Annotated in this window: 50 protein-coding genes (2 of these 50 cut by a window edge); 26 read left to right on the top strand and 24 right to left on the bottom strand. The window is 63.9% G+C overall.

The annotated features are described in order from the left end of the window. From C4S68_RS00745 to metG, 4 genes are all read left to right on the top strand, one after another. Nucleotides 1–1,807: the 3' portion of a VWA domain-containing protein gene (locus tag C4S68_RS00745; protein WP_160114938.1), read on the top strand. It extends 128 nt beyond the left edge of the window; 1,807 of the gene's 1,935 nt are visible here — the last part of the coding sequence; the start codon falls outside the window, past its left edge; the stop codon is at nt 1,805–1,807. A 16-nt stretch (nt 1,808–1,823) separates the two neighbouring features. Continuing rightward, nucleotides 1,824–2,216: a permease gene (locus C4S68_RS00740; RefSeq protein WP_235011261.1), complete on the top strand. Its 393-nt coding sequence runs from the start codon at nt 1,824–1,826 to the stop codon at nt 2,214–2,216. Between the two features lie 162 nt (nt 2,217–2,378). After that, nucleotides 2,379–3,719 (top strand): MFS transporter, encoded by a 1,341-nt coding sequence (locus C4S68_RS00735; protein ID WP_103931128.1) that lies wholly within the window; start codon nt 2,379–2,381, stop codon nt 3,717–3,719. A gap of 109 nt (nt 3,720–3,828) precedes the next feature. Further along, entirely contained in the window at nt 3,829–6,372 is a 2,544-nt protein-coding gene (metG, locus tag C4S68_RS00730) for a methionine--tRNA ligase subunit beta (RefSeq protein WP_235011260.1), read from the top strand. A gap of 75 nt (nt 6,373–6,447) precedes the next feature. On the opposite strand, the gene C4S68_RS00725 is transcribed toward metG, so the two are convergent. Together C4S68_RS00725 and C4S68_RS00720 are read right to left on the bottom strand one after the other, a co-directional pair. Then, nucleotides 6,448–6,963 (bottom strand): cupin domain-containing protein, encoded by a 516-nt coding sequence (locus C4S68_RS00725; RefSeq protein ID WP_235011259.1) that lies wholly within the window; start codon nt 6,961–6,963, stop codon nt 6,448–6,450. Beyond that, on the bottom strand, nt 6,956–7,357 hold the full coding sequence (locus tag C4S68_RS00720) for a cupin domain-containing protein (protein WP_160114937.1): 402 nt from the start codon (nt 7,355–7,357) through the stop codon (nt 6,956–6,958). Before C4S68_RS00720 ends, C4S68_RS00725 begins: the two co-directional genes overlap by 8 nt. Nucleotides 7,358–7,524: 167 nt before the next feature. Here C4S68_RS00720 and C4S68_RS00715 point away from each other — a divergent pair, with 167 nt between their 5' ends. From C4S68_RS00715 to C4S68_RS00700, 4 genes are all read left to right on the top strand, one after another. Then, entirely contained in the window at nt 7,525–8,385 is an 861-nt protein-coding gene (locus tag C4S68_RS00715) for a TatD family hydrolase (protein ID WP_103931125.1), read from the top strand. 145 nt (nt 8,386–8,530) lie between these two features. Next, the gene (locus tag C4S68_RS00710; protein ID WP_103932086.1) at nt 8,531–9,025 is read left to right on the top strand and encodes a YajQ family cyclic di-GMP-binding protein; all 495 of its coding nucleotides are present in this window, start codon (nt 8,531–8,533) and stop codon (nt 9,023–9,025) included. Between the two features lie 134 nt (nt 9,026–9,159). Then, nucleotides 9,160–10,197, top strand: coding sequence for a polyprenyl synthetase family protein (locus C4S68_RS00705; RefSeq protein WP_103931124.1), 1,038 nt, complete (start codon nt 9,160–9,162; stop codon nt 10,195–10,197). A gap of 74 nt (nt 10,198–10,271) precedes the next feature. Then, nucleotides 10,272–10,817: a L,D-transpeptidase family protein gene (locus C4S68_RS00700; RefSeq protein ID WP_160114936.1), complete on the top strand. Its 546-nt coding sequence runs from the start codon at nt 10,272–10,274 to the stop codon at nt 10,815–10,817. Between the two features lie 14 nt (nt 10,818–10,831). Here the strand turns inward: C4S68_RS00700 and xseB are convergent, their stop codons facing one another. Further along, entirely contained in the window at nt 10,832–11,137 is a 306-nt protein-coding gene (gene xseB / locus C4S68_RS00695; protein WP_103931122.1) for an exodeoxyribonuclease VII small subunit, read from the bottom strand. Continuing rightward, nucleotides 11,137–13,047: a bifunctional homocysteine S-methyltransferase/methylenetetrahydrofolate reductase gene (locus C4S68_RS00690; RefSeq protein WP_103931121.1), complete on the bottom strand. Its 1,911-nt coding sequence runs from the start codon at nt 13,045–13,047 to the stop codon at nt 11,137–11,139. Before C4S68_RS00690 ends, xseB begins: the two co-directional genes overlap by 1 nt. 134 nt (nt 13,048–13,181) lie before the next feature. Between C4S68_RS00690 and C4S68_RS00685 the strand changes: the two genes are divergently transcribed. Together C4S68_RS00685 and bshB1 are read left to right on the top strand one after the other, a co-directional pair. Beyond that, complete coding sequence (locus C4S68_RS00685; protein WP_235011258.1) at nt 13,182–14,780, top strand: hypothetical protein; 1,599 nt, start codon at nt 13,182–13,184, stop codon at nt 14,778–14,780. 15 nt (nt 14,781–14,795) lie between these two features. After that, nucleotides 14,796–15,569, top strand: coding sequence for a bacillithiol biosynthesis deacetylase BshB1 (bshB1, locus tag C4S68_RS00680; RefSeq protein WP_103931120.1), 774 nt, complete (start codon nt 14,796–14,798; stop codon nt 15,567–15,569). 106 nt (nt 15,570–15,675) lie between these two features. Here bshB1 and C4S68_RS00675 read toward each other — a convergent pair whose 3' ends face one another. From C4S68_RS00675 to dcd, 6 genes are all read right to left on the bottom strand, one after another. Further along, entirely contained in the window at nt 15,676–16,305 is a 630-nt protein-coding gene (locus C4S68_RS00675; protein ID WP_103931119.1) for a hypothetical protein, read from the bottom strand. A 64-nt stretch (nt 16,306–16,369) separates the two neighbouring features. Next, entirely contained in the window at nt 16,370–17,299 is a 930-nt protein-coding gene (gene lpxD, locus C4S68_RS00670) for a UDP-3-O-(3-hydroxymyristoyl)glucosamine N-acyltransferase (protein ID WP_103932084.1), read from the bottom strand. 14 nt (nt 17,300–17,313) lie between these two features. Next, the gene (locus C4S68_RS00665) at nt 17,314–18,216 is read right to left on the bottom strand and encodes a lysophospholipid acyltransferase family protein (protein ID WP_268807259.1); all 903 of its coding nucleotides are present in this window, start codon (nt 18,214–18,216) and stop codon (nt 17,314–17,316) included. Between the two features lie 213 nt (nt 18,217–18,429). After that, complete coding sequence (locus tag C4S68_RS00660; protein ID WP_103931118.1) at nt 18,430–19,128, bottom strand: lipid-binding SYLF domain-containing protein; 699 nt, start codon at nt 19,126–19,128, stop codon at nt 18,430–18,432. A 306-nt stretch (nt 19,129–19,434) separates the two neighbouring features. Then, a complete protein-coding gene (locus tag C4S68_RS00655; RefSeq protein ID WP_160114935.1) occupies nt 19,435–20,091 on the bottom strand; it encodes a response regulator transcription factor in 657 nt (218 codons plus the stop codon). Nucleotides 20,092–20,265: 174 nt separating this feature from the next. Next, nucleotides 20,266–20,820: a dCTP deaminase gene (dcd, locus tag C4S68_RS00650; RefSeq protein WP_103931116.1), complete on the bottom strand. Its 555-nt coding sequence runs from the start codon at nt 20,818–20,820 to the stop codon at nt 20,266–20,268. A 245-nt stretch (nt 20,821–21,065) separates the two neighbouring features. On the opposite strand from dcd, the gene C4S68_RS00645 reads away from it, so the two are divergent. Beyond that, on the top strand, nt 21,066–21,335 hold the full coding sequence (locus C4S68_RS00645) for an HU family DNA-binding protein (protein WP_103931115.1): 270 nt from the start codon (nt 21,066–21,068) through the stop codon (nt 21,333–21,335). Between the two features lie 53 nt (nt 21,336–21,388). Further along, entirely contained in the window at nt 21,389–22,417 is a 1,029-nt protein-coding gene (locus tag C4S68_RS00640) for a site-2 protease family protein (RefSeq protein ID WP_103931114.1), read from the top strand. Between the two features lie 255 nt (nt 22,418–22,672). Here the strand turns inward: C4S68_RS00640 and priA are convergent, their stop codons facing one another. The 4 genes from priA to fbp form a co-directional block, all read right to left on the bottom strand. Further along, nucleotides 22,673–25,492, bottom strand: a complete 2,820-nt coding sequence (gene priA / locus C4S68_RS00635) for a replication restart helicase PriA (protein WP_235011257.1) — start codon at nt 25,490–25,492, stop codon at nt 22,673–22,675. A 617-nt stretch (nt 25,493–26,109) separates the two neighbouring features. Further along, complete coding sequence (locus tag C4S68_RS00625) at nt 26,110–26,709, bottom strand: hypothetical protein (RefSeq protein ID WP_146071962.1); 600 nt, start codon at nt 26,707–26,709, stop codon at nt 26,110–26,112. A gap of 36 nt (nt 26,710–26,745) precedes the next feature. Next, nucleotides 26,746–27,708 carry an alanyl-tRNA editing protein gene (locus tag C4S68_RS23845; RefSeq protein WP_103931112.1) on the bottom strand — a complete coding sequence of 321 codons (963 nt, stop codon included), beginning with the start codon at nt 27,706–27,708 and terminating at the stop codon, nt 26,746–26,748. A gap of 14 nt (nt 27,709–27,722) precedes the next feature. Beyond that, nucleotides 27,723–28,727, bottom strand: coding sequence for a class 1 fructose-bisphosphatase (gene fbp, locus C4S68_RS00615; RefSeq protein ID WP_103931111.1), 1,005 nt, complete (start codon nt 28,725–28,727; stop codon nt 27,723–27,725). 177 nt (nt 28,728–28,904) lie between these two features. Here fbp and C4S68_RS00610 point away from each other — a divergent pair, with 177 nt between their 5' ends. The 3 genes from C4S68_RS00610 (at nt 28,905) to C4S68_RS00600 (ending at nt 34,432) form a co-directional block, all read left to right on the top strand. After that, nucleotides 28,905–30,362 (top strand): M24 family metallopeptidase, encoded by a 1,458-nt coding sequence (locus tag C4S68_RS00610; RefSeq protein ID WP_103931110.1) that lies wholly within the window; start codon nt 28,905–28,907, stop codon nt 30,360–30,362. A gap of 160 nt (nt 30,363–30,522) precedes the next feature. Next, nucleotides 30,523–32,901: a sensor histidine kinase gene (locus C4S68_RS00605; protein ID WP_103931109.1), complete on the top strand. Its 2,379-nt coding sequence runs from the start codon at nt 30,523–30,525 to the stop codon at nt 32,899–32,901. Nucleotides 32,902–33,034: 133 nt separating this feature from the next. Next, nucleotides 33,035–34,432: a sigma-54-dependent transcriptional regulator gene (locus C4S68_RS00600; protein WP_103931108.1), complete on the top strand. Its 1,398-nt coding sequence runs from the start codon at nt 33,035–33,037 to the stop codon at nt 34,430–34,432. A 149-nt stretch (nt 34,433–34,581) separates the two neighbouring features. Here the strand turns inward: C4S68_RS00600 and C4S68_RS00595 are convergent, their stop codons facing one another. Next, a complete protein-coding gene (locus C4S68_RS00595; RefSeq protein WP_103931107.1) occupies nt 34,582–35,232 on the bottom strand; it encodes a hypothetical protein in 651 nt (216 codons plus the stop codon). Between the two features lie 124 nt (nt 35,233–35,356). Between C4S68_RS00595 and C4S68_RS00590 the strand changes: the two genes are divergently transcribed. The 3 genes from C4S68_RS00590 to C4S68_RS00585 all read left to right on the top strand — a co-directional run bounded on the left by C4S68_RS00590 (nt 35,357) and on the right by C4S68_RS00585 (nt 38,143). Continuing rightward, nucleotides 35,357–36,739 carry an amidohydrolase gene (locus C4S68_RS00590; RefSeq protein ID WP_103931106.1) on the top strand — a complete coding sequence of 461 codons (1,383 nt, stop codon included), beginning with the start codon at nt 35,357–35,359 and terminating at the stop codon, nt 36,737–36,739. 179 nt (nt 36,740–36,918) lie between these two features. After that, entirely contained in the window at nt 36,919–37,095 is a 177-nt protein-coding gene (locus tag C4S68_RS23075) for a hypothetical protein (RefSeq protein ID WP_160114934.1), read from the top strand. A gap of 52 nt (nt 37,096–37,147) precedes the next feature. Next, the gene (locus tag C4S68_RS00585; RefSeq protein ID WP_103931105.1) at nt 37,148–38,143 is read left to right on the top strand and encodes an epimerase; all 996 of its coding nucleotides are present in this window, start codon (nt 37,148–37,150) and stop codon (nt 38,141–38,143) included. 8 nt (nt 38,144–38,151) lie between these two features. Here C4S68_RS00585 and C4S68_RS00580 read toward each other — a convergent pair whose 3' ends face one another. From C4S68_RS00580 to C4S68_RS00560, 5 genes are all read right to left on the bottom strand, one after another. Then, nucleotides 38,152–38,688 carry a GNAT family N-acetyltransferase gene (locus C4S68_RS00580; RefSeq protein WP_103931104.1) on the bottom strand — a complete coding sequence of 179 codons (537 nt, stop codon included), beginning with the start codon at nt 38,686–38,688 and terminating at the stop codon, nt 38,152–38,154. Between the two features lie 23 nt (nt 38,689–38,711). Next, nucleotides 38,712–39,890: a GTPase Era gene (era, locus tag C4S68_RS00575; protein WP_103931103.1), complete on the bottom strand. Its 1,179-nt coding sequence runs from the start codon at nt 39,888–39,890 to the stop codon at nt 38,712–38,714. Nucleotides 39,891–40,054: 164 nt separating this feature from the next. Further along, nucleotides 40,055–41,446: a hemolysin family protein gene (locus C4S68_RS00570; RefSeq protein WP_103931102.1), complete on the bottom strand. Its 1,392-nt coding sequence runs from the start codon at nt 41,444–41,446 to the stop codon at nt 40,055–40,057. Then, complete coding sequence (gene ybeY, locus C4S68_RS00565; RefSeq protein WP_103931101.1) at nt 41,443–42,108, bottom strand: rRNA maturation RNase YbeY; 666 nt, start codon at nt 42,106–42,108, stop codon at nt 41,443–41,445. Before ybeY ends, C4S68_RS00570 begins: the two co-directional genes overlap by 4 nt. Nucleotides 42,109–42,208: 100 nt before the next feature. Beyond that, nucleotides 42,209–43,249: a PhoH family protein gene (locus tag C4S68_RS00560; RefSeq protein ID WP_103931100.1), complete on the bottom strand. Its 1,041-nt coding sequence runs from the start codon at nt 43,247–43,249 to the stop codon at nt 42,209–42,211. A 528-nt stretch (nt 43,250–43,777) separates the two neighbouring features. Between C4S68_RS00560 and C4S68_RS00555 the strand changes: the two genes are divergently transcribed. Beyond that, entirely contained in the window at nt 43,778–44,119 is a 342-nt protein-coding gene (locus tag C4S68_RS00555; RefSeq protein ID WP_146071961.1) for a hypothetical protein, read from the top strand. A gap of 149 nt (nt 44,120–44,268) precedes the next feature. On the opposite strand, the gene C4S68_RS00550 is transcribed toward C4S68_RS00555, so the two are convergent. Further along, entirely contained in the window at nt 44,269–45,198 is a 930-nt protein-coding gene (locus C4S68_RS00550) for a hypothetical protein (RefSeq protein ID WP_160114933.1), read from the bottom strand. Between the two features lie 181 nt (nt 45,199–45,379). On the opposite strand from C4S68_RS00550, the gene rpsT reads away from it, so the two are divergent. Next, nucleotides 45,380–45,649: a 30S ribosomal protein S20 gene (gene rpsT, locus C4S68_RS00545; RefSeq protein ID WP_103931097.1), complete on the top strand. Its 270-nt coding sequence runs from the start codon at nt 45,380–45,382 to the stop codon at nt 45,647–45,649. A gap of 204 nt (nt 45,650–45,853) precedes the next feature. Here rpsT and C4S68_RS00540 read toward each other — a convergent pair whose 3' ends face one another. After that, nucleotides 45,854–47,464 carry a hypothetical protein gene (locus tag C4S68_RS00540; protein WP_146071960.1) on the bottom strand — a complete coding sequence of 537 codons (1,611 nt, stop codon included), beginning with the start codon at nt 47,462–47,464 and terminating at the stop codon, nt 45,854–45,856. Nucleotides 47,465–47,571: 107 nt separating this feature from the next. Between C4S68_RS00540 and C4S68_RS00535 the strand changes: the two genes are divergently transcribed. Next, on the top strand, nt 47,572–49,707 hold the full coding sequence (locus tag C4S68_RS00535) for a M13 family metallopeptidase (RefSeq protein ID WP_103931095.1): 2,136 nt from the start codon (nt 47,572–47,574) through the stop codon (nt 49,705–49,707). 135 nt (nt 49,708–49,842) lie between these two features. Here the strand turns inward: C4S68_RS00535 and C4S68_RS00530 are convergent, their stop codons facing one another. Further along, complete coding sequence (locus C4S68_RS00530) at nt 49,843–51,537, bottom strand: DHA2 family efflux MFS transporter permease subunit (protein WP_146071959.1); 1,695 nt, start codon at nt 51,535–51,537, stop codon at nt 49,843–49,845. A gap of 114 nt (nt 51,538–51,651) precedes the next feature. Between C4S68_RS00530 and C4S68_RS00525 the strand changes: the two genes are divergently transcribed. The 4 genes from C4S68_RS00525 to C4S68_RS00510 all read left to right on the top strand — a co-directional run bounded on the left by C4S68_RS00525 (nt 51,652) and on the right by C4S68_RS00510 (nt 55,763). After that, entirely contained in the window at nt 51,652–52,272 is a 621-nt protein-coding gene (locus tag C4S68_RS00525; RefSeq protein WP_160114932.1) for a TetR/AcrR family transcriptional regulator, read from the top strand. Between the two features lie 98 nt (nt 52,273–52,370). Continuing rightward, nucleotides 52,371–54,137, top strand: coding sequence for an NHL repeat-containing protein (locus C4S68_RS00520; RefSeq protein ID WP_103931093.1), 1,767 nt, complete (start codon nt 52,371–52,373; stop codon nt 54,135–54,137). A 50-nt stretch (nt 54,138–54,187) separates the two neighbouring features. Beyond that, nucleotides 54,188–55,111, top strand: a complete 924-nt coding sequence (locus tag C4S68_RS00515) for a DMT family transporter (protein WP_103931092.1) — start codon at nt 54,188–54,190, stop codon at nt 55,109–55,111. 130 nt (nt 55,112–55,241) lie between these two features. Beyond that, nucleotides 55,242–55,763 carry a DUF3761 domain-containing protein gene (locus C4S68_RS00510; RefSeq protein WP_103931091.1) on the top strand — a complete coding sequence of 174 codons (522 nt, stop codon included), beginning with the start codon at nt 55,242–55,244 and terminating at the stop codon, nt 55,761–55,763. Nucleotides 55,764–55,937: 174 nt separating this feature from the next. Here C4S68_RS00510 and C4S68_RS00505 read toward each other — a convergent pair whose 3' ends face one another. Continuing rightward, a complete protein-coding gene (locus tag C4S68_RS00505; protein ID WP_103931090.1) occupies nt 55,938–57,206 on the bottom strand; it encodes a threonine synthase in 1,269 nt (422 codons plus the stop codon). 109 nt (nt 57,207–57,315) lie between these two features. Here C4S68_RS00505 and C4S68_RS00500 point away from each other — a divergent pair, with 109 nt between their 5' ends. Then, nucleotides 57,316–57,671 carry the 5' portion of a Cof-type HAD-IIB family hydrolase gene (locus tag C4S68_RS00500; RefSeq protein WP_235011256.1) on the top strand. It continues 676 nt past the right edge of the window, so only the first 356 of its 1,032 coding nucleotides appear in the window; the start codon lies at nt 57,316–57,318; its stop codon lies off the right edge, out of view.

The following is a 57,671-nucleotide window of genomic DNA, read 5'->3' as shown; positions in this document are numbered from 1 at the left end:
ACCGTCGCAGACGCCATCACCGGCCACGCCGACCATCCGCACCGGCACACAGCTCGTCATCGTCGACGTAAGCGTCAGCGACCACAACGGCAACCCCGTCCACGGCCTCAAGCAGGGCGACCTCATCCTCACCGAGGACAAGACACCGCAGGACGTTCGCCACTTCGAGGAGCACAGCGCCAGCGATAAGCCCGCCGGCCCGCAGATGCCCGCAATGCCTCCGGGGATGTTCACCAACTACACAGCAGTGCCTGCCGACAGCACACTGAACGTACTCCTCATCGACACACTCAACACCCCGATGAAGGACCAGAGCTTCCTCCGCGACCAGCTCACGCAGTACGTCAAGAAAGCGGCCCCCGGCACACACATCGCCATCTTCGGCATGAGCACGCGCCTCTACCTTTTGCAGGGCTTTACCGCGGACCCCGAGATGCTCAAGGACGCCGTCGAGCACAAGCTCATTCCTCGCGCCTCCTCCCTGCTGGACGATCCCGTCGGCACCGGCGCGGACGCCACCAATATGTCCGACATCGCGAGCGACTCCGGCGCCCCTACCGAGGTCGTCGCCAACCTGCAGCAGTTCGAAGCCGAGCAGGAGAGCGTGCAGACGCAGTTCCGCGTACGCTTCACACTCGATGCCTTCAACGCCCTCGCTCACTATCTCCAGGGCTTCCCTGGCCGCAAGAACCTCATCTGGTTTTCCGGCTCATTCCCCCTCTCGCTCTCGCCGAATCCCGACATCAGCGACCCCTTCGCGGTCATCGCTGACATGGAAGAAGAGTTCCGCGAAACCACCAACCTGCTGACGCGGGCCCAGGTCTCCGTCTTCCCCGTCGACGCTCGCGGCCTCATGACGCTGCCCTCCATGAGCGCCGCCAACAGCGGTTCAAAATACGTCACCAACCCCAAGGCCTTCGGCGCCGACATCCAGAAGTTCTCGCAGAGCCAGTTCGACGAGCACTCCACCATGGATCAGATGGCCGATGCCACCGGAGGCAAGGCCTTCTACAACACTAACGGCCTCTCCGATGCCACGGCCAAAGCCATCGAGTCCGGCTCCAACTACTACACGCTCACCTATAGCCCTTCCAACCACGAATGGAACGGCAAGTACCGGAGCATCAAGGTCGCCTTGAGCGACGCGGCCAGGGCCCAGGGACTCACGCTCACCTATCGCCGCGGCTACTATGCTCTCAGCCCCGACAACGCAAAGAAGCCCGAGCAGTCGGCTGTCGTCAGCGAAGCCGTCGCTGCCGCGCCAGGCAGCGCCTCCAACTACGCCCGGCTCGCCATGCAGCGCGGAGCTCCAACACCGCACGACATCCTGATCAAGGTCCGCGTCCTGCCTGTCTCCGACAAGCCTGACGACACGCTCGCGACCGGCAACGTGGTCAACCCCGCGAAGCCTCTGAAGCCACCGTATCGCCGCTATCAGGTCGATCTCGTCGCTCTCACGCAGGACTTCGCCTTCACGAAGAACGCGGACGGCACGATCGGCGACACCATCGAGGTCAAGCTCAACCTCTACGACACCGATGGCAATCTGCTCAACGTCGCTGGCCAGACCGCGCAGATCAAGCTCCCCGCAGACAAGTTCAAGCTGCTGCTCCAAAACGGCTTGCAGTACCACACGCAGCTCAGCACACCCGCGAAGGGCGAAACCTTCCTTCGCATCGGCGTGCACGACCTCAGCAGCAACCGCTTCGGCGTTGTGGAGATCCCCACCTCGCGCATCAGCCATCTGCCGCCCGCCCCGGCTGCGCCTCCACCGCCGGCCAGCAACCCCGCTCCCCCGAAGCCCTGAAGGTCGAACCTTACCCGTGAACGATCTTCGGACGCAGCCCGATCGCAGCCATGACGCGAAGCATCCCGAGCCCGCCATCCTCATCCAACCTCAGGGGCAACGGTTGCGGTCTCACGTCTTCCAGCTTCGTCACGTCTCGCTCGTGCGAGGCAACATCCTCGTCGCGGTGAGCCTCGCCTCCGCGGTCTGGATCTCCCACGTCCCCGAGCTGCGCCCCACACTCTGGCTGCTGCCTCCGCTGCTCCTCGCCATGTGGGGCGCCGCCGAAACCACACGCTGCCTGCAGAAGCGCTGGAGCTGGTACCACGGTGGCGTCCTGCTCCTGCTCTACGCGGACCTCATGGTCGCCGTGCTCATCGCCTTCTTTCTCATCTATCCCTACTTCATCCCCGTGTCGGGCGCGCAATAACGTCAGTGCCCCGTCGCGTGCTGTCAGTCCGCATCGGATGTTGGCTTGACATGCGTGTGTCCGCACCGTGATCCTCGTTGGCAGCGTTCCCTTTCAGGCTCTGGAGCTCCACGCGCCAAGAAGGCAGCAGCCACCCCTATCTGTTCGGAGTCAGGTTCCCGCATGTCCGCTGCCCACAGCACCGCCGAAGAGTTCACCGTCACCGCGCCCGAGAAGTCCAACATCCGTTGGGTAGTCTGCTTCCTCGTCTTCCTCGCCACGACGATCAACTACATGGACCGCTCGGTGTTCTCCAACATCGAGCCGATGCTGCACAACGCCACCTTCATGGGCTGGAACCCGCTGGCCGACAAGTTCCACCAGCCGGTCTTCGATAACAACTTCGGCAACGTCCTCATCTACTTCCAGATCGCCTACGGCATCGGCTTCCTCTTCGCCGGCCGCGTCATCGACAAGCTCGGCGCCAAGCTCGGCTACACCCTCGCCATCCTCGTCTGGTGCCTCTCCTCGATGTCCCACTCGCTGGTCACCTCGGTCGCCGGCTTCTGCATCGCCCGCATCTTCCTCGGCCTCGGCGAGAGCGGCAACTTCCCCGCCGCCATCAAGGCCATCACCGAGTGGTTCCCCACCGAGGAGCGCGCCAAGGCCGTCGGCCTCTTCAACTCCGGCGCCAACGTCAGCTTCTTCGTCGCTCTCCCGCTGGTCAACTTCGTCACCGGCCACTCCAGCCTCGGCTGGCGCGCTGCGTTCCTCGCCACCGGCTCGCTCGGCCTCATGTGGCTCGTCATCTGGCTCATCTTCCCCTACAACAAGTACAAGCGCACCGCGACCATGACCCAGCAGGCCCTCGAGCCCGTCGTCAGCAAGTCGCACCCGCTCTCGGACATCCTCACTAACCGCGGCACCTACGCCTTCGCCATCGGCAAGGGCCTCACCGACGGCGTCTGGTGGTTCTACCTCTTCTACCTGCCCATGTTCCTCAACCGGAACTACGGCCTCGACACCCACTCGGCCTACGTCTACATCCTGGCCGTGTACGTCATCTCATCGGTTGGCTCCATCTTCGGCGGCACGCTCTCAGGCTTCCTGATGAATCACGGCTTCTCCGTGAACTGGGGCCGCAAGATCACCATGTTCGCCATGGCCCTGCTCGTGCTCCCGCTCGTGCTGGTTCCCCACATGGACAAGATCTCGCCGCACAACGCGTGGCCCGCTGCGATGATCATTGCGCTCGCCGCCGCCGCCCACCAGGGCTGGAGCGCCAACCTCTTCGCCACCACCGGCGACATGTTCCCCGCCAGCGCCGTCTCCACCGTCGTCGGTATCGGCGGTGCCGCCGGTGCCGCCGGCGGAGCGGCCTTCACCTGGATCGTGAAGCACAACCTCTCGCTGCACCCGCTCACGGTCTTCCTCGCCGCCGCCTCGTTCTACCTCATCTCGCTGGCCATCTTCCACCTGCTGGTCCCGAAGCTCGGCGCCTGGCGCGAAGAACTGGCAGCGTAAGAACGAGGGCCCAGGGGTTAGGGATTAAGGATTGGCACAATGTTTTCCCTAATCCCTAATCCCTAACCCCTAATCCCTCCCCGCCAAGGCGGTAAACTGGCATTTGAAAATGTCAGACCAGCCAAACAAGTTCTACCTCACCACGCCGATCTACTACGTCAACGCCCGGCCGCACATCGGCCACGCGTACACCACCATCGTTGCCGACGTCCTCGCACGCCAGCACCGCCAGCGCGGTGACGACACCTTCTTCCTCACCGGGACCGACGAGCACGGTCAGAAGATCGAGCGCTCTGCTCTTGCGGCGGGAGTACCGCCGCAGGAATTTACAGACCAGGTCTCCGCCCAGTTCAAGGCCCTCTGGGACCGCATGGGCCTCACCTACAACCGCTACATCCGCACCACCGACGACTGCCACAAGCGCGGCGTGCAACACCTCTTCCGCACCTTGTACGAGAAGGGCTTCATCTACCTCGACAAGTACACCGGAGCCTACTGCGTCTCCGACGAAGCCTTCGTCGACGCCCCCGTGGGAACCCCCTGCCCCGACTGCGGCCGCACCCTCGAAGAAGTCACCGAAGAGAACTTCTTCTTCAAGCTCAGCGCGTTCCAGGAGCAGCTGCTCGATCTCATCGAGTCGAGTGCGCTCGCCATCACCCCGGCTACTGCACGCAATGAGGTACGAAGCTTTGTTCTAGGTAATGCCAAGCCCATCTTCGACGAAGCAATCATTGAACAAATAAACGCTGAGTTTGATTGGACGAAGGAGCCTGATCTAATCATCGAACCGAGCGTCGACTCCGCCGGTGATCGACCGTTGATAGAACCTGCGGGGCCTGATCACCTCGCACTCGAAGAAGCGCTCGTAGCGGAGGGGAAGTTGCAGCGGAGGTCGGACGGTGCCTTGTGTGTCCCCGGCGCCCTCAAAGACCTCTCCATCTCCCGCAGCAGCTTCACCTGGGGCATCCCCGTCCCCGACGACATTCTCCAGAAGGAAGGCGCCACCCAGAAGCACGTCGTCTACGTCTGGCTCGACGCCCTCGCCAACTACATGACCGCCGTAGGCTACGGCAGCGACGACCCCAAGGGCCAAGCCGAGTTCGCCAAGTACTGGCCCGCCGACCTCCACCTCGTCGGCAAAGAGATCACGCGCTTCCACTGCGTCTACTGGCCCGCCTTCCTCATGGCCGCCGGCATCCCCACGCCCAAGGCCATCACCGCCAACGGCTGGCTCCTCTTCGACAACGCCAAGATGTCCAAGTCGCGCGGCAACGTCGTCCGCAGCGAAACCATCCTCGAAGCCTTCGGCACCCTCTGTCCGCCCGTCTTCATCGGGGTGGAGGCACAAACGGAAGGGCACGGCTTCAGCCGTGCCGTAAACCCCGTTGAAGATGCAGGGGCTTCAGCCCATGAGGGACCCGGGAGTAGCAGCGGGCTTCAGCCCGCGGGAACCACCCCACCCGAGAAGGGGGCTTTAGCCCCGGGCTTCCGCGCTCCAACCCGTGCGGAAAAAGATCACTTCGCCGCCGACGTACTCCGCTACTTCCTCCTCCGCGAGATCCCCTTCGGCCAGGACGGCAGCTTCTCCTTCGACGCCATGGTCACGCGCTACAACGCCGACCTCGCCAACGGCTACGGCAACCTCGTCAGCCGAACCCTCTCCATGATCGAGAAGTACTTCGACGGCGAAGTCCCCACGCCCGTCTTCGAAGGCCCCGCCGCCACGAAGGACGGCTTCAACGCTGGTGTCCTCGGCGACGCCGGCAACGCCCTGCTCGCAAAGCTCGCGCAGCTCGGCCCCACCGACTTCTCCACCGCACTCACCGAGATCGCCGCCTTCATCACCATCACCGACGGCTTCATCACCGCCAACGCCCCGTGGAAACTCGCCAAGGATCCTGACAACTTCGGCCGCCTGGCAACAGTTCTCTATGTGTCCGCCGAAGCCGTCCGCTGGGCCACTGCAGCACTCCACGCCTACTGCCCCTTCGTCACCGCGAAGGTCTGGGCGCAGCTCGGACTCGGCAGCATCGAAGAGGCCGCCACCTCCGGCGAACTCGGCGACATGCACTGGGGCGGCCTCGCCCCCGGAACAAAACTCGGCACGCTGGGGCCTGTGCTGCCCCGCGCCGACAAAGGACTCGCAGACCTCATGATCGAAATGGAAAACCCCACACCCGCAGCAACCGCAGCACCCGAGACTCCTGCGTCCGCTCCCGCACCGAGCGAAGCCTTCGCACCCAACACCCAACAACCAACAACCAACACCCCCGAAACGCCCGTCGTGTCCGCCGCTCCCGCAGCCCCGGCCGACGCCTCGCCTCAGATCGCCATCGACGACTTCATCAAAGTCGAGCTCCGCATCGCCCAGATCACCCTCGCCGAGCGCATACCCAAGGCCGACAAGCTCCTTCGCCTCGAGGTCTCCCTCGGCGACATTCTGCCCCCGCGCCAGATCCTCTCCGGCATCGCCGAGTGGTACACGCCCGAAGAGCTCATCGGCCGCCGCATCCTCATCATCGCCAACCTGGCCCCCCGCAAGATGCGCGGCCTCGAGTCCCACGGCATGCTCCTCGCCGCCAGCGAAGAGGGCGGCAAGCCCTTCCTCGCCACCGTGCCCGAAGGTGTCCCCGTAGGCACCCGCCTCAAGTAGCACTCGCAGAAAGCAGAACGGCCTCGGGATTCTCACGAGGCCGTTCGGTTTTCGCATTTCAGTACTCACTACCCTCTACTCACTTCCCTTCAAATCCACAAACACCGCCGCATCCTTCTTCCCCACACTCAGCACAAAGTACACCGCGTTCACCGTCCCCGTGTTCAGCATCCCGTGAGGCTGCAGCGACGCCGTATAGATCACATCCCCCGGCTTCAGCTCCTCGCGGCTGCCGTCGCGCAGGTACTGGATGGTACCCTCCCGCAGCACAATAAACTCCGAGTTCGAGTGCTTGTGCGGCGGGTGCGGCATCTTGCCCGGAGGCACCATCGACTGGTGCAGCTCAATCCATTCCCCCGACGGCAGCGCGCCCTCCACCACCGCCCGCGACCAGCCTCCGTTGTCGTTCTTGTGCTCTTTCAGATCCGCGAAGCGAAACACCTTCGCATGCGCCAGATCGACACCCGACGGCGTCGCCTGAGCCAGCGCACCATCAACGCCTGCCATCGCCGCAAACGCCGTCATGAGCGCCAGCATCTCGCGCCGCGTCGGCTGCTCGGTCCCCTTCACGCTATTCATCTCGTTAGACATGGACGTCGCCTCCAATCGCCAGCACAAAATACCGCGCCGTCGTCGTGCCCACATTCTTCAGCTGATGGTTCGTCCCCTTCGCCACCAGCAGGATGTCTCCCAGCACGCAGTGATCGACCGTGCCGTTGTGCAGGAACTCGATCTCACCCTCCAAGATGCAGATCAGCTCCGTATGGTCGATCGTGTGTGCCGGGCTCGGCTGCCCGCCCGCCATCTGGGCACTCTCGTGCACGCGGACCCACTCGCCCGTCGTCAGCTGTCCTCCGCCGAAATCCCAACTCACGCCGCCATTCGCGGTCTTGCGCAGAGGAATCTCGCTCAGGTGAAAGACCCGCGACACCGGCGTAATCGTCGGTGCATGAGGAGAAGAGGCTGTCTGTCCGGTTTCCAACATGGCAGACATCCTACCCCGCCACAGCAGGATCCGTCACGGCGAGTCCCTCGCCCCTGCAAGACCTCACCCCTCGCACCTCTACAGCAAGGCTTTTCCGTTCGGCTTGCCCTTACAGCTGAGGACGCAAACCAACCACCGTGCAACCTCCCCGCGATACCCTGTCAAAGATGCAACTGATCGACTCCCACTGCCACCTCGACGACTACGAAGACCTCCCCGAGGTCATCGCCCGCGCCAACGCCGCCGGCGTCACCCGCCTCCTCGCCATCGGCATCGGCAACGGCCCCGACGACATGCACCGCGCCCTGGAGATCGCCCGCGCGCACGAGAACATCTTCGCCACCGCCGGCATCCACCCCCAGGAAGCCCACCGCGCCGACGGCACGGCGCTCCGCAAGCTCGAAGAGCTGGCGGCCGACCCCAAGTGCATCGCCATCGGCGAGATCGGTCTCGACTACTACCACCTCGACAACCCCGATCCCGCCATCCAGCAGGAAGCCTTCCTCTCCCAGATGGAGATCGCCGCCGCCGCACGCAAGCCCATCACCATCCACTGCCGGACGTCGGAGTTAGCCACACCGCAGGCCAAGCAGAAATTCGAGCAAGCCGGTAACCCGCACCTCGCCTTCGACGACCTCATCTACCTCATCCAGAAGCACTGGGTTCCCACCGGCCTTCCCGGCATCATGCACTGCTTCAGCGGCAACGCCGTGCAGGCCGCGCAATCGCTCGCCGCGGGCTTCTATCTCTCCTTCGCCGGCAACCTCACCTACCCCAAATCCGTCGCCATCCAGGACGTCGCCAAGACCGCTCCCGCCGACCGCATCCTCGTCGAGACCGACGCTCCCTTCCTTACGCCCATCCCCCTCCGCGGCCAGCGCAACGAGCCCGCCCACACCTCGCTCACCGCGCGCTTCCTCGCCGACCTTCGCGGCGTCTCCGCGGATGAAATCGCCGCGCAGACCACCGCCAACTTCGAGCGCCTGTTTCCCACTACAGCGCAGGCCGAGCACAACGTATCGGAGTAGCAGCGGGCTTCAGCCCGCGGTTCCAGATGAATCATGAGCCGGGCTTCAGCCCCGGCAAAAGAAACCACCACGCGCACGTGGGACAATGGACAGCGACCATGCGCTTATCCAGCGCATCCATACCTTTGCGAGGAAAAAGAACTATATGGCAGCCGATAGCAGTTTTGACGTAGTAAGCAAGGTCGACGTACAGGAAGTGAAGAACGCCCTCGATCAGGCGACCAAGGAGCTGCTCACCCGCTTCGACCTCAAGAACTCCAAGTCCACCATGGTCCTCGAAGGCCAGGACACCGTGCAGCTCGCCAGCGAGGACGAGTACACCCTCAAGGCCATCATCGACATACTCCAGACCAAGTTCGTCAAGCGCAACGTGCCGCTCAAGAACCTCGAGTACGAGAAGATCGAGCCCGCCGCCGGCTCCTCCGTGCGCCAGAAAATCAAGCTCAAGCAGGGCGTCAGCTCCGACGTCGCCAAGAAGATCGTCGCCCTCGTCAAGGAGTCCAAGAAGAAGGCCCAGGCCAGCATTCAGGGCGACGTCGTCCGCATCACCTCCAAGGACCGCGACACCCTGCAGGAGATCATGGCCATGCTCCGCGCCAAGGACCTCGGACTCGATCTCCAGTTCACCAACTACCGCTAAGAGAGCTCTCGTTTCATGCGGATCTCGCCAGGCAGGCGATTTTCGCGCAACGTCGCAAGATCGGACTGTGTGGTCCGATCCTACACTCTTGGGGGGCTTGCTCCTCAGCTTCAACCTGCTACTCTTGATAAAGCGTGAGCTCCATCTCCATTGCGACGGCATCTGAGGTCTTCGACCTGTTGCGTGACGATCTGGCGCTGGTAGAGAAAGAGTTCTCCCGGCAGTCCGAGTCCCCCGTACAGGTAGTCACAGACATCGCCAACTACCTGATGTCAGGCGGCGGGAAACGCATTCGCCCCATGCTTCTGCTCCTGGGCGCGCGCTCGCTGGGATGCAAGACCGACGCCCGTATCCGCATGGGCGCCGTGGTCGAGATGCTGCACACCGCCACGCTGGTTCACGACGACATCATCGACGAAGCTTCCACCCGTCGCGGCCGCCCCAGCTCCAACACCACCTGGGGCAACTCCAAGTGCGTCCTGGCCGGCGACTGGCTCTACATGGAAGCCTTCCAGACCGCACTCAACGAGCGCAACTTCCGCGTCCTCGACCTGCTCATCTCGCTCACCCAGCAGATGGTCGAAGGCGAGCTGCTGCAGATGGAAAAGCTCGGCCACCTCATCAACGAGGAAGAGTACTTCGACCTGATCTACCGCAAGACCGCCTGCCTCTTCAAGGTCTCGATGCAGCTCGGAGCGGCGATCTCCGCTGGCAACACCGGCAACTCGGCCGACACCATCTCGGCCACCCCCGGTGAGCCGCTCACCGCAGAAGAGCAGTCGCTCGGAGAATATGGCCGCAACCTCGGCCTCGCCTTCCAGATCATCGACGACATGCTGGACCTCACCGCCAACGACAATGTGCTGGGCAAGCCCGCCGCATCCGACCTCCGCGAAGGCAAGGCCACGCTGGCCGTCATCCACGCCCTCGAACGCGGCACCGGAGCCGACCGCGAGGCCATCCGCACCGTCCTCGCCGACCGCAGCTTCGAACACGTCACTCACCAGCAGATCCTCGAAATCCTGCTCCGCCACGGTTCGCTGGCCTACGCCATGGACACCGCCTGCGCCTACGCCGAAGCCGCCCGCCAGTCCATCGCCGATCTCCCCGACGGCGAATACAAACGAGCCCTCCTCTGGGTACCCGGCTTCGTTACCAGCCGCGACCGGTAAGCCGAAGTAGCCCCCAAACTCAGTATGATCTGGGTGCCCCATGTCTCGAAGAGACGTGGGTCCGCAGGATGCTCATGATTCCACATCGTCCGGCGCAGAGAACAATAGCGCGTCACGCGGGCCTTTGGATGAGCTTCGCCTTTGCGTTTACGCTCTCCCTCGCCGGTTGCGCACGCACAGCTCCAGGCTCCATCCGCCAGGCGGACCGTATCGTAGTCGTGAAATCCACCCACACGATGACGCTCTACGCCCACGGCCAGCCGACCGCTATCTACCGCGTCTCACTCGGCCGAGGCACCGGAGCGGCCAAAGTCCGCGAAGGCGACCACAACACGCCCGAGGGCCTGTACACGGTCGATTCCCGCAACGACCACAGTCGATTCCATCACGCCCTGCATCTTTCCTATCCAAACGTCGCAGACCGAGCCACCGCCGCGAAGCTGAACGCACCGCCCGGCGGCGACATCATGATTCACGGCATCCGCAACGGACTCGGCTGGCTCGGCGGGTTACAGCGTCATGCCGACTGGACCGACGGCTGTATCGCACTAACTGACAATGAAATGGATGAGGTCTGGGCTACGGTGCCCGTCGGAACGCCCGTCGAGATTCGCCACTAACGTGAGACCCGGAACTACTCGTTGTCTACGTCCGAATCATCGTCGTCTGCGTACTCATCCTCTTCCACATCCCCTTCACCTTCGGCAACAGCCATCGCCAGGTCTTCCACCTCCACCGGCCCATTCTCCGTCGGGTTCAGCAGCACCTGGATGCGGCTCTCCGCGCTCGCCAGCTGACCACGGCACGCGTTCGACAGAGCCATCCCGCGCTCGAACAAACCCACGCTCTCTTCCAGCGGAAGATCCCCCCGCTCCAGCTGCTCAACGACCTTCTCCAGGTCCGCAAGCTGCTGCTCAAATGTCACCTTCGCACCCGCCATCACGCCACCTCCGCGCTCTGGCTTACTGCCAGTCCAAGAACCTCGACTGCCGCGCCAAACTTGCCAAACGGCGCGCTCACCTGCGTGCCCTGCACCTCGTCCCGCACCGCAGCCAGCATCTCGCGCGCAATCGCCAGCCCTTCAGCGAGCCCCGCTTCCTTGTTCTTCGCCGTCGCCATGCGCTCCATGATCTCGTCCGGCATCGCCACCTTGAGATCATTCTTCATGAACTCCGCGTTGCGCAGGCTCGTCAGCGGCCAGATCCCCGCGATCACCGGAATCCGGAAGCCCTCGATCCGCCGCAGGAAGGTCTCCAGCAGCCGCAGATCGAACACCGGCTGCGTGATGCAGTACTCCGCACCCGCCTCCACCTTGGCCGCAAACCGCCGGACCTCGTGGTCAATATCCGGTACGCCCGGATTCGCCGCTGCCGCGATCGTAAAGCCGGTCGAGCCACCAATCGGTCCACGCCCAATGTCGAGCCCGTGGTTCAGCCCCTGCACGATCCGCACCAGCCCAATCGCGTCCACGTCGAAGACCGCCGTCGCATCCGGATAGTTGCCCATCTTCGGAGGATCGCCCGTCAGGCACAAAATGTTCTTCAGCCCGGACGACGCCGCGCCCAGCAGGTCGCCCTGGATTCCCAGGATGTTCCTATCCCGGCACGTGTAGTGCAGAATCGTCTCGATCCCAACCTTCTGCTGGATCTGCAGGCACAGGCTCGCAGCACTCATGCGCGCGCTGGCTCGCGGCGAGTCCGGCACATTGATCGCGTCCACCCCGGCACGCGCCAGCAGAGCAGCACCCGCAAGTTCCTTCGACGGATCGAACCCACGCGGCGGCACAATCTCCACCATCGTCACAAACTCGCCCCGAGCGATCTTCCGCCCAATCAGCGACCGCTCTTCCAGCGCCGGTGGCTCGACCGAAACTTCCTCGCTGCGAGCCACACCTGCCACCGCAGAGCTTCCCACGGAAGCTTCGCCCACCGCCTGTGCCGTCATCGCCCGCAGCTCGCTGCGAATCGCCCGGATGTGCGCCGGCGTCGTTCCGCAGCAGCCGCCCACCCAGGCCGCTCCCGCACTCACCAGCTTGCGCGCATTCCGCGCCATGTACTCCGGCGACGTCATGTAGATGTGCCGGCCCTCCACCTGGCGCGGCATACCCGCATTGGGCATCGCCACCAGCGGCAGGTTCGTTACCGGACGCATCCGCTGAATCACCTCAAGCACCGTAATGGGCCCCGTCGAGCAGTTGCAGCCAATCGCATCCGCGCCCGCCGCCGTCAGGCGTCTAGCTGCATCCTCCGGAGACGTCCCGTCGAGGCAGTTGTCGTCCTCTCCCGCCGTCATCAGCACCACAATCTTCAGCTGCGGCGCGACCTCGCGGGCGGCCAGGATCGCCTGTTCCGCCTCTGCCACGCTCATCATCGTCTCGGCGATCAGCAGGTCCACCCCGCCCTCCGCCAGAGCCTTGATCTGCTCCGCAAACGCCGCCCGCGCCTCGTCTGCCGTCACCTCACCCTCAGGCGCCAGCTTCACGCCCAGCGAGCCGATCGCCCCTGCCACCCACGCCTTCGTTCCCTGCTTCTCGTGGATCGCGTCCACACACTGCCGCGCGATCTTCGCTCCGGCCAGGTTGAAGGCGTGCACCTTGTCCGAAAGCCCATAGTGCGCCAGACGGAAGACGTTGGCGCCAAAGGTGTTCGTTTCGATCACCTCCGCCCCGGCCTGCAGATACTGCTGGTGCACGCTGCGGACCAGATCCGGCTGGGTCACGTTCAGCTCGTCGTAGCAGCGGTTGATGAACACGCCGCAGCTGTACAACATGGTGCCCATCGCGCCGTCACACAGTACGGTCTGGCTGGTAAAGAGTCTTTCGATTTCGATGGGGGACGATGACGTCTTCATAGGTCTATCCGTCCATCGTATAACGCTGCAGCAGGCATTCCCAACAGGGCGGCTGGCCTCCCCCTGCTATACTCAGCCATAGCCTGCATAGGCCAAATTTGCGCGGAAGTGCGTTGTTCCCGGAGTGATTTACGTTGAAGAAAAGTAGGATCTCAGCCCAGCTTCTCGCCGCACTTGTCCTCGCGGCAGGCGTGCTTGGGCTCACTTCATGCGCCCATAAGATCTACTACAACCCCGCGGATAACTACGCCGGTCGTACCACCCCGCCCAGCGGCCTGCTGGAGCGTGTGTTGGCCTCGTACACCGTCAACGGTTCCAGCGGCGGTCTCGAGATCCTCGACGGCCTGCGTGACCTGCGCCGCAACGTGCAGAACACGATCACCTCGTTCAGCATCTCCGGCTACGCAGGCGGCAACCCGCTCGAGATCTTCAACTATCCCGAAGAGCAGGTTGGCTACGTGCTCAACCAGGTCGATGGCTCTTTGACCGGTATCAGCTATGCCACCGAGGCCAGCAACGGCGCCGTGGCAAACTTCGGCGCCAGCCCGGCCGGTGCAGCCGCCGCTCCCAACGGAGCTATCTTTGCCGGCGCCGCTGAAGGTGCAGGCGAGCTCATCATGACCGCCAGTGGCGGCCAGTACATCTTCAGCCTCCCCGGCGTCTACCGCACCTACATCAACCCCGGCGCGACCGTGGTTCTCGCAATGGTCCGGAACACCAACGCGCTCTATCGCGTGGTCAAGATCAATGCGAGCGGCACGCCGACGCCGCCCCCTGGCGCCGTCGACTGCCAGCCGCTGCTCCTGCCCACCTACTGCGTCGTCCCCGTGGGCCCCACCCCCACCAGCAATCCAGCCGGCGCGAACGCAGACTACGATCACCCGATCTACGCGTACTCCTCGCTCGATGCCAGCACGATCTACGTCATGAACTGCGGCCCCGAGTGCGGCGGTACGACCTCCAGCGTGCTCGCCCTCCAGGCCAGCGCCCTGAACATCAACAACGTCCCCACGGTCGATCCCAGCACCCAGCCTGCGCCGTTGTCCACGCTGCTGCCGGTCGCCAATCCCATCCCTGTCCCCGGTGGCGCGACGCTCGTGCTCTCTGACGCGTCGTATCTCTACGTCACCGGACAGAACGTCACCTCCAACGGTCTGCTCGGCGGCAACCTGACGCTGATCAACCTCTCGACCGGAGCCGTAGGCAAGGCGATCCCGATCTCCGACGGCACCAAGACACGCATCCTCTTCGGTGACAACAACACCCTCTGGATCGGCTCCACCCAATGCGCCAACGGCGTCCGCGCGGCCAAGGCCACCTCGGAGCTCGCCGCACAGGGCTACACCGACCAGGCAGGCAACTACAACTGCCTCACCATGGTCACCGGCATCGGCTCCTCTGGTCCCACCGCCACGATCATCCCCGCCGTCGTCCAGTCCAACGTCTCCTCGGTCGCAGCCGTTACCGTCGGCTACCCCAACACCAACCAGAACCTCTACTACTACGGAAGCCTCACCGGCCTCTGCTGGGTCGAGGCGAAGGGCAAGATGTATACCGCCTACGGTGGACAGGTTCACGCCTTCTACACCGGCGCAGCCATCACCGACCAGTTCGAGCCCGGCTACAACACCACGCCCGCCGCAGGAACGGAGTTGAACAACTACAACTTCACCGTGCAGGGCACCGTGCTGGACGTCGTCTACATGGACGCCACGACCAACACCAACAACTAGCCACCTCAAGCCCCTATGACCTTGAACGTCGACGCTCTGGCCTCCAGCAACACTCCGGCCACCGTCGACGTTCTTGCGATTGCGGCCCATCGCGACGACGTCGAACAGACCTGCGGCGGCACACTGCTCGCCCAGGCCGACCTGGGCTGGCATACCGGCATCGTCGACCTCACCCAGGGCGAAGGCGGCACCCGCGGAACCGCCGCCGATCGTGCCGCCGAGGCCGCCGCCGCCGCGAAGATTCTCCGCGTCAGCCATCGCGAAGCTCTCGACCTCCCCGACGGCAACGTGGAGAACACCCAGGCCAATCGCCTCAAGCTCGCCGCAGCCATCCGCCGCCTGCGCCCGCGCGTCGTCATCCTTCCCTACTGGCAGGGCCGTCATCCCGATCACTACCGGGCATCAACGCTGGGCTACGAAGCCTGCTTCGTGGCGGGCCTCAAGAAGGCCGAGTTCCCTCCCGAGCTTCGAGTCGACGACCTCGCACCCCATCGCCCCTACAAGATCCTCTACGCTTCGCTCTACAGCGACGTGCGCCCGACCTTCGTCGTCGACATCACGAAGCACATCGAGACCCGCCTCGAGTCCCTGCTCGCCTACCGCTCCCAGTACGGCGCCCAGACCGTCGGCTCAGGCCTCTTCGTCCCCGAAGAAGATATCCGCGAACGCATGTTCGCCACGGCACGCCACTACGGCCTGCTCGCCGGCGTCAAGTACGCCGAACCCTTCGTGCAACGCGAGGTCGAACGCGTCGACGACCTCATGACCCTCGGCTCCCCGAGCATCTGAACCGGCATCTGGAAACTCGAAACCCGAAGCTCGCAACTCAAAGCTCAATCATTCGTTCTTGCTTCTCGCCAGGGCATTCGCCGCTTCCAGTGGTCACCACCGCAGGCTAGCGCGATACCGACAGCACCGGTAGCCTCGCCCGCACCGTCTCCACCAGCTCAGCGCTCACATACTCCGGCGGCGCCACCCGCACGACCTTCGTCCGCAGCAAGCTCGGAGCCACCCCGCTCCAGGCCACATGCTCCAGCTCGCCGCCCGTCAGCACCAGTGCATCCGCGCGATCGAGGTACCGCAGCGCCGACGGCTTGAAGTCCGCCACGCTCGCATCCACCACGCTCACAAAAACATCCGGCCGCAGGAATCGCAGCACGCTGTTGGACTCGACAATCACGTCGCTGCCCGCCTGCGCCGCCTCGTCCATCAGCTTTCGCACGCGAGGCATCGCCTCCTGCAGCTGCCCTTGCCGCGTTCGCACCCAGAAGGACTTGGCCGCACCAGCCGCCAGATAGCGCGACGAGTCCGTCCCCGACGCCCGCTCGCGCTCCTCACTCACCGCAATCGTGTGGCCCGCCGTCTCGCAATCGCATGGCTCCCCGTTGGCCGAGCAAACCCCATGCCCGAACTGCGTGATCTTCACCGCCCACCAGCGACGCTCCGGCATCGCCGCAATCAGGCCCGCAACCACGCTCGTCTTCCCGATATTCCGCGTGTGCCCGCCGATAACAACAACCGCCATAGAACAACCTCGCACCTGAGCACCTGAAGACCTCGCCCCTCGACAGCTCACCTCGGGACCTCGCCTACTTCAACCGCCGCACCTTCGCGATGGTCTTCAGGTAGTCCTTCACCGGCTCCGCGGGAACCCCCATGAACATCTGTCCCGGCCCTTCGACACGCTTGTGCGGAAAGACTCCCGAAGCTCCGCCGAGAATCACTCCAGGCCCGATCCTCGCATGATCCCCAAGACCTACCTGCCCCGCCAGCACCGCTCCATCCTCGATCACGCACGATCCCGAGATGCCCACCTGCGACGCGATCACCACATTCCGGCCGACGTTGCAGTTGTGCCCAATGTGCACCAGGTTGTCGATCTTCGTTCCGCTTCCGATGCGCGTCTCACCCAGCGCTCCGCGATCGATCGTCGTGTTCGCACCGATCTCGACATCGTCCTCGATCACCAATGTGCCCCGCTGCGGAAACCGCGTATACCGTCCGCTGGATGCCCTCACGTAGCCAAAGCCCATCGCGCCCAGCACCGCTCCCGCCTGGATCAGGCACCGGGCCCCCAGCGTCACGCAGCCATAGATCGTCACGTTCGACGCGATGATGCAGCCGTCGCCAACCACTGCACCGGCCTCGATCACAGCTCCCGCTCCCACGCTCACGCCCACGCCGAGTTTGGCCGCCGGATCGATGTGCGCAGCCGCATGAATCCGCACCTCTTCAAACTGATCGAACCACTCCGAGATAAGCGCAAACGCCAGCTTCGGATGCTTCACCCGCAGCACGCGCACATCCTCCGTCTCGGCGCGAAGCGGAGCAAGCACCAGCCCCGCCTTACTCTCCAGCGCCTTCACCAGAGAAGCTTCATCCTGTGCGAAGACAATCGCCTCACCCATAGCTTCGTCGAAGCCCGACAGCCTCGAGAAGGCACGCTCCGTCGCGACGACATCCTCCGCTGCCTGCATCCCAGGAAGCGCCACGATCTCCTGTACGGTAATGGAACGCATCCCTCTCGTGTACGTCATCGGTAGATCTTCTCCCCACCCTCGGGGCGTGTCTTCCAGCGCCGATGCACCCACAGCCACTGCCCCGGATAGCGACGGATCCAGCTCTCCAGCGTCGCCGTAAACAGCGCGGTGTTCGCCAGCACATCCTTCTCGTTCACACCCGTCCGCACCAGCTCCAGCTCCTCGCCGAAGTGCAGCACATAACGCTGCTCGCTCGACTCCCACAACAGAAACCCCGGCAGCACCGCAGCATTCGTGCGCAACGCCACCCGCGCGAGGCCCGACGCCGTGCAAGCGTCCACGCCAAAGAACGGCACAAACAAACCCTGCGGTGGCGTCATATTGGTATCCATCAGGATGCCCACCGTCTCCCCGCGATGCATCGCCGTCAGCAGCCCGCGAGCAAAGTCGTCCTTGTGCAGCACCCGATTCCCATGCATCGACCGCACGCCGTTCACCAGCCCATCCACCAGCGGATTGTCCAGACGGCGGATCACCATCGACATCGGATAGCCCATCAGCGAGTGGAAGAAGCTCGAAAGCTCCCACGCGCCCAGATGCGCCGTCAGCACAAACACCCCGCGGCCCTTGTCGCGCGCGGCAAGATAGTTCTCAAGGCCTTCGTAGCGGATGAACGTCTCGGCAGACTCGCGCGTGAGCTTCGACATGCGCGGAAACTCAGCCAGCTGCCAGCCCAGCGAACGAAACTCCTCGCGAAGAATCCGATCCCGCTCCGCGCCGCTCATCTCCGGAAACGCCAGCGCGAGATTGCGCTCCCCTACGCCCCGAAGTCGTCCCAGCACCCGATAGAGCAGCGCCGCAACACCCGCGCCAAGTCCCCGCGCCGCCGATCGTGGCAACGCTCCGAAGATCGCCATCACGCCCCGGACGATCGCATACTCAAACCACTCCCGCAACGAAAATCGCGGTCGCGCACGGCCATCGACCGCCGTCTCTTCCGCCAATCCCACGTTCTGGTTTGTCGTTCCCAACGCCTTCCAGTGTACGCAAAACCATCCCGCCAGGCCCCGGCAGCGACGAAGGATAGCCCGCGTCCCACGCTACGATATCGCTGCGAACATGACAAAGGGGCGGCCGAAGCCGCCCCTCGAACGCCATGACATCCGTGATTAGTTCTGTGCGGCGCGTGCGACCACGAAGTAGCGCGCAACCGTGTGGACGAAGTTCACAGCATTGCCAGGGGTAGCCTGACCGCCGTGAAGCACCACGCCGAACGGCACGTTCGCACCATACTCGCTGCGGGTATCATCCGCATTCTGCGAGAGCACAACACCCGTCAGATCGATACCCGCGAATAGGCCGCGGCTACGCGAGTAGGTGAGAAACTCCGCATGCATGCTGGCATCCGTGTCAGCCGCAGCGTTACGACCCACCGGGCCGGCAGAAACCGAGGCGTCGCCACCAAGCTTGAACTTGCTGGAGAGCATGTGCTCAAGGCCATTCTTGTTCATCGCCACGAGGACGAGATCCGTCGACTGCCCACCGATCTGCCAACCGAAGCTTCCACCCTCTGCGCGAACGAACACCGGAGCCGACCAGCCACGCGGCGTGCGGCAGGTAGCGACACCCTGGCCATACTGTGCGCCCACAACGAAAGCGCCCTTCTTGTAAGCCGGAACCACCACCACGCAATATGCGTTGGAAAGAATGCCCTGCGGAATGCCCTTGTCCGGGGTATCCATCACCTCATGCAACACGGCAGACGCGTTGTTCAGACGCTCCGTCAGCTTCGGGTCCTGCGCCTGCGACACAACAGCGGTGGCGCCCATCGCCATAGTGCACATCAATCCGATCAGCTTCGTCTTCATCGCAATTAACCTTTCTGAAATACAAAACCTCTGCGGCCGCCAGTGAATTCATGTTCACAGGGCACTCAACAAATCACCGCACGTAAGAGGTAGATGGGATGGGTTCTATGCGAGGTTGCACCGGGAAAAAAAATGGGGGTTGCGATGTGATCGCAACCCCGTTCTCCCAGGTCTGTACTTTCACGACTCTGCTTGAGTACGACCTTTGGTCGCAAGAGTACCGAGGGCTGTATACCTTTGGCGGGAAGCAAGGAACAAGCCTTTTTTCAGGCAACCAATCCCCATGCTCAGCTTCAGCCGACGCTGCTAACGTCGTGGTGCCTGCCCCATCGCGGTGCGCCGCTCTTCCATCGCCCGCAGCGTCAGCTCGACGCGATTGCTCGCGCCCGCCTTGCGCAGCATGCGTCCCAGGTGCGCCTTTACGGTCACTTCGTCGATTCCCATCGCCACGGCAATGTCGCGATTGGAACGGCCGTCCATCAGCAGACGCAGCACGTCGAGCTCCCGCGGCGTCATCTTGTTCTCCACCGAATCCCCCGAAAGCTGTCCCTGCGGCTGGGTCACGGACTGAACACCACCCGCATCGATCAACCGCGCCAGAACCTTTCTTGGTGCCCACACCGAACCATCGAGGACAACCTCGAGGCACATGCGGATCTCACTCTCCCCGGCCGTCTCGGCCAGATACCCCTTCGCCCCTGCAGCGATTACAGCCTGCACATGGTCCGGGTCGCCCATCTCTCCCATCACGATAATCTTCATCGCAATGCGATCCCGGCGCAGACGCGCAATCACCTCCGTCAGCTTGCCCCCGGTAGAACGCTCGTCCAGCAGAACTGCGGACAGGTCCTCCAGCGAGAGAACCTTGTCGAGTTCGATCACCAGCGGCTCAAGCCGAGGCTCCGTCTCAAGGATCGCCTCCAGTCCCAGCGAACGCAGAGGATCAGCGGCAACAATTCCCACCCGGCTGCGTGTTGAATTGGACGTTCCCTGCTCCATAGCCCGAGGTGCTGGCTCCTTCAGCAACTACAACATCTTCACTGCCGGTAGCTACCGGCCATTCGAATCTCTGGACGCTTTCCTGTGATGAAAACGCCACCCGCACCGTTTCAGGAATCCCGTCACGGCGAAGTTGATCTACATGCGCGGCAAGGTGATTCCGTGTTGTGCCTGGTACTTGCCTTTGCGGTCCGCATAGCTGACCTCGCAGGCTTCGTCTCCCTGGAAGAAGAGGATCTGGCACAGGCCCTCATTGGCATAGATCCGCGCCGGTAGCGGCGTTGTGTTCGAGATCTCCAGCGTGACGTAGCCTTCCCACTCCGGCTCGAACGGCGTCACGTTCACGATGATCCCGCAGCGCGCATACGTGCTCTTGCCCACACACAACGTCAGCACGTCCCGCGGGATCTTGAAGTATTCGATCGACCGCGCCAGCGCGAACGAGTTCGGCGGAACGATCACACTCTCCGCCTTCACCCGCACGAACGAACGATCGTCGAAGTTCTTCGGATCGATGATCGCGCTGTTCACATTGGTGAAGATCGCAAACTCATCCGCGACGCGAAGGTCGTAGCCATACGATGACAGGCCGTAGGAGATGCAACCCTCACGCACCTGCTTCTCGCTGAAGGGCTCGATCATGCCGTGCTCGAGCGCCTGCTGCCGAATCCACTTGTCACTCTTGATCGACATCGTCCCGCTGTCTCTCCACCATTACATCGCTATGCCCGGCCAGGGCCGCCACCACGTCCGCCAGCCGCACGCAATGATTCAAAATGATTGCTCGATTTGAGCCTATCGTAACTCCCTGTGGGCTGCTGAAGGTACCTGCTGCTACGTTGACAAGCCATATCGCCCTGCCTACCATCGGGAGAGCGGGCACTCCCACGCTACACCTAACGGACGCCAGGCGTACCGGGAACAGGCAGGCTACCTTCTTGATCAAGCAGGACCTCATCCAGCGGGTCGTGGAACGCACGGGTCTCCCGCGCATCAAAGCCGAGGCTGCAGTGGACACCATCTTCAAGTCCATGAAGCGAGCCCTCACCGGTAGCGATCGCATCGAGCTGCGAGGTTTTGGCGTCTTTACCGTCAAGCCCCGCAAGACCGGCGTAGGCCGCAATCCGCGCACCGGCGCTGAAGTCAGCATCTCTCCCGGCAAAGCCGTCCGCTTCAAGCCCGGCAAAGAGCTCCACCTCCTCGACTAATCCCCTGCGGCCGCGCTTCCTGCGCGGCCAGCGCTTTAAGGCTCACGCAGTCCATGGCGACCCCTGCGATCCTGCAAGACGGCAGTGGTGCCACTCCGCCGGAGACCGCGCGGCCCCATCGCTCCCGGCTCTGGTTCCAGGCCCTTCTCCTCCTGGTCACGCTCTTCTCCACCACCGTGGTGGGGATGCGCTACATGGCGAACTTCCGCGCCGGACTGCCGCCCATCGCCTCGGATAACGACGTCCTGCCCTACGGATGGGCCTTCGCGCACGCCCACGCCGCCGCCAGCGGACTTCCCTTCTCGCTCACGCTGCTCACCATCCTGCTCGTCCATGAGATGGGCCACTACCTCGCCGCGCGAAGGTACGCCATCAGCGCGACGCTGCCCTACGTCATCCCAGCGCCCTCGCTCAGCGGCACCGCCGGCGCCATCATCCGGCTCGAGGGCCGCGTGACCTCCCGGTCCGCCCTGCTCGCCGTCGGTGCCCTGGGGCCGGTCTCCGGCTTCCTCGTCGCCATCGCCGCAGGCATCCTCGGACTGCACCTCTCCCGCGCCGGTCTGCCCATCGCTCCCGGCCTGGTCGAGTTCCATTTCCCGCTCCTGCTGCGTCTGCTCTCCGCGTGGATCCACCCACACGTCCCCGCCTCCGCTCTGACCTGGCACCCCGTGCTGGTCGCCGCCTGGATCGGAGTGCTCATCACCTCGCTGAACCTCGTCCCTGCCGGCCAGTTCGATGGCGGCCACGTGCTCTATGCCTTTTCGCCGAGGGCCCATCGCTGGTTCACCTGGGCCACCATCGCCACCCTGCTCTGCCTCGGGGTCATCTACTGGATCGGCTGGATCCTCTGGGCCTGCCTCTTGCTGCTGCCCGGCATGCGCCATCCCCGCATCAGCGAGAGCACACCCCTCAGCTGGAAGCTCGCACTCCTCGGCCCCGCATGCCTCGCCATCTTCCTGCTCAGCGCCACACCCCAGCCCTTTGGCCACTCCGGGCTGATCGAGACGATCCACAAGATCCAGCGCACCGGAATCGAGTGGCCCTTCCATCGGCACACACCACATCCGCCCCACCGCCACTAACGGGCAGCACTAACGTCGCAAGCGAAGCGCGCGATGCTACCCGCGCAGCGGGTGAGAAGCCTCGGCATGAGTCGCGCCTTGTCAGGGCTCGGCTTCAGTCTCGCTGCAAGAGGCCCGCAATCACAGGGCCTTAGCCCCTGAGGTATGGGTTGCTTGGGACAGCGACGATCAGTGCAGAGCACCACTAACGCGCAGCGCTATCATCGCGAGCGAAGCGCGCGACGCTACCCGCGCAGCGGCTAACGCGAAGCGCTGCTACATCAGGTGCACCGCATCCACATCCACCACCACGTTCCGCCGCGGAATCTCCTCCGCCTCCAGCCACGGCACAAACTCCTTCAGCAGCACACCCAGCCTCGACCGCTGCTCCGCCTTCAGCAGCAGGTGATACCGATAGATCCGCTTGATCCGCGAGATCGGCGCCGGCGCCGGCCCCAGCACGCGCACGCCGGGAAACTTCTTCCGCTCCAGCCACCGCCCAATCCTCGCCGACCAGCCCAGCACCTCTTCCAGCGTCTCTCCCTGCACCAGCACATTCGCCAGCACACTCAGCGGCGGATACTTCATCGCCCGCCGGAAGTACATCTCCCGCGCCGCGAAGCCCACAAAGTCATGCCGCTGCGAGAACTCATGCACATAGTGCGCCGGCTGATACGTCTGCACCAGCACCTTGCCCGGCAGATCCCCACGCCCCGCCCGTCCGCTCACCTGCGTGAGCAGCTGAAACACCCGCTCCGCCGATCGAAAGTCCGGCAGCCCCAGCGCAAAGTCCGCACCCACCACGCCCACAAACGTCACCCCGTGGATGTCATGCCCCTTCGCGATCATCTGCGTGCCCACCAGCAGGTTGATCTCGCCCGAGTGCAGCCGCTCCAGCAGCCGCTCCATATCGCCACGCGTCCGCACCGTGTCACGGTCCATCCGCCCGATCCGCGCACCCGGAAACAACCCCGCCAGCCGCTCCTCACCCTGCTGCGACCCCGCACCCAGAAAATACAAGTGCTCGCTCGTGCAATGCGGACAAGCCTTCGGCACACCCACCTTGAACCCGCAATAATGACACTCCAACCGGCTCCCCGGAGGCGCCACATCGCCTTCTAATCCCTGTTCCCTAATCCCTGATCCCTGCCCTTTGTGGTACGTAAGCGAGATCGCGCAGTTCTCGCACTCCATCTTCTCGCCACACTTGCGGCACATCACCACGAAGCTGTATCCGCGCCGGTTCAACAGGATGATCGCCTGCTCCCCGCGGTCCAGCGTCGCCTGCGTCTCCTCCAGCAGCTTGCGTGAGAAGATCTGCTCCTGCCCCGTCGCGCGAAACTCCTCGCGCATATCGACCAGCTCCACCGCAGGCATCGGCCGGTTCGACACCCGCTCCAGCATGTCGATCCGCGCATACCGCCCGCGCTCCGCGTTATGCCAGCTCTCCAGCGAAGGCGTCGCCGACCCCAGCACCACGGCACACCCCGCCAGCTTCGCCCGCATCACCGCCACATCACGCCCGTGATACCGCGGCGTCTCCTCCTGCTTGTACGCCCCGTCATGCTCTTCGTCGACCAGGATCAGCCCCAGATTCGTCAGCGGAGAAAATACCGCCGACCGCGTCCCGATCACCACCCGCGCCTCGCCCCGCCGTATCCGGTGCCACTGCTCCGCACGCTTATCCGGCGTCAGCTGCGAGTGCAGCAGCGCCACCTCGCCACCGAACGCCGCCACCATGTGCATCGCCGTCCCCGGCGTCAGCCCAATCTCCGGGACGAGAAGAAGGGCAGAGCGGCCGCGATCCAACGCCTGCTGAATCGCCGCAATGTACACCGCCGTCTTGCCCGACCCCGTCACGCCAAACAGCAGGTGCGGCGCAAACCCACCCTTGTCCATCGCCGCCACGATCGTCGCCAGCGCCGCCGTCTGCGCCTCGTTCAGCCGATGCTCATGCGCAAACCTCCGCCCATGCGCCCCCAGCCCACTCACGCTGAACGACTGCGCGACCTCCTCCAGCCGCACCAAGCCCCGCTTCACCAGCGTGCCCAGCGTCGACTCCGGCACCCCCGCACGCTCCAAACGCACCCGCAGCTCCCGCACCAGCTCCCGCCCGCCACAACCTGCAAGCTCCGCCATCACGGCGAGCTGGTTCTCATTCAGCTTCGGCAGCCGCCGCGCAGCCACCGAGAGCTCCGCTGGTATCTGGCCATCTGGAGTCTGACCAACTGGCCCTTCAGAAACCGGCCCCAAACCCGAAACCCGAAACTCCAAACCCGAAACCCGATCGACATTCTCCCCAGCACCCGCACCATCCGGATGCCCCGCGTCCGGAACTTCTGGCTCGGGTTCGATTCCTCTCACCGCCACCGAATCGCCCTCTGAACCCTGGGCCCTGGGCCCTGGGCCCTGAACCCTGGGCCCTGAACCCTCGCCCCCTAATCCCTGTTCCCTAATCCCTAATCCCTGGCTGTCCCTCAGGACAGCCACCATCTCCACCCGCCGCGCGTCCCGCGACTCCGCCACCGCCTCCCGCACCAGCCACTTCTTCTTCACCATCCCGTCGAGCAGAGCCTTGTTCGCCCCCGTCGCACTCCGGATCGTCGCAGCCTTCACCGCGTCGCCCGCCTCGAGATAATTCAGCGCGGCATACTCCCGGTTCTGATCGTCGGCCGACAACTTTGACCGCAGCGAAGACCCCTTCGCCGCGCCCTCATACAACACCGCCCTGCCCCGCTCGCCGATCCGGTACACAAAGTGCCGCTTGACCTCCGCCATCAGAGGCACCATGCCGCGCAGCGTCTCCCCCAGCGGAGCGCAGTAGTAAGCCGCAATCCACCGCCCCAGCTCCATCAATTCATCCGACAGCAGCGCCTCGTCATCCAGCACCTGCTCGACCCGCTTGATCTCAATCGGCTTGCTGGGATCGTCCGCGACGGGCGCCTCATCATGCACCCGCACCACGATCCCCATGAGCTTCTGCCCCGAGAACGGCACCAGCACCCGAGCCCCGACGCACGCCTCCAACTCCCCCAGCCCGTACGTAAACGCACGGTCCAGAGGAATCGGCAACGCTACATCAACAAAACGAGGCACATCACCAGCCTACTTCGACGCCCTGTGAGCGGGTGGCCGAGTTGCAGGGCAAAGTGCCCAGATTTGAGACTCCTGCCTTTCGCCCAGTTCCCACCACGCCACCCACTCGGACGAAAGTCATTGCGGTGGGCTTGACATTCGATAACAATCTACGGGCACGTTGCTTCCGACATCATCACCACCGAACGAGGGTACAGCCAATGTTTCGTCTTGAGAAGCTTTCATCTATCACACCCCTGCTTCTTTGCGGGGCATTGGCCTTTCAGTCGCTCGGTTGCAAACACGCGGTGAAAACTGAACCGATGTCTCCGCAGACAATTGACTTATCCGGCAAGATCACCGCAATCGATGCCAAAGGTAAACCCGCCTCCAATTCATGTTCCTGTGCCTTCGCCCAGCGTGTTTCAGCCGGAACAGTGAAGTGCAGCAACGGGAGGACGTACGAGAAGTATTGCTGGAAGAAGAAAGATAATGGAAAGGATTGCGGCACAGTATGCGCTGCGGATCAGGTCACATGTTCTGGCCAGCAGTTTGGCTGTAGCTGACCTATCCGCACAGGCCCATCAGGCCCGGAAATCCGTGCACTGAATCGGCTGGCCCGCAGTTGAGTCGAGGGACTACTTCCGTTGTGGCGAAGTAATCGGCTTTCCCTGGGCGTCGTACTCCGGAGCCGGTAGGGTCTGCAAGTCTTTCGGCCTCGCCTCTGGGAATGCAGGGGCAGCTGCTTGGGGCGCAGGTTCCGAGTTCACCCGCGAGTATTCCTTCTCCAGCTCAAGAGGTTCATCAGCGTTGTTCATCACGTAATCCCAAACGCGCGGTAGAAACACGATCCGGAACGCGTCGGCATCCTTGCCCCGCACTGAGAAAAGAGTCTCGCCCGAAAGCACGTCTTTAACGCTGTCGACTGCAACCGCTTCTTTGCCCAAGAAAGTAACGGCCTCTACCTCGGCAACGCAGCTATTTCTCCCCGGACTGTAATCGACCTTCTCTAGGGTCACGCTTGTCCCAGTAGCACCGTCGTCCCCGAGATCGGTGTTCTGTCTCACATAAACGTCAGCAACAGACTTACAGTGCGCTCGCTCTTGGAAGGTCTGGCCGTCGCGCGACTGGCGATAGCTTTCTTGGGATCGGCGATAGAGGTCAATGCCCTCCGTAACCGCCGCACCAAAAACGACACCACCAATGAGGGCCACCATCGTGATTTTGTGAGGCATCATGTTTGCCGCTACCATGGTAGCTTGACTGCGCGGCAATTACCCGGCACTTGTACGAGAGCCCGCCGTTAGCCTCTTTACGTCCTTCGCCAGCGCCTTCCGCTCCTCAAGCAGCTTCTCCACCCGCCCAGGAACATCCACCGCGCCCACGCTCAGCGTCCGAGCCACACCACCCAGCAACGCAAAATCCCGCCGAGCCGCCCGCACCGCACGCAGCCCGCACACAAACTCCACCCGCCAGGCCTTCTTGTTCTTCTCCACCTTGCGAATCAGCAGCCCGCCAATCGCACCGGTCGCCCCCACATGCGTCCCACCGCAGGCATTGTGCTCGATGCCCTCCATCGTCACAATCCGCATCGGCCCTTCACGCTCCGGCAGCTTCCGAAGCTCACCGCGCTCCAGCATGGCCTTCGCCTCTTCCGGAGAAACCCATCGCGGCGTCATCGCACGGTCCGCATAGATCTCCCGCGCAACTACATCCTCAACCCGCGCCAGATCCTCCGCGATCAACGCACTCTCACCCTCAGCCAGCGCCAGATCAATCGTCGAACTCTCCGCACCGCTCTTCAGCGCCGACAGGTGAAAGGACACGGTGCGAGCGCCAAGCTCACGCAGGAACACCGCGCTCAACAGATGCTGTCCCGTATGCTGCTGCGCGTGGTCCATGCGCCGAGCCGCATCCACGCGGCCTTCGATCACCGTGCCCGCCATCAGCGGCTTGCGCACGAAGTGCCACACCTCGCCCGCCTCATCCTCTTCCACGCGCTCGACCGCAACCTCCAGCGTGGCTCCGCTGGGCGCCGTCGCCACCAGCACGCCCGTATCCCACGGCTGTCCACCACCCTCGGGATAGAACGCCGTCCGGTCCAGCGCAATCTGCCACAGCTGCCGCTTCACGCCACTCTCATCGGCCTCAGCCGAGTGCAGGCGAATATCCGTGACCTCAGCCGCAAACGTCAGCGCCGGCGAGTCGTAATAGAGGCGTTCCGAAACACTACTCAAAGCTGAAGCTCCACTTACTTGCTGCCCATCTCCGCAACAAGATCCTTGAACGCCTTCACCTCCACCATGCTGCCCACCACAAACGGGGTGCGCTGGTGGATCGACGTCGGCTCAATGTCAAGGATACGTCCCGTCTCCGTCACCGCCATGCCGCCCGCCTGCTCTGCGATGAACGCCAACGGATTCGCCTCATACAACAGCCGCAACTTGCCGCCCGGCGTCTTCTTCGTCGGCGGATACAGAAACACCCCACCCTTGTGCAGCGTGCGATGGAAGTCCGCCACCAGGCTGCCAATGTACCGCCCGCCATAAGGCTGCCCCAACGCGCCGCTCGTAATGCGCCGGATGTACTCGCGGTACACCTCCGGCCAGTCGTGCGCATTGCCTTCATTGGTCGAGTAGTACGGCCCCTGCTCCGGCATGCACATCTTCTCGTTCGTCAGCACGAACGCACCCACCGAAGGATCCAGCGTGAACCCGAACACTCCATTGCCCGCCGTGTACACCAGGATCGTCGACGGCCCATACAACACATACCCCGCCGCCACCTGCTTGTAGCCCGGCTGCAGCGCCCAGTTCGCCACATCGCCGACGTTCGCCTCCGTGCCCTCGGGCCGGCGAAGCACGCTGAAGATCGTGCCGACGTTCACGTTCACATCAATGTTCGAGGATCCATCCAGCGGATCGAAGACCACCAGGTACTTGCCGTTGTCCGGGTTCAGATCCACCGTAATCGGGTTCGCGTCCTCTTCCGACACCAGCGCCGCCACGCCCTCCGCCAGCCCCAGGCAATGCAGCAGCGCCTGGTTCGCGTAGACGTCCAGCTTCTGCTGCTGCTCGCCCTGCACGTTGGTCTCGCCGTACGCGCCCAGGATGTTCGTCAGCCCCGCCGACCGGATCTTCGACTCCACCATCTTGGTCGCCAGCGTGATGCCATGCATCAGCCACGTGAAGCGGCCGGTCGCTTCACTGACGTTGCGCTGCTGCTGCAGCAGGTGCTGCTGCACGGTAATGATCATCGCTGGCTCCTTTATTTGCGGCTCGGGACAGAAAGCGTTTCCCCGAAGACACGGCGAAAATAGCATCCGCACAAGCCATTCGCAAACCCCCATCGTTCCGTAATCGCGCACGGCGACCAATCTCACCTGACCGTCCGTCCCGTTTATCCACCGCGCACTACGACCTACAATCCACCCATGCTGACGCGCCGCCGCTTCCTGGTCACCGCCGCAACGGCCCCCGCTCTCTCGCTCTACGCGCAGGACGCCCCCACAAAGCCCGAAGCAGCGAAGCCCGCCGACGCCGTCCCCGCAAAGCCCGAGGCCGCCTGCGAGCCCGATCTCCCACCCTCCCTGCTAGACCTCAAGGACCGACGCGCCGACATCAAGCCCATCCGCGTCACCGAGCGTGACGATCGCCTCGACCTCGCCCGCGCGCTCATGAAGCAGTACGGCCTCGACGCCATCGTCCTCACCACCGGAGCGTCCCTCAAGTACTTCACCGGCCTCGATTGGGAGCAGTCCGACCGCTTCTTCGCCTGGATCCTTCCGCAGTCCGCCGCGCCCTTCGTCATCGCTCCCCAGATCGACAATGAGTGGCTCAATGACGCCATCATGCAGCCCCGCGCCTCCGATGGCCAGCTGGAGTCCATCCTGCCCGAGCGCCAGACCACCAACTTCTATCTCTGGGCCGAAAAAGACGATCCCTACGCCACCTTCCTGCGCGTCCTGGGCGAGTTCAACCTCACCTCCGCCACCCTCGGCGTCGACGAGCACACCGCCTTCGGCTTCGTCGCAGGCATCGGCCACGCCTGCCCGGGCGTCAAGCTCGTCTCCGCCACGCCCGTCACCGCCGGCTGCCGCAGCGTCAAGTCGCCGGCTGAGATCGAGCTCCTTCGCCTCGCCAGCCACATCGCCTTCGATGTCTTCAAGGCCGCCTACCTCGCCTGCCAGGCGGGAGACACCACCCAGCGCTTCGAGCAGCTCGTCCAGCGCGGCTACGAGCGTTCCGGGGTCCACGGCATCATCAGCTGCAAGGCCGGCGCCGACGCCGCAGACTCCCACCCCGGCAACAAGAGCCAGACCTTCCGCGACGCTGAACTCATCGTCGTCAGTGGTGGTTGCGCCGTCGATGGTTACTGGTCCTCCATCACCCGCACCTTCGTCTTCGGCAAGCCCACCGAGGCCCAGCGGGCGCTCTTCGACGCCGTCCACAACGCCCAGTCCGCGGCCCTCGGCGCCGCCGGCCCCGGCGTTCCCATGGACATCCCCGACAAGGCAGCCCGCCAGGTCTTCCGCGACGCCAAATTCGGCGGCGGCTACGAGCTCTTCACCCACCGCCTCGGCCACGGCGTCGGCCTCGACAAACACGAGTGGCCCTACCTCGTCGAAGCCAACCAGCAGAAGATGATGGCCGGCATGGTCTTCTCCAACGGCCCGGCCCTGTACTCCCGTGGCCACTACGGCATCCGCCTCGAAGACGAGATCGTCATCTCCGACCACGGCGCCGAGCTCTTCCTCTGGCAGAGCCCCAGCCTCCAGGATCCCTTCGCCATCCCCGCCGTCCTGCCCCAGAAGAAGGACACCGCCGCACCCGACGCCCAGCCAGCCGACACCAAGCCCGCCGCGGCTCCCGCAACACCTCCGAAGCTCTAGCCGCAGCCCTTCACGCTGTTCCGCTGTTCTGCTCCTCAGCTGTTCTGCAACGCCGGAATGCGCTCCATCGGTCCTGCTAACCGCGAAGCGGCTAACGGCAAAGCCGCTACCGCGAAGCGCTCACGGCGCAGCCGCTGCCTTCCCGCGTACACTCTCTCCCATGGGCATTCGCCTCCGAGGCCGTCTGGGCGTCATCGTCACACTCGGCGTGTGCGCCCTCATGCTGTTCCTGGCCCTGGGCACGCTGAACGCCTTCAACCTGCCGTTCCTCAATCCAGCGTCCCCCACCCAGACGCTCGTCTTCATCACGCTCTCGGTCCTGGCGTTCCTGCTCTTCGTTGCGGTGCTGGTGCTGCTGGTCCGCAACGTCCTCAAGCTCTACGCGGACCAGCGCAGCCGCATCCTCGGCACCCGTCTCCGCACCCGCATGCTCTGGGGAGCCGTCCTCGTCTCCCTCGCTCCACTCGTCTTCATGGTCGCCTTCAGCTATCTGCTGATGAACCGCGCCATCGACCGCTGGTTCTCCCAGCCCGTCACGCAGATGCGCGACGACTCCACCCGCCTCGCTGAAGAACTCTTCCACTACACCGCCGCCAACGCCCGCTCCGAGTCCGACTCCATCGCGCTCGAGCTCTCGGACGTCCCCATGCCGGCCGGTGCCCCAGCAAGACCGCAGCAGTTCGAGCGCGTGCGCTCCGTGCTCACCCGCCATGAGCTCACCCTCCAGGGCGGCTTCGCCATCATCTTTCACGATGACAGGCCCCTCGCCTCCATCCGGGTCCCTGACGTCCGCGGCGGCATCGTCCACATCCGCGCCCTCACTCCCCTCTCCCCCGCAACCGACGACAGCGCGCCCGCACCCGAGCCCACCATTCCGTTCCACGGCACCCCGGAGCAGACCCTTCTCGACGCCGCGCGCCGTGCCGACGACCCCTTCTACACCATCGGCGGCACGGACTTTACCCTCGCCACGGCCGGACTCAAGCAGGGCGGCATCGTCGTCGTCGGACTTCCCATCCCCAGCGGCATCACCGCCACCACCCGCGAGATGCGCACCGCCTCCAGCAACTACTGGACCACCTTCCGCGAGCGCCGCGCCATCCGCAGCCTCTTCCTGATGATGCTGCTCCTCATCACCGGCCTCGCGCTCTTCGCCTGCTGCTGGCTCGCCCTCAACCTCGCCAAACAGGTCACCAAACCCGTCGAGTCCCTCGCCGACGCCATGGAAGCCATCGCCAGCGGCGACTACGCGCACCGCGTTCCCGCATCCGCCACCGACGAGCTCGGCGAGCTGACCGCCAGCTTCAACGCCATGGCCTCCGACCTCGAAACCGCGCATCATCTGGCCGAGCACTCCACCGCGCAGCTCTCAGGCCTCAACGCCAAGCTCGAGCAGCGGCGCAACGAGCTCGAGACCATCGTCGACACCATCCCCAACGGTGTCGTCACGCTCTCCGCCGGTGGACGAATCCTCGTCGCCAACCGTGCCTTCTCCGAGATGCTCGACCCCGGCGGACAGAAGCACTTCGTCGGCCTCACCCTGGCGCAGGTCCTTCCCGCTGAGATCGCCGAAACCATCGACCGGATCATGCGCCGCGCCCACCGCATGGGTTCCGCCTCGGCCGCCATGGAGATGCAATCCGCGACTGGCATGCTGCACCTCTCCGCAACCGTCGCCCTGCTCGAACAAGGTGCCTCCGCCTCGCAGGCCACCCACGAAGAGCTGGGCTACGTCCTCGTCCTCGAAGATGCCACCGAACTCCTCCGCGCCCAGAAGCAGAGCGCCTGGAAGGAAGTCGCCCGCCGTGTCGCCCACGAGATCAAGAATCCCCTCACGCCCATCTCGCTCAACGCCGAGCTCATCCAGCGCCACGTCGGCCGCCTCAATACGCTGCTCTCAGAGCACCAGGTCGAGTCCCCCTCGCCCGCCGTCATTCAGCGCGGTTCCGAAATCATCTCCTCGTCCGTCCAGACCATGCGCTCCCTCGTCGACCAGTTCTCCGCTCTCGCCGAGTTCCCCACCGCGCGCCCCAAGCCTGCCGACCTCAACAACATCGTCGAGAACTCCCTGGCCCTCTTCGCCGGCCGCCTAAGCCACATCCGCGTGCGCCTCACGCTGGCGCCGCACCTGCCGCTCATCATGGCCGATCCCGAAGCCCTCAAGCGTGCGCTCTCCAACCTCATCGACAACGCCGCCGAGGCCATGCAGGACTCCCTGCTCCGCGAGCTCGAAATCTCCTCCCGCCATCTCGACTCCGGAATGATCGAACTCTCCATCGCCGACACCGGCCCCGGCCTCACCGACGACATGCGCGAGCGCCTCTTCCTGCCCTACTTCTCCACCAAGGAACGCGGCACCGGACTCGGCCTCTCCATCGCCGCCAAGATCATCCAGGAACACCAGGGCACCATCCGCGCCGAAAAGAACGTCCCCGCCGGAGCCCGCTTCATCCTCGAACTCAAACCCGCGCCCCCCACCGAAGACAACGACCCCTCCACCGCATCCAACATCCCGGAACCCGCCCACCAAATCCATTAGCCCACGGGCCATCTGGCGACTGGCAAACTGGCAAACTGGCATCTGGCATCTGGCATCTGGCAACTCATAACTCGCAACCGTCTTTGCACTTCGCTGTTCCGCTGTTCCGCTATTCCGCTGTTCCGCTGCCTTTATGACCCACATCCTCATCGTCGACGACGAAGCTGACATCCGCGACTCCCTCGAAGCCATCCTGCGCGAAGAGGACTACACCATCACCACGGCCGGCACCGCGGGCGAAGCTCTCGAGCTCACCCGCGATGTCGACTTCGACGCCGTCCTCCTCGATATCTGGCTGCCCGACATGGATGGCCTCGACGTCCTCGCCCGTATCCGCGGCGACGCTACCGAGCCCCGCGCCAACGCCCCCGAAGTCATCATGATCTCCGGCCACGGCACCATCGAGGCCGCCGTACGTGCCACCAAGCTCGGCGCCTTCGACTTCCTCGAAAAGCCGCTCTCCCTCGACCGCACGCTCCTCGTCCTCCGCAACGCCGTGCAGCAGCGCCGCCTCCGCGACGAGAACCTCGAGTTCTCCCGCCAACTCACGGTGCAGAGCCGCATCACCGGCGAGAGCGTCCCCATCAAGGCCCTCCGCCAGCAGATCGGCCTCATGGCCCCCACCAACGGCCGCGTGCTCATCTTCGGCGAGTCCGGCACCGGCAAGGAGCTCATCGCGCGCAGCATTCATGCCGAGTCGCTGCGCCGCGACCGCGTCTTCGTCGAGCTCAACTGCGCCGCCATCCCCGAGGACTTCATCGAGGCCGAGCTCTTCGGCTACCGCCACGGCGCCGGTCCCACCTACGGCGGACGCAACGCCAACCAGCCTTACGAAAAACGCGGCACCTTCGAGCGCGCCAACGGCGGCACCCTCTTCCTCGACGAAGTCGGCGACATGAGCCTCAAGACCCAGGCCAAGGTCCTCCGCGCGTTAGACGAACAGCGCTTCTACCCCGTCGGCGCTTCGACTCCCGTCCACATCGACGCCCGCGTCATCGCCGCCACCAACAAAGACCTCGAAGAGGAGATCGCCCGCGGCAACTTCCGCGAAGATCTCTTCTATCGCCTCAACGTCATCCCCTTCTTCGTCCCGCCCCTGCGCGACCGCAAGGAAGACATCCCGCTCCTCGCGCGCGAGTTCCTCCTCGAGTTCGGCCAGCAGTACGGCCGCCCCCGCGTCGAGATCTCCGAAGCCGCCCTCACTCAGCTCAAGCAGTACCGCTGGCCCGGCAACGTCCGCGAGCTGCGCAACGTCATCGAACGCGTCCTCATCCTCAACCCCAAGGTGCAGCGCATCGAAGCCAAGCACCTGCCCATGCTCGTGCAGCGCACCGACTCCGGCCCCGCCCGCGGCGCATCCGCCGAGCCCACCACTCTCCAGCAGGCCCGCGAAGCCTACGAACGCGACTACATCCTCAAGGAACTCGACCGCTGCGGCGGCAACGTCACCCGCGCCGCCGAGTCCCTAGGCCTCGAACGCTCCCACCTCTACCGCAAGATGAAAACCCTCGGCATCAACGTCGGCGAGTAGCGGCGCATCGCAGTTACCTCTGCATGCCTTGTCATTCCCGCAGGGAATCTGCGTCCAATCCCGGCAGCGCCGCGGCCGATGCGTACATGCTTCACTATGAGTCTGCGGCAGGAAAGGACCCCGTAATACCGCATATGCAAGCTCCATTCTCAGCAAGACGGGAGAAGGTCCCCCACCGCGTCCTTGTATTGAAGCCCGAACTCCCTCAAAGGATTCGGTTCGTCGTATGGGATCACATGGCGCGTTGTCATAACTTTAGTCTTCACGAGTGCATTGCGATCACTGTCGTAACGGTAGATCGTCAGCCGAATACGATCGTCGAAGCGCTCTGATCTGGCATGTTGCCAATGAGCCAGCCCAGGTCCCAGGCCATCCCCCAACTCGCCCCAGTAGTACCGACCTTCGGGATAATCGCCTCGAAATGGCGCCGGAGTCAGCAGCTTGATCTTTCCAGCGCGTACGCCGATCAACGCAACCGAGACGTTGCAGTAGTCTGCACGGCCTGATCCGGAGACTCCCAGAATGATCTCGGAGTCTGCCTCTGGGCCGGCCAACACCCTAAATTTTGTCAGCGCGGGTCTTGATGCATAGTCCGCGTGATTCCGCCAGGCCGGAAATCGCACGACCTTCCTCATCCGGTGTTCAGCATCGCGCACCTCGATGCGAGGAAAGCCATTTGCGGGAGAAACGGCCCGCACTTCAGCGTCACGAATGCCGGGTAGATTGGTCACAGCGACCTGCTGCGCCAGGCCCGGCGTCGCGGCAAGAGTGACGACAAGGACCACCAGCGGAAGGTTCATAGTCCAAGATAGTATCCGAGGCCGCTGAGACCGACCAACTCCGCCTCTGGATCGCTGTCTTGAAGACGACTGATGCTTCGCTGATACTCTGACACAAACCAACTCCAATTTCTAAGAGGCCTACATGCGTCTCCAACAAGCCCTTTTCGCCGGCCTTCTCTTCACACCCGCGACGATCATTTCCGCTTACGCGCAGGACGTCGTCACCTTCGCGCACACCGAGAACCCTGGCCTCGTCGATATCTACAAGGACCTCCACTCGCACCCTGAGCTCTCCCACTACGAAGAACGCACCTCCGGCATCCTCGCCAAAGACCTCCGCGACGCCGGCTACACCGTCACCGAGCGCGTCGGCAAGTACCCCGATGGCTCGCAGGCCTACGGCGTCGTCGGCATCATGAAGAACGGCCCCGGCCCCACGCTGCTCATCCGCGGCGACATGGACGCCCTCCCCGTCACCGAAGAGACCGGCCTGCCCTACGCCTCGCACGTCGTCACCAAGACCGTCAGCGGACAGAACGCCGGCCAGAGCACCGGCGTCATGCACGCCTGCGGTCATGACGTCCACGTCACGGTACTCATCGGTACCGCGCGCGCCCTCGCTTCCATGAGGTCCAAATGGCACGGCACCATCATGATCGTCGGCCAGCCCTCCGAAGAGACCATCGACGGCGCCAAGGCCATGCTCGCCGACGGCCTCTACCAGCGCTTCGGCAAACCCGACTTCGTCATCGGCCTGCATGACACCAACGCCCTGCCCGCCGGCAAGGTCGGCTTCGTCCCCGGCGACACCCTCGCCGCCTCCACCTCCATCGACGTCGTCATCAAGGGCATCGGCGGCCACGGCTCCGCGCCCAACGTCGGCAAAGACCCCGTCACCCTCGCTGCCTACTTCATCACCCAGATGCAGACCATCGTCAGCCGCGAGGAAGATCCCCAGGACCCCACCGTCGTCACCGTCGGCGACATCCACGGCGGCACCAAGCGCAACATCATCCCCAACGAAGTGAAGCTCGAGCTCACCGTCCGCACCTTCAGTGCGAAGGCCCTCCAGACCGTCATCACCGGCCTCAACCAGATGGCCGCCGGCATCACCACCTCCGCCGGCCTGCCGCCCGAAAAGGCCGCCACCGTCACAGTGCTCGACAACGAGTCCACCCCCGTCCTCTACAACGACCCCGCCCTCATGGGCCGCATGGGAGGGAAGCTCACTGAAGTACTCGGCAAAGCCAACGTCATCGAGTCCACCCGCGTCATGGGCTCAGAAGACGTAGGCGTCTTCGGCCTCGGCTTCAAGCCCGCCGTAGCCGGCCAGCCCCCCGCCCAGGAGATCCCCGTAGCCTTCCTTTGGCTAGGCGCCATGGACCCCGCCAAGTTCGCCGCCGCCCAGAAAGCCGGCATCCCCCTGCCCGGCCCCCACACCAGCAAGTTCGAACCCCTGCCCACCCCCACCCTCGAGGTCGGCGTAACAGCCCTAACCACCGAAGCCCTGACGCTACTGCAGTAACGAGCACTTCCTTCTATGCCCCCTCATCCTCAATGGCAGAAAGGGATGCGCACATAACTACCAGCCGGGTTCCCATCCGCGACAGCTCTACCATCACGGATGGGAACCTCAGCCGCACGTAAACCCATCCGACCTGGCGTCACACTCCACCCCGCGCTAAACTCTCACGCAGGGAAACCATGGCGACTCACCCCATTCCGCAGAGCTCCAACGACGCCGAACCCGCGCTGACACACGATGCCTGGTGGGAGCTCTTCGACCGCCTTCGTCTTGAGCAGCAACGCGACTACGCTCCCCTCGGAGGTCCCGTCGCCATCTTCCGCGCCGAGCACGACGCCGATTCCGACGCGCTTTGATGCTCAACGCATTCCATAGTCTTTCCCTCGCAGGATCGCGAGAGAATGACATATGCGCATCCTCCTCCCCGGCGGCTCCGGCCAGGTCGGCACCATCCTCGCCAGGCACCTCCACTCGCGCGGCCACGACGTAGTCGTCCTCTCCCGCAACGCCGCCGCCCACACCGGCAACCTCTGGACCACGCTCCCCTGGGACGGCCGCACCCCCGGCGACTGGGTCGACGAGCTCCATCGCTCCGACGCCGTCATCCACCTCTCCGGCCGCAGCGTGAACTGCCGCTACACCCCAGAGAACCGCAAGGCCATCTTCGACTCCCGCATCGAGCCCACGCTGCTCCTCGGCCGACTCATCGCCGACTCGCCCACCCCGCCGAAGCTCTGGCTCAACGCCTCCACCAGCACCTTCTATCGCGACACCCGCGGCGCTGCGAACGATGAATTCACCGGCATCCTCGGCGACCTCCCCTCGCATCGCGGCACCAATGAGCCCGCCAATCTCCCCGAGACCTGGTCCTTCTCCATCGACGTCGCGCACCGCTGGGAGGCAGCACTCGCCGCCATCGACACGCCCCGCACAAAGAAGATCCGCCTCCGCAGCTCCATGGTGATGAGCCCCGATGCCGGTGGCGTCTTCAGCGTGCTCTCAGGCCTCGTCCGCCGTGGCCTCGGAGGCACGCTGGGCCCAGGCACGCAGTACGTCTCGTGGATCCACGACTTCGACCTATGCCGCGCCATCGAGCTCCTGCTCGCAGAGCCAGAGATCACCAATGCCACCGCGGGCGTCGTCAATCTCACGGCACCCGATCCCTTGCCTAACCGCGAGTTCATGGCCGAGCTGCGCAAGGCATGGAAGCAGCCCATCGGCCTTCCCGCCGCCAGCTGGATGCTCGCCATCGGCGCAGTCGCCATGCGCACGGAGACCGAGCTGCTGCTCAAGTCGCGCCGCGTCGTCCCGGGTCTGCTGCTCCGCGATGGCTTTGAGTTCCTCTTCCCCGATTGGTCTTCCGCCGCAGCGAACCTAGTCGCCCGTTCCCGTTCCGCGCGCTAAGCCCAGCCTCAAGCCTGCAAGGTATCCGTTCGCGTCCTGCGGTACCGGACGGTACCATCCTCATCGCCCTGCCCCACATAGCACATCCCGGCACGCTCCATCACCTTGATGGACTCCGGCAGGCGATGGTACGTCTGCGCGCTCACAGACTCCACCTGCTCCCGCGTAAGCAGCATGTCGATCAGCGCCCGTGCCGCTTCGGTCGCCAGCCCGCGCCGCTGATACCCCGGCAGCGTGGAATAGCCGATCTCCACATCCCCGGCTTCCTTGGGGAAGCCACCAATGCAGCCCACCAGCGTCCGCCGGAACAGGCCTTCCCGCAGCACCATGTAACGGTGCCAGTCGGCGGCGTGCGGCTCGTCCTCAATCTGTTTGCGGATGAACTCAAGTACATGCGGCGCCCAGTCCTCCGGGGGCCACTCATGGGTCACGCGCGCGCCCAGCAGATCGCCTAGCGAAGCATCACTGCGAGCATCCGCCTCGAGCATCTCCACGCTGATCGCAACAAGCTCAAGCCGCTTTGTGCGGACGGTGTTCGTGGGCAACTTCCATCGCCTCAGCAACAGCTCTACTCCTCTTCAACGTCGCTGTCATTCTCGGTCCCGTATTCGTCTGTGCCTTCGCTCTCATCCTGCTCGTCGAACTCATCCAGCTTAACCCCGGCCGCTGCCGCCGCCAGCGACCGGTCCAGCTGCTGCTTCTCCGCGATCTGTTCCAGCTGCCGCCGCCAGTCCAGGTTCTCCACGAAGCTGCGCGAGGTACGCCACTCATCCTGCACCTTCACAAACAGCTCCAGGAAGACGCGCGTGCCCAGCAGACCCTCAATCTCCTTACGGGCCGACGTGCCAATTTGTTTCAGCATCGCGCCCTGCTTGCCGATCAGGATCGCCTTCTGCCCGTTCCGCTCGCAGTAGATCGCCGCGTTGATCTTTGTCACCGGCAGCTTGCCGTCCTTGCCCTTCTTGCGCGTGTCAGGCTCTTCAAAGCTCTCGATCACCACCGCCGTCGCGTAAGGAACCTCTTCGCCGGTCAGCATCAGGATCTTCTCGCGAATGATCTCCGCGACAAGGAAGCGTTCCGGCTGATCCGTCAACTGGTCCTTCGGGAAGTAGCGCTGCCCCTCCGGCAGCAGCCGCACCACCTTATCCAGCAGCAGCTCCAGGCCTTCCTTCTTCTTCGCCGAGATCGGAATGACCTCCGCAAAGTTATGCTTCGCCGACCAGTGCGCAATAATCGGCAGCAGCGCCGCCCTGGGCACCTCGTCGATCTTGTTCAGCGCCAGCACCACCGGCCCTTCGAGCCGCGAGATCACCTTCAGCGCGAAGTCATCCTCCGCGCGAGACATCGCACGCTTCTGCATGCCCACCGTCCGCACCGTCCTGCCCTCGGCATCGGTGCGCGGAGCCTCTTCCTCATGAATGCGGTGCGTCGCGTCGACCATGAAGACCACGACGTCGCGCGTCTCCAGCGCGTCATGAACCTCCTGCATCATCCGCTTGTCCAGCTGCGTCTCCGGCTTGTGCACGCCCGGCGTATCCACCAGGATCACCTGCGCCGCCGGCCGGCCCGGGTCGCCCTTCGCCTTCTTGCGCACAGCAAGCTCCAGCACGCCCTGGATGCGTGTCCGGGTCGTCTGGGGCTTGTGCGTGACGATCGCCAGCTTCTGCCCCAGCAGAGCGTTCAACAGGGTCGACTTGCCCGCATTCGGGCGACCCACGATCGAAACAAATCCACTACGTAATGCCATTTCTCTATGATGACACCGAAAAGACAGCTGCTAGCTTCCAGCTTCTCGCTTCCAGCCCAAAACCCGCCGCTAACAACTCGAAACCCGCAGCTGAGAGCCCGGAACTCGATCGTCATACTTTGGCCTCAGCTAGAAGCTGGGAGCTAACAGCTAGAAGCTAGCCCCTACTCCGGCTCACTCTCGTTCAACGCGCTCAGCGCCACGCGCACCCGCTCCACCGTCCGGTCGGTCGACGCAACCACCTCCAGCCGCAGCGGGCCATCCTCCACCACCTCGCCCGGCAGCGGGATATGCCCCGCGATCTCGCTCACCAGGCCGCCCACCGTCGTCGCGTCGTACGGGTCCAGAACCTGTGCCAGCAGCTGTTCGGCACTCAGCTGCGACGAAGGTTCATCCTCCTCGCGTTCCTGGTCCTCGTCCGCAAGTGGCGGATCGTCTCCATCGCCCAGAATCGCGGCCTTCGCAGGCTCTTCCCGCTCTGAAAACAGCTCCCGCAAGCGGTCGACCTCGAAGTCCCCGGGCACCAGCCACGTGCCTTCGGGCTCCTCGATCGGCTGCGTCTCGCTCGTATCGTGCTCATCCTCAATGTTCCCGACGATGGCCTCGAGCAGATCCTCAATCGTCACCAGCCCCGCCACGCCGCCATACTCGTCGATCACAATCGACATGTGCTGCTTCTGGCGCTGCATCTCGCGCAGCAGCTCGTTCACCTTCTTCGTCTCAGGAACAAACACCGTCGGCTTCTGCAGCGTCGCTACCGTGCGTCTCCTGGCATCCTCGTCCCGCACAGCAAGCAGATCGCGCGCAAACGCCACCCCGGTAATGTGATCGATCGACTCCGCATAGACCGGCACGCGCGAAAATCCATTCTCGTTCACCTCGGCCGTGAACTCCTCGAGCGTCATCGTGCCCGGCACAGCCAGCATCGCCGGCCGCGCCACCATCACCTCGCGCACCACCTTGTCGCCAAACTCCACCACCGACCGCACCAATTCGCGATCGCTCTCTTCGAGGATGCCCTCTTCCTCACCGGCCTCCAGCAGAGCGTCCATCGCTTCACTCGGATGCTCCGGCTCCTGCGCCTCAGGCTCAGCCAGCCCCACAATCGAAAGCAGCAGCCCGATCGTCAGCGTAATCGGCAGCACCAGGTAGAACAGCCCCTGCACCATCCACGCGATCCGGACAATCCATTGCCCCCGCGTGCGCGTGAAGAACAGCTCCGGTATCACCCGGTCGAAGATCAGGATCGTCAGCAGAAGCTCGAAGACGGTGCGCCCAATCGACGCCGCGCTGTGACCAATCGTCCCCCGCAGACGGAGCGCCAGCACAAACGCCAGCGCCACCATCGCAATCTGGCGCAGCAGACTCGCCGAGATCGCAGCCGAATCGCGGCCGATCATCAGCTTCGGTTCGACCCTCCGCTCCCACGCGTCGATGTTCTCCTCATACTCGCGCGAGAGAAACTTGCCCATCTCGAAGTACATGCGATCGATGTACGAGGCCAGCGCCAGCACCCAAAGCAAAGCGAACAGACCACACTGAAGGACCCAGCTCATACCGTCCTCCGCGCACGCGTGGCCTTCTTCACAGCCTTGGGAACGGCTCTCTTCACCACTGGCATCTGGCGAACTGGAGTCTGGCGAACTCGAGCTCGACCCGCCGCCCGCACACTGTCGTCTTTCTTGCTTGTCATTCCCGAAGGGAATCCGCGTCTCTTAGCAGAACCCGCTGACGGGCCAGACTTCTTCCGCGGCTCCTCCACCCGGGCAATCAGCCCCACCGGCAGCTTCAACGCCGCCCGCAGCTCCGCCTCGCGTGCCGCCATCTCGCCCTTGTCTACCTCATGGTCCATCCCGGAGAGGTGCAGCAACCCGTGCAGCATCAGGATGCGAACCTCATCCTCGACGCCATGCCCGAAGGCCTTCGCCTGCCGCGCCGCCGTCTGCAGCGAGATCGCCAGATCGCCCGCCCGCTGCTCGAAGATCTCCTCCGGCGAGCGAAAGCTGAGCACATCGGTCGCCTTGTCCTTGCCGCGAAACTCGCGGTTCAGCCGCTTCAGCGCCGCATCGCCCGCCAGCAGCACATCCACCTCGCCCGCCAGCCCCACAGCCTTGCGCGCGCGGGTAAAGAACCTCGCCAGCGCCACGCGCGACATCCCCGTCCCATCCCACGGATCGGCCAAAGCTTGCTGTCGTCGCGGAAGGTCGAGCAGGATCATGCGTTTCGATGCTACCAAGAACGCAGCAGAACGGCGTAAGAGCAGAACAGCAGAACAGTCCTGAATCGCTGTTCTGCTGTTCTGCTCCTCTGCTGTTCCGCTATTGCTTCAAAGCCCGCTTCACCGGCCGCTCTGTCCCCATCACCATCGAGTGCTCTCCCGCAGCTCCATCCAGCTGCAACGGCATCTGCTCCTCGCGATGATGTGTCTCGTACGCCCGCACGATCCGCTGCACCAGTTGATGCCGCACCACGTCCACATCCTCGAAGTGGCAGAACTTGATGCCCTCCACGTTATCCAGCACCCGCAGAGCCTCCAGCAGACCGCTCTTCTTGGGGTTCGGCAGGTCGATCTGCGTCAGATCGCCCGTGATCACCGCACGCGAACCGTTGCCGAGTCGCGTCAGGAACATCTTCATCTGCTCGCCGGTCGTGTTCTGCGCCTCATCCATGATGATGAACGCCTCATTCAGCGTGCGCCCGCGCATAAACGCCAGCGGCGCCACCTCGATCACATTCGTCTCCAGCCACTTGTCCACCTTCATCGGGTCGACCAGGTCATACAGCGCGTCATACAGCGGACGAAGGTACGGATCCACCTTCTCCTGCAGCGATCCCGGCAGGAACCCAAGCCGCTCCCCCGCCTCAACCGCCGGACGCACCAGGATGATCCGCGACACCTTCTTCGCCAGCAGTGAACTCACCGCCATCGCCACCGCGAGGTACGTCTTGCCGGTACCCGCCGGCCCCATCCCGAAGACCATGTCGTTCTGCTCGATGGCCTCGATATACTTGCGCTGGTTCGGCGTCTTTGGCTGGACCACCCGCTTCACACCAATCGCCCGCTGCTTGCCGCTGTCGATGAGGCCCCGCAGAGTCACCCCAGGATCAGCAACAACCATCTTCAGCAACGCGTTCAGCTCTCCATTGTGTGGATGGACCCCGCCGCGCCGAAGCGCTTCGAAGTCGGTAAAGATGCGCTCCACCCGGGCTACGGCCTCGGGTTCTCCCAGGACATGGATGGAGTCAGATCGAAGATCGATCTGAACGCCCAGGCTGTCTTCCATCAGACGAAGGTTCTCGTCGCGTGTGCCGTAGAGCGGCTCAATTCCGGGCGTGAGTTGTAGCGCTTTTTTCACCAAGTAAGGACCTGACCTCCGTCAGAGGACCACGTGGAGTTAGACACATCTATCGGGAATTCGATGCCTGACGTTGGGCCCGCGCGCTTCACGCTTCTCCGCATTCGTCCTGTTGCGGGTCGCGCTGGCGCCGGATTGGCCATGAGCATCAAGGTTGGGTTGCCGAAACTCTAGCCCCGCAGCATGACGGCGTCAAGAGAGCCCGGTGCAAAAGAGGATCAAAATCAGGTCAACTCCCGGAGAAACCGGCAGAACAGCGGAACAGCAGAATAGCGGAACAGCGGAACAGCGAATAGCGAATAGCGAATAGCTTCAAGAGAATCGCTGAATGCCAACGGCCGCAAGCAAATAGCGGAATCCAAACCCGCCGCCGTGCCCGCTCCTTCCGATGCGGTCAGCTGTTCTGCTGTTCCGCTATTCCGCTGTTCCGCTGTTCCGCTGTTCCGCTGTTCCGCTGTTCCGCTGTTCCGCTGTTCCGCTATTCTGCTGTTCCGCTGTTCCGCTGTTCAGCTGTTCAGCTATTCTGCTGCCTTGCTGGACCTGCTCAAAGCCGCCTTCACCGCCGGAACGATCGTCGCGATCTACCGCGTCGGCGTGGCCGCGTTCTTCACCCCGGCCACCCGCTGGGAGGACCGCGTCCTCGCAAGCCTCATCCGGCTGTCTTTGGCTTTCTGCATCGCCCTCGCAGGTGGCGTGCTCTTCGTCTGGCCCTCGCGCCGAAATCCCGACCGCGGCAAGCCCTTCCTCACCGCACTCCCCGTCCAGATGCTTCTCTGGGCCAGCGTCCTGATGACCATCCTCTTCGTCGCCAGCCTCTACCTCACCTGCGGCGAGAACGGCTGGGCCCACCCCAACTGCCTCAACTGCAGCTAGCTTGTATCGACATATTCCAAACCATCAAAGGATGTGTCATTTCGACCGGAGCGGGACAGTCTCATCGTCCCGCGCAGTGGAGAAACCTGCATCTCCGCTGGAGCCTGCAAATCGCAGCCTCGGGCCTGACCCGCTGACCCGCTGACTAGCTAATTCGCCGGATAAATCAACCCGAACCGAGCATGCGCCGTCAGGTCCAGGATCACGATGCTGTCGTGAAACAGCGCATTCCCCAGCACACCATCCGCCTGAAAGATATCCGTGTAGTCCCGCTCGCGGTCCACCGCCGTCGCCACCTCGGGATGCTCATACACATGGTTCGCCACCGTCAGGTCCCCGCTCAGCGGAGCCGTCACGTAGTCCACCGAACCTCCCGCGAGCTGCGAACGAAAGTGCCCGGTCGCCTCCTTGGGATCGCTCTTCCCCGTCGCCGTCTTCCATGGCTCCACATCCATCACCAGCGCATCACCGCTCGCACCCGTGTCGTACACCAGCCGGTTCGAGCGCTTGCCGTTCACATCCGCGCGTACGAAAAACTTCCCATGCCGCACCTCGGCGTTGCTCCACTGCGCCGCATGCACCACGTTCACCGGCAGATCCGCCCGTTCCACCAGGCACACCCTGCGGCGCGGGAAGTCGATCACCAACACCTTCCCCACCATCGGATCCAGCCCGATCACACCCTGCACCTCGGTGTCCGGCACCGCAGTCTGCGCATACGCCACCACCGACGGCAGCGTCGCCCCGGCAAACTGCAGGTCCGTCATCCGCACACCCTGCGCCAGCGGCTTCCACTCCGGATGAGACCGCCCACCATACACCGCCACTTCATCCGACCCCGTATCCAGCTGATAGACAAAGGGCTTGCCATCAATCGTCACCGGCACCAGCATCTTCGCCTGCGGACGCGACGGGCCGTCGGCACCCCAGAGAAATGGGCTGCACGTCAGCGCATCGGTCAGCGGAGCATCCGGCTTCGGCGCCTTAGCTGGCTTGGGCTGAGTCTTGGCGGCATCCTGGGCAAAACCCACGGAACCACTCAACAGGGCGAACATGGCGACGAACATGCGAAGACGCATGGCCGGATTGTAGCCGCGAATCACCGTCGTTTGACCCCTATCCTTCGAAGCCCTAGAATAGAAAGTGCAGAGGAGCGGCTAGCACTGCGTCCTGACGCACGATTCGGCGCGTCCGCAACAGCCACCAGTCTGCATCCCCTTTCTCCGACAACCGGCAGAAAAGAAAAGAAGGTAATCCCGCATGGCAAATCATGTGTCCTCCCTCAAGCGCGCCCGCCAGACCGTCCGCAAGACCGGTGTCAACCGCGCCAACAAGTCCAAGCTCCGCACCGCTCTCCGCTCCATGCGCGATGCCCTCACCGCCGGCGATAAGACCACGCTGAACGAGACCTACCGCAAGACCGTCTCGGCCCTCGACAAGAGCGTGCAGAAGGGTGTCATCCACAAGAACACCGCGAGCCGCTACAAGAGCCGCCTCAACGCCCGCGTCAAGGCCGTCGTCAAGGCATAAGCGCACCGTTCCCTGAAACATCAGAGGCCAGCCTTCGGGCTGGCCTTTTTGTTTGCGGTTGCATTGCGTCGTCATCCTGAGCTGAAGCAGGGTGCAGCATAGCCGCGCCATGCGCAGTTGAAGGACCCCGAAGCTCTCCAGCCCACGCCCATTCAGCCACCACCAGGCGTCCGGCCACAAAACAAACGCCGGCCCGCAGCCACCTCAGTGCGGCAGATCCCCGGAACTCCCGTCATCCGCAGGCTGCGGGTTCGCCTTCCCGAACTCCGGCTTCTCCCCCGGCTTCATCAGCGTCGGAGCTACCCTGCGCGCCACGGGCTGCTGGGCAGGAGCAGCCACCGCAGCGGACTCCGTCCGATCCGCCTTGCTGGCCTGAGCTGGTCTCGCAGCAGCATCCGCAGCCTTCGCCGCCGCACTCCCTCCTCCCGGACCCTCCAAACTCGCCGTCTCCACCGCCGCCGGCAGCCGGATCGGCCCTGCGTTCACCACCGGCGGCGCGGACTTCGCCGCCATCGCCATGTCGGCACGGTCCTGCTTGTCAGGCTCCGGCAGCTTGTACACCACCAGCGCGCGATCCCGAACCCCTACCGCCAGCGAACCATCCCGCGACAGGTCGAAGTTCTCCGCCGACTTGAACGCCGGAAACAGATCCACCTTCAGCAGCATGTCCCCGCTCTCGGTCTGATACACCCGCAGCTCCTGCCGATCCACCGGCGCGTCCGTACCGCTCGTGATCGAGCCCGGAGCCGAGTCCAGGTGACGCAACACCGCAAACCGCCCCGCTTCGGGCGCCGTCGCATAGACCGGATCGTCCATGCCGCTCAGCGGCTCCTCCCATGCCTCGTGGCCGTCGAAGGCATACGCCTTCAGCACCGTCGCGTCGTTCACGCCCCGGCAAGTCAGCGCCAGGAACTCGCTCGGGCTCACCATCTGCAGCTGCGGATCGCACGTCGATTCCACCTCTGCGGCCTTGATCGGCTTCCCTCCAAACGGAACGAAGTTCACCGGCCAACGCCGGTCCCGTCCCGGCGGCTCTGCATAAAGCGCTCCATCCCCGGTCAACGGAAGAAACAGCGGCCGCGGCGTCAGCACGCGCCCTGAAAGCTCCATCGAAAACTTCGGGTTATCTCCCGAGCCCCGCAACCGGTAAAACTCCACCAGCATCGTCACCGGAACATTCCCCGGAGGCGCGTCGCCCCATTCTTCGTTCGCCCGCTTCACCCGAACCCGACTCTCCACCGTGATCACGTTCTGGTCCGGTGAAACCAGCAGCAGCGACGGCTTCTGAAACGCCTTGATCTGCGCCCGTGAAAACGGCTGCCCCGAAGCCAGGTGCGCCATCGGTTCGATCGCGTAGAACTCCCAGCCCGTCCGGATCACAAACCGCCCCCGGCCAAGGTTCCACAGATACCGCTCGTGGTCGTGGGCCTGCCACTCTTCCTTCGCAATCACTTTCCCGCTCGGCAGCTCGACGATCTCCATCGCCACGATGCGGTCCTGGTCGTCCTTCGGATCGTTCTCCAGCCGCCGCACCAGGCCATGCGTGCCGTACGTCACCAGCAGGTGCGTGTCGTCGAGAAAGTGCACCGTCAGCATCGACGCGCCCGCGTTCAGCTGCGCCGGCGACACCCCGTTCACGCCGATGGACTCCAGCGGAACCCGCGTCGCCACCACCGCCTGGCGATCCGCCGCCTGTATCTCCTGAGCCCCAAACACGATCCCGAGCACCGCTCCCAGCAGCGCCGCACGCTGCACGAGGAACTCCCACCCGCCAGCGTTCGGCAACCCCAGCCGTCGATCCATTGGAACTCGCATCGCCCTCTCCGCGTACATGTACTCTTGCACAGACAGGCCGTCCCTAGCCACCGCCGCAAAACGCAACCGTGGTGTCGCAGGATGGTCGGATTCATAGGAGTTAGACGATGATTGCTGTCCGCCGTTCCGGCCCCTTTGCCCTGCTCGGCCTCGCCGCAGGCGTGGTGCTCGCCCCCCTTGCGACGCGTCCGGCCGTTGCACAGTCCCCGGCCCCGAAGATCCACGACGAAGCCGCGCCCCCAACCCACTACGTCCCCGGCGCCTCCTTCGATACCTCGGCAATCGACCCCACCGCCGATCCCTGCCAGGACTTCTACAAGTTCGCCTGCGGCAAGTTCGCGGCCAACCACCCCATCCCCGCAGACCAGTCCGGCGTCGACCAGTTCTACGTGCTCTACAACGTCAACAACCAGGAACTCAGCGGCATCCTCGATAAGTTCAAGGAGCCCTCGCCCAACCGCACCGCCAGCGAACAGAAGATCGGCGACTACTACGCCGCCTGCCTCAACACCAAACTCATCGACGAGAAGGGCCTCGCGCCCATCCAGCCCCTGCTCGCCGAGATCGACCGCTCCGGCAAGACCGGCCTCGCCTACCTCACCGGCGAGCTGCAGCGTATCGGCGTCAACGCCTTCTTCGGCTTCGGCCAGCAGCAGGACTTCAAGGACGCCACCAAGCAGGTCGCCACCTTCGACCAGGGTGGCCTCGGCCTCCCCGAGCGCGACTATTACACCCGCACCGGCGACAAGGATAAGCAGATCCGCGACCAGTACGTCGACCACATCGCGAAGATGCTCGTCCTCGCCGGAGTAACCCCGGAGAAGGCCGCGACCGACGCGAAGAACATCCTCACCTTTGAGACCAAGCTCGCTGTAGCCTCGATGACCAACACCGAGCGCCGCGATCCCGTCGCCGTCTACCATCCGCAGACGCTGGCCGAGTTCGAAAGCTCCGTCGCGCCCATGAACGTGAAGCCCTTCTTCGAGGCCATCCACGCTCCCTCTGCGCTGCCCGGCCCCCTCGGTCCGAACTCAATCATCAACGCCAACCCCAAGTTCTTCCCCGCCGCCATCGCTGCCGTGATGCAGGCCGATACCGAAACCCTCCACGCCTACCTCAAATACCAGGTGCTAACCACCTTCGCCGGCCAGCTGCCCCACGCCATCGACGCCGAGAACTTCCACTTCTACGGCACCGTTCTCAATGGCCAGCCCGAACAGCGCTCGCGCGACAAGCGCTGCGCCCAGATGGTCGATAACTCCCTCGGCGAAGCCCTCGGCCAGGTCTACGTCTCGCAGTACTTCGCCGGCGACTCGAAGCCCAAGACCCTTGAGATGGTCCACGACATCGAAGCTGCCATGGACAAGGACATCGACACCCTCGAATGGATGAGCCCCGCCACCCGCGTCAAGGCCAAGGACAAGCTCCATGCCGTCGCCGACAAGATCGGCTATCCCGATCACTGGCGCGACTACTCCAAGCTCGCCGTCTCTCCCACCGACGCGCTCGGCAACACCGAACACGGCACCGCCTTCGAGAACGATCGCCAGCTCGACAAGATCGGCAAGCCCGTCGACAAGCTCGAGTGGGGCATGACCCCGCCTACCGTCAACGCCTACTACAACCCCTCGATGAATGACATCAACTTCCCCGCCGGCATCCTGCAGCCGGTCTTCTTCGACCCCAGGGCGGACCTGGCCGTGAACTACGGGCACGCCGGCGCCGTCATCGGCCACGAACTCACCCACGGCTTCGACGACCAGGGCGCGCAGTTCGATGGCGCAGGCAACCTCCAGGACTGGTGGACCGCGGACGACAAGAAGAACTTCGAAACCCGCACCGGCTGCCTCGTCAACGAGTACGGCGCCTTCACCGCCGTCGGCGAAGGCAAGGATGCCGTCAAGGTCAACGGCAAGCTCACCCTCGGCGAAAACACCGCCGACAACGGTGGCCTGCTGCTCGCCTACATGGCCTACCTCGCCCGCGCGCAGAAGCAAGGCATCGACATCACGAAGAAGATCGACGGCTACACCGGTCCGCAGCGCTTCTACATCGCCTTCGCTCAGAACTGGTGCGAAAACCCGCGGCCCGAACAGGTCCGCGCCCAGGTCCTCACCGACCCCCACTCGCCCGACCACTTCCGCGCCAACGGCGCCATCGTCAACCAGCCCGCCTTCGGCACAGCCTTTGGCTGTAAGAAGAACTCACCCATGACCCCCGACAAAAACTGCCGCGTCTGGTAGCCATCTCTGGAGTCTGGAATCTGGCCAACTGGAATCTGAAATCTGAACCCACACCCAAAGAAAGCCCGGGTCCCACAAAGGACCCGGGCTTTCTTTCTCACCTAACACCTAACAACTAACAACCAACAACCGCCGTCAATGCGCGTCCAGCTCAATATGCTTCGACACCGGCGGCTTCTTCAGAAACAAAATCAGCGGCAGGATCAGCACCATCACACCGCACAACGTCCGGAACTGGTCCATGTAACTCAACAGCAGCGCCTGCTCCTGCAATCGGCTGTAGAGCAGCGCCAGCTGGTTATATCCCTGCTGCCCGTAATGCATCAGCGTATGCGCCTGCCCGCCCACGGCATCTCGGACCAGCGGCGACGTCGGGTCGAGATTCCGCCCCAGCTGCTGCTGATACGCCTGCGACTTACGCTCCAGCATCGTGCTTGAGATCGCAATCCCGATGCTCCCGCCCTCATTCCGCACCAGCGCATACAGCCCTGCAGCCTGCCCGCTCGCTTCCTTGGGCAGGAACCGGAACATGATGGTACTCACCGGTACCGTCGTCAGGCCCACGCCCATCACCTGCAGAATGCGCGGCATGATCATGTCCTTCTCCGCCACCCCCAGGTTCATCGAGCCCATCCAGAACAACGAAATCCCGATAAACGCCAGCCCCACAAAAATCAACTTGCGCGGATCGAAGCCCCGCGTCAGCACATAGCCCACCAGCGGCACCAGCGCCATCGTGAACAAGCCCGCCGGCGACAGCGCAATGCCCGCCGTCGTCGCGTCATAGCCCAGCATCTGCTGCATGAACAACGGCAGCAGGTACGTCGTCGCATACAGCACCGCGTACAGCGTCAGGATGATCAGGCAGCACGTCCGGAAGTTCCGCTCCTTCAGCAGGTGCAGGTTCACCACCGGGTTCTTGTGCCGCCACTCCCACACCACCGCGCCCACCAGCGCCACCGCGGCGATCGTCGCAAAGCACACAATAAAGTTCGAGCCGAACCAGTCAAGCTCCTGGCCCTTATCCAGCACAATCTCCAGCGTCGCGAGACCCAGCGAGATCAGCCCCAGTCCCATGTAGTCGACACGCACCTTGCGCGCCGCCTTCATCTGCTCCTTCAGGTGCGGAGGATCTTCCAGCACCATCCGCGTCAGGAAGAAGCAAAGCACGCCCACCGGAATGTTGATGTAGAAGATCCATCGCCAAGAGTAGTTATCGGTGATCCAACCACCCAGCGTTGGACCCAGCACCGGTGCGATGAGAATCGCAATCGTGTAGAGCGCCATCGCCATCCCGCGCTTCGCCGGAGGAAACGCATCCGCCAGGATCGCCTGCACCGACGGTTGCAACCCACCGCCCGCCAGCCCCTGCAACACGCGAAACAGGATCAGCATCCCCAGCGACGGAGCCAGCCCGCACACCGCGGAGAAGATCGTGAAGAACAGCACACTAGTCAGGTAGAACCGCTTCCGGCCCATCACGCTCGAGATCCATCCGCTGATCGGCAGGATGATCGCATTTGCCACCAGGTAGCTCGTCAGCACCCACGCGCCTTCATCCTGCGACGACGACAGGCTGCCCGCAATGTGCGGCAGCGCCACGTTCGCAATCGAGGTGTCCAGCACCTCCATGAACGTGCCGATCGTCACCACCATCGCGATGATCCACGGATTGAAGACCCGCCGCGGAGCCTCGTACTCGTTGTCGAAGCTCGGGATGTCCTGCGCCAGCGAAGCTTCAGCGCCCCGTGCGCCGGAGCCATCCTCGCGCTGCTCCGCCGCGCCGGCAGAGCCACGCTCTTCCAGCTCCAGATCGTCTTCCACAACCATGCAGTTTCCCCGATTGAACTCATGAGTCCGAAAATTGAACTCGCCAGTCTAGTCATCGGACGCTCTACACTGAGCGTCGGATTCAAAAAGCTCAGGGAGACCCCAGGAACCTCGTTGCCAGCCCCGCCTCAGGTCCGCAAACCCTCGTCACTCAAGGAGTTCCGCCGCTCCGCGATCCTCGACGCCGCCACCCGCGTCTTCGGCGACAAGGGCTACGACGAAACCCGCATGGACGACGTCGCTGCCGCCGCCGCCCTCTCCAAGGCCACCGTCTACGCCTACTTCGATTCCAAGGACGAGATCTTCGTCGCCGCCGTCGAGCGTTGCCTCCAGGAGATTACGGACCTCACCACCCCCCGCGTCGAAGCCGCCACGGACTTCCCTGCGAAGCTCAACGCATTCCTCATCACGCGCCTCTCCTACTGGGGCGACCGCCTCGCGCTCTACCGCGTCATCGTCACCCTCAAGCGCGAGAGTCACAACCTCAAACGCAGCCTCCGCTGGCAACGCCCCACCATCTACTTCCTCATGGTCCTCTTCCAGCACGCCATGCAGGCCGGCGACATCCCCGAGCAGCCCTTCGAACCCGCAGCCTGGGCCCTCATGGATATGATCCGCGGCCTGCTCGAACGCCGCATGGCCCACCCCAACAGCTCCATCGAACAGGAAGCCGCCGAGCTGACCGCCTTCATGCTCCGCGCCCTCGGCTACAAGCGCCCTGCGACAACACCGTGATGTTGAGCGTTCGTCACGACGACGACATACGGACTTCAACCTGGAACCCAACCCATCCGGTATAGGATGTGGGGAAAAGAGATTCCAAGGGACCCGTCATGACGCACCTGCTGAGATTTCAACTTCCCCGTCTTTTCCAGGGATGCGCCGTCGCACTTGCCCTCATCTCCCTGCCTGGGGCCGCGCAGACCAGCTTCGGCTCGATCAACCTCGGCAGCAGCAGTTCAAGTACCGTGACCGTCCTTATCCCGAGCTCTGCCACCCTCAGCAACATCGCTGTTGTCACCCAGGGAGCTTCGGGCCTGGACTTTACCAGCGCCGGAGCCGGAACCTGCGTCGTTGGCACAACCTATGTCGCCGGCGCGACCTGCACGGTCCCCGTGGCGTTCGCACCCAAATTCGTGGGCACCCGTTATGGCGCGGTGGTGCTGTCCAGTTCCAGCGGCGTGGTCGCAACGGCCTACCTCCAGGGCACAGGCGCCGGAACGCAGCCAACTCTAACTTCGAGTGGCCAGATCAACGTTGCGACCGGTATCGGGTTGCCTGAAGCGGTGGCCGTCGACGGAAGCGGCAACGTCTATTTCGCAAACTCCGCTCAGCCATATCAATTGTTCAAAGAAACTCCTTCGCAGGGCAGCTTCGTGCAGAGCGTTGTGCCGACAGGCACCCTGGGAGACCCGTTTGGAGTAGCCGTAGACGGCGCCGGCAACGTCTATGTCGCCGATTGCGACCACTTCCGTGTACTCATGGAGACCCCGGCAAACGGAAGCTACACGGAAACCACCGTCGCCACCTTCCCGCAGGTCGCGGGAGCCGCTCCGATCGGAGTTGCCGTCGATGGGAGCGGAAATGTCTATGTCTCCCTGGGTGCATCCGCAGGCATCGTGTACAAGGAGACCCCATCCGCCACCGGCTACGTGCAGAGCACCGTGGCCACCGGCCTGTCATCCGCCGCGGGTGTCGCTGTGGATGGTGACGGCAACGTCTACGTTGCCGTTGACGTAACCAACGGATGGATCGTGAAGGCCATGCCATCGGGCAGCGGTACTTACTCCCAAAGCATCATCCCCGTGACCGGTTCCGCTGGCACACCCACTGGGGTTGCCGTGGATGGAAGCGGCAACCTTTTCGTCGCCTATACCGATAGCACCAACGTGGTTGGCAGCCCGGTCTTCGACGTCGGCCAGGTCTTCAAGGAGACGCCGTCGGGAAGTACCTACACGCAGAGCACGATCCCCACCACCGGCCTGATCGAGGCGTTCGGGATTGCCGTGGATGCAAGCGGCAATCTCTTCATCGCGGACTACTACAACGGCCGCATCGTGGAGGAGACCTTCACAGCACAGACGACCTCCCCCACCCCCAGCTTCTCCATCGCGGTTGCTCCAGCGTCGATCACCGTAATTCCCGGACAGAGTGTGACAACCACCGTCTCCGTCACGCCCGTCAATGGGTTCAACTCCGCGGTTGCGTTCAGCTGTTCGGGATTGCCCGCCGGAGCTGCGTGCATCTTCTCTCCCGCGACGATCACACCCTCCGGCACCGCCGCTTCCACCACGCTCACCGTCACCACCTTGACGACGACCGTAGACCTTCGCCCCCTGCGCAGCCCGCTCTTCCCAACTGCCATGTGCTTCACCGTCCTGTGCGGATTTGGCTGGCGCAAACGGCGACGGGTACCGGCGCTCCTGCTGTTGTTTGTAGCCGCAGCCGGACTAGGTCTGCTTAGCGGTTGCACCACGCTGAAGTATCCTGCCGGGGCGACCGTCTCCAATCCCGTCGTCCCCAGCACATCGACCATCACCATCACCGGCACGTCAGGGTCACTGCAAAGCACCACAACCTTCGCGCTCACGGTCAACTGACGCCTCCGATTGACTGTGTTGCACCAGGATCTACGTGCGATCCTAAACAGATGCGCTCCCAACCCAATCGTCTGGCCGGCTTTGCCGCGAGCGCCCTCGCGTCCATGTTCTGGGGCTGTGGCTTCTTCTTCGGCAAGATTGCCCTCGCCGAGATGAACGTCGGCGCGATGGTCCTTTACCGCTTCCTCTTCGCTGCGCTCGGCCTTCTGCCGCTGGTCATCACGCATCGTCCAGGCCTCAACCGCAGCGAGTGGGGCCGTCTGCTCTTCGCCTCCGCGCTGGGCGTTCCCATCCAGTTCCTCCTGCAGTTCAAGGGGCTTTCCCTCACCACCGTCTCGCACGCCGCCCTCATGGTGGGCACCATGCCTGTCATCCTCGCGGTCGGCGCCATCGCCTTCGCACACGAGCGTCTCTCCGCTGCCGGTTGGGCTGCGCTCATCGGTTCCACTGCCGGCGCAGCACTCATCGCACTCAGCGGCCGTCACTCCACGGGAGCTGGTGGCCCGTCACTCGCAGGAGACCTGCTCGTCGTCGTCTCCCTCGCCATCGCCATGTTCTGGGTCCTCGTCAACAAGGCGCTCGTCGAGCGCCACAGCGCCGTCGTCATCACCGCCTATGGCCTGCTCTCCGGCACCATCATGCTCATGATCATGGTGCCGCTCATCTACGGTCTGCCTCCGGTGCATCACGTCAGCCTCAGGGCCTGGCTCGCCCTCGCTGCCAGCGGCCTCTTCTGCACCGCATCCAGCACGCTGCTCTGGAACTGGGGACTCTCGCAGGTTCCCGCCTCGCAGGCCGGCGTCCTGCTCAACTTCGAGCCCCTCATCGGCTCGCTCCTCGGCGTCTTTCTGCTGCACGAGACCCTCGGCCCCAGCGCCTGGATCGGGGGCGCACTCATCCTCGGCGCAGCCGTTACGCTCACCACCCAAAGCTCTCCCAAGGTATCCGTCGCAGACCTCACAACCGAGCCGTAACATCTCGCATCCCGAAGCTCGCAGCCCTCCGCAGACGCCTCACACCATAGCGCCCGGGAACCTGATACGATGCCGCCGTACCCCATTGATTCCGTAGTTGGTTTTTCCATTTCGTTCTCAGGAGCTCCCCATGAAGACTCGTCACATCCTCGCGGCAGTTGCCGCTACCCTGCTTTGTTCGGCTGCGGCCATTGCCCAGGCTCCCGCAGGTGCTCCCGCCGGCGCCACCGGCACCTGCAAGGACGGCACCTACTCCACCGCCGCCAGCAAGAGCGGCGCCTGCTCCGGCCACAAGGGTGTAGCTGCCTGGTACGGCCCCGCCGCCGCTCCCAAGGCTGCCGCTGCACCCAAGACCGCAGCTGCTGCACCCGCTCCGGCGCCAGCACCGGCTCCCGCCGCAAAGCCTGCTCCGGCTCCCACGCCCGCCCCAGCGCCAATGGCCGCAACCAAGCCCGCTCCCACAGCCAAGGGCGCCAAGACTCCCGCTGCTGGCGGCGGCCCTGGCCTCGTCTGGGTCAACACCTCGACCAAGGTCTATCACTGCTACGGCAAGGAAGACTACGGCACCACCAAGGCCGGCAAGTACGAATCCGAAGCCCAGGCCAAGGCCGATGGCTTCCGCCCTGCCTACAACAAAGCCTGCGGCATGTAACTCGACAGCTCGCATCTCCGCAAATAGCAAGGGCAGCCCAACCGGGCTGCCCTTGCTATTTCCGCTCTTAGCTTCTAGCTCTTAGCTATTCGCTGTTCCGCTATTCGCTGTTCCGCTGTTCCGCTGTTCCGCTGTTCCGCTGTTCTGCTGTTCCGCTGTTCCGCTGTTCCGCTGCTACACAGGCGTAATAATCCCGCCCACCGGCAGCGCCTTCGGCAGCACCACCTCGCGCCGAATCCCCCACGCCTCCGCGATCGTGTCCACATACTTCAGCCCCGCGCCCGTGTTGAACAGCACCACGCGATCGCTCGCCGTCAGCTTGCCTTCAGCCAGCAGCTTGTCGTAGCTCGCCGTCGCCGCCGCACCCTCCGGGCACAGCAGCAGCCCTTCATTGCGACCCCAGTCGCCGACCGAGTCGAAGATCGCCTTATCGTCCACGGCAATCACCTCGCCGCCCGACTCCCGCACGATCTCCAGCACCATCCAGTCCGCATACGGCTTCGGGACCCGCAACCCGCTCGCCATCGTCTCCGCACCCGCGAAGAACTCGCTCCGGGTCTTGCCTTCCCCAAACGCCTTCGCCAGCGGAGCGCAGCCCGCCGCCTGCAGCGAGTACATCTTCGGCCGCTTGCCCGACACCCAGCCCAGCGCCTCCATCTCCTCGAAGGCCTTCCACATCCCGATCAGCCCCACGCCGCCACCGGTCGGATACATCACCGCGTCGGGATACTTCCAGCCCAGCTGTTCGACCAGCTCGTAGCCCATCGTCTTCTTGCCTTCCACGCGGAAGGGCTCCTTCATCGTCGAGACCTCGAACCACACCTCGTTCGCTGGCATCTCTCCCGCGGCCGCAAGCTTCTTCTGCTCCGCGATCCGCTCCGCCACCATCCGTCCGCAGTCCGAGATCAGCCCGTCCACCAGCGTCAGGTCCGCGCCATACGCCTTCGCTTCCAGGATGTTCGCGAACGGCACATCCTTCGGCATGAAGATGTGCGCCGTGATCCCCGCGGCAGCCGCATACGCGGCCAGCGCTCCCGCAGCGTTGCCCGCCGAAGGAGCCGCCAGGTGCTTCAGCCCGTAGTGCTTCGCCATCGAGACCGCCGCGGCCATCCCGCGAGCTTTGAAGGTGCCCGTCGGGTTCGCGGCCTCTTCCTTCACCACCAGGCCGTCGTACCGCTGGCTCTGCAGCATCGGCGTAAAGCCTTCGCCCAGCGTCACCGGATCCACGTCCGGCATCACGTCGGCATAGCGCCACATGCCCACACTGCGCCCGGGAGTCGCTCCCAGCGCGGCTACGTTCTCCCGCTTTGCCGTCTGCTTCAGCGCCTCAAGGTCGTACCGCACCATCAGCGAGCCCGCATCCACCGGACAAACCGTCTGCGGCTCCTCCGCGGAAACTCTGTTTCCACAAACCGCGCACTCCAGAAACGCAATTCTTGACATATCACCGTCATGCTATAAGACGGAGCGATTTTGTGCTTCAAGTCGAAGCGTAACTTCCACAAACGATTGCATCCGCGTCCACTTGGCTGGACTTGGCTAGACTTGAAAAGTGCAAACGTCTCTCCAGAAACCTCAGCAGCCGCCCGCGCAATCGTCCGGTACTCCCAAGATCATCGCCATCGACATGGACGGCACCCTGCTCAACTCCGACGGCAAGGTCTCCCCGCGAAACCTCGCCGCACTCAAGGCCGCGCAGGACGCCGGTATCGAGGTCGTCATCGCCACCGGCCGCCGCCACTGCTACGCCATGAAGGTCCTCCGCGACCTCAATCTGGACCCAGCCAACGCGATGATCAGCTCCAACGGCACCGTCATCCGCACCCTGGGCCACGAGCTGCTGCACCGCACACATCTTCCCGTCGCCACCTCGCGCTGGATCTGCGCCCACGCCGGCGAGTTCCGCTC

Origin of the sequence: Bryocella elongata, assembly GCF_900108185.1 — a bacterium.
GTDB classification, from domain to species: Bacteria; Acidobacteriota; Terriglobia; order Terriglobales; family Acidobacteriaceae; genus Granulicella; species Granulicella elongata.
This window is presented reverse-complemented; position numbering and strand designations above follow the sequence as displayed.

Excerpts from the sequence above, each read along its gene's own strand:
- C4S68_RS00735 (WP_103931128.1), top strand. The coding sequence starts at position 2,379 with ATGTCCGCTGCCCACAGCACCGCCGAAGAGTTCACCGTCACCGCGCCC.
- metG (WP_235011260.1), top strand. The coding sequence starts at position 3,829 with ATGTCAGACCAGCCAAACAAGTTCTACCTCACCACGCCGATCTACTAC.
- C4S68_RS00725 (WP_235011259.1), bottom strand. The coding sequence starts at position 6,963 with ATGTCTAACGAGATGAATAGCGTGAAGGGGACCGAGCAGCCGACGCGG.
- C4S68_RS00720 (WP_160114937.1), bottom strand. The coding sequence starts at position 7,357 with ATGTTGGAAACCGGACAGACAGCCTCTTCTCCTCATGCACCGACGATT.
- C4S68_RS00715 (WP_103931125.1), top strand. The coding sequence starts at position 7,525 with ATGCAACTGATCGACTCCCACTGCCACCTCGACGACTACGAAGACCTC.
- C4S68_RS00710 (WP_103932086.1), top strand. The coding sequence starts at position 8,531 with ATGGCAGCCGATAGCAGTTTTGACGTAGTAAGCAAGGTCGACGTACAG.
- C4S68_RS00700 (WP_160114936.1), top strand. The coding sequence starts at position 10,272 with ATGATTCCACATCGTCCGGCGCAGAGAACAATAGCGCGTCACGCGGGC.
- xseB (WP_103931122.1), bottom strand. The coding sequence starts at position 11,137 with ATGGCGGGTGCGAAGGTGACATTTGAGCAGCAGCTTGCGGACCTGGAG.
- C4S68_RS00690 (WP_103931121.1), bottom strand. The coding sequence starts at position 13,047 with ATGAAGACGTCATCGTCCCCCATCGAAATCGAAAGACTCTTTACCAGC.
- bshB1 (WP_103931120.1), top strand. The coding sequence starts at position 14,796 with ATGACCTTGAACGTCGACGCTCTGGCCTCCAGCAACACTCCGGCCACC.
- C4S68_RS00675 (WP_103931119.1), bottom strand. The coding sequence starts at position 16,305 with ATGGCGGTTGTTGTTATCGGCGGGCACACGCGGAATATCGGGAAGACG.
- lpxD (WP_103932084.1), bottom strand. The coding sequence starts at position 17,299 with ATGCGTTCCATTACCGTACAGGAGATCGTGGCGCTTCCTGGGATGCAG.
- C4S68_RS00660 (WP_103931118.1), bottom strand. The coding sequence starts at position 19,128 with ATGAAGACGAAGCTGATCGGATTGATGTGCACTATGGCGATGGGCGCC.
- dcd (WP_103931116.1), bottom strand. The coding sequence starts at position 20,820 with ATGTCGATCAAGAGTGACAAGTGGATTCGGCAGCAGGCGCTCGAGCAC.
- C4S68_RS00640 (WP_103931114.1), top strand. The coding sequence starts at position 21,389 with ATGGCGACCCCTGCGATCCTGCAAGACGGCAGTGGTGCCACTCCGCCG.
- C4S68_RS00625 (WP_146071962.1), bottom strand. The coding sequence starts at position 26,709 with ATGATGCCTCACAAAATCACGATGGTGGCCCTCATTGGTGGTGTCGTT.
- fbp (WP_103931111.1), bottom strand. The coding sequence starts at position 28,727 with ATGATCATTACCGTGCAGCAGCACCTGCTGCAGCAGCAGCGCAACGTC.
- C4S68_RS00610 (WP_103931110.1), top strand. The coding sequence starts at position 28,905 with ATGCTGACGCGCCGCCGCTTCCTGGTCACCGCCGCAACGGCCCCCGCT.
- C4S68_RS00605 (WP_103931109.1), top strand. The coding sequence starts at position 30,523 with ATGGGCATTCGCCTCCGAGGCCGTCTGGGCGTCATCGTCACACTCGGC.
- C4S68_RS00600 (WP_103931108.1), top strand. The coding sequence starts at position 33,035 with ATGACCCACATCCTCATCGTCGACGACGAAGCTGACATCCGCGACTCC.
- C4S68_RS00595 (WP_103931107.1), bottom strand. The coding sequence starts at position 35,232 with ATGAACCTTCCGCTGGTGGTCCTTGTCGTCACTCTTGCCGCGACGCCG.
- C4S68_RS00590 (WP_103931106.1), top strand. The coding sequence starts at position 35,357 with ATGCGTCTCCAACAAGCCCTTTTCGCCGGCCTTCTCTTCACACCCGCG.
- C4S68_RS23075 (WP_160114934.1), top strand. The coding sequence starts at position 36,919 with ATGGCGACTCACCCCATTCCGCAGAGCTCCAACGACGCCGAACCCGCG.
- C4S68_RS00585 (WP_103931105.1), top strand. The coding sequence starts at position 37,148 with ATGCGCATCCTCCTCCCCGGCGGCTCCGGCCAGGTCGGCACCATCCTC.
- era (WP_103931103.1), bottom strand. The coding sequence starts at position 39,890 with ATGGCATTACGTAGTGGATTTGTTTCGATCGTGGGTCGCCCGAATGCG.
- C4S68_RS00570 (WP_103931102.1), bottom strand. The coding sequence starts at position 41,446 with ATGAGCTGGGTCCTTCAGTGTGGTCTGTTCGCTTTGCTTTGGGTGCTG.
- ybeY (WP_103931101.1), bottom strand. The coding sequence starts at position 42,108 with ATGATCCTGCTCGACCTTCCGCGACGACAGCAAGCTTTGGCCGATCCG.
- C4S68_RS00550 (WP_160114933.1), bottom strand. The coding sequence starts at position 45,198 with ATGCGTCTTCGCATGTTCGTCGCCATGTTCGCCCTGTTGAGTGGTTCC.
- rpsT (WP_103931097.1), top strand. The coding sequence starts at position 45,380 with ATGGCAAATCATGTGTCCTCCCTCAAGCGCGCCCGCCAGACCGTCCGC.
- C4S68_RS00540 (WP_146071960.1), bottom strand. The coding sequence starts at position 47,464 with ATGCGAGTTCCAATGGATCGACGGCTGGGGTTGCCGAACGCTGGCGGG.
- C4S68_RS00535 (WP_103931095.1), top strand. The coding sequence starts at position 47,572 with ATGATTGCTGTCCGCCGTTCCGGCCCCTTTGCCCTGCTCGGCCTCGCC.
- C4S68_RS00530 (WP_146071959.1), bottom strand. The coding sequence starts at position 51,537 with ATGGTTGTGGAAGACGATCTGGAGCTGGAAGAGCGTGGCTCTGCCGGC.
- C4S68_RS00520 (WP_103931093.1), top strand. The coding sequence starts at position 52,371 with ATGACGCACCTGCTGAGATTTCAACTTCCCCGTCTTTTCCAGGGATGC.
- C4S68_RS00515 (WP_103931092.1), top strand. The coding sequence starts at position 54,188 with ATGCGCTCCCAACCCAATCGTCTGGCCGGCTTTGCCGCGAGCGCCCTC.
- C4S68_RS00510 (WP_103931091.1), top strand. The coding sequence starts at position 55,242 with ATGAAGACTCGTCACATCCTCGCGGCAGTTGCCGCTACCCTGCTTTGT.
- C4S68_RS00505 (WP_103931090.1), bottom strand. The coding sequence starts at position 57,206 with ATGTCAAGAATTGCGTTTCTGGAGTGCGCGGTTTGTGGAAACAGAGTT.